The sequence below is a fragment of the Streptomyces sp. NBC_01497 genome (genome assembly GCF_036250695.1).
GTDB lineage: Bacteria > Actinomycetota > Actinomycetes > Streptomycetales > Streptomycetaceae > Streptomyces.
Map to the genome: position 1 here is coordinate 2819553 of NZ_CP109427.1, position 56412 is coordinate 2875964.

The following is a 56412-nucleotide window of genomic DNA, read 5'->3' on the forward strand; positions in this document are numbered from 1 at the left end:
CCCTACGTCGCCGAGGTCGTCAACCGCGAAGCCGCCCACGGAGGTGTGGACGGCGAGACGGTCACGGAGGCGAAGGCCCGCGCGCCCCTCACCCTGCGCGCCCAGGACCGCGCCGTCACCCTGCGCGACTACGCCGAACTCGCCCGGCACGCGGCCCCCGAGACCGCCCGCATCACCTGCCTCGAAGGCGAGGAGGAGAAGCACGGCGCGTACGCCGTGCGCGTCCTCGTCGTGCCCCGCGCCGTCCCCGACCCGGGCGGCCGGCTGCGCTTCGAACAGCTCGTACCCGCCGACGACCTGCTGCGGCGGATCAGCGGCTACCTCGACGAGCGGCGCCTGATCGGCACCCGCCTCGCGGTGGGCCCGCCGTACTACCAGGGCGTCACCGTCGTCACCACCCTGCACGCCTTCCGGGGCGTCGACGCCGACCGGGTCAGGCAGGACGCGTACGACGCGCTCTACCGCCACCTGGACCCGCTCACCGGCGGAGCCGACGGCACCGGCTGGCCCTTCGGCCGGCCCGTCCAGTCGGGCGAGATCTTCGCGGTGCTCCAGCGCGTGCCCGGGGTCGAGCTGGTGGACGAGGTGCTGCTCTACCCGGCCGACCCGCTGACCGGCAAGCGCGGGGAGCGGACCGAGCGCATCGACCTCGAAGCGCCGTCCCTGGTCTTCTCCTACGACCACCGCGTACGGGTGAGCGGAGGGTCCTCGTGAGAGGTTCGATCGACGGCCTGGGCTCCTCCGTCCCGCTCGGCACCATGCTGCCCGCCGCCTTCGCCGACGACGACGTGCTGCAGCGCTTCGTCGCCGGACTGGACGAGGTGCTGGCCCCCTTCCTCAACGTCCTCGACTGCATGGACGCGTATTTCCTCCCCTCCCTGGCCCCCGCCGACTTCGCCCGCTGGCTCGGCTGGTGGGTCGGCGCCGAGACCGACGGCATCCAGGACGACACCGCCGAGGGGGAGGCACGGCTGCGCGCGGCGGTCGCCGCCGCCGCCCGGCTGCACCGCATCCGCGGCACGCGTGCGGGCCTCTCCGAGGCGGTACGGCTCGCCTTCGGCGTCGAGCCCGAGATCACCGAGAGCGGCGGTGCCGCCTGGAACGCCCGGCCCCTCGGCCCGGTTCCCGGCGAACACCGCCCCCGCCTGCACGTGGTCCTCCGCCTGCCCGCACCGACGGACGCGGACGAATACCGGCTCGACAACCTGGTGGCAGCCGCCCGCCCCGCTCACATGCCCTACACGGTCCAGGTGACCGCCGTGGAAAGGACCCACCAGACATGAGTCAGGCATCCGGCGACCCGAGGGGAGAGCAGCGGATGGTGGTCTGCGACCAGTGCGGGACGCACCAGGACCCGGCGCAGGCGTTCTGCGACAGCTGCAACGCGGTGCTGCGCTGGAGCCCCGGCACGCCCGCGCCCGCGCCCTCCGCCCGGCCGGCGCCCGAACGGACCCCCGTCGCGCAGGGCGCACCGGGCGCACCGGGTCAACTGCCCCCCGAACAGGGGCCGGCCGGCCACCTGCCGCCCGAGCAGCCGCTCCACGGCCGGACCGCGGCGTCCGCACCGGCGGCGCCTTCGGGCCCGGCCGACCCGTGGAACGCGTCGCCGGCCGGCGGCGGATACGGGGCACCCCCGGCCGGCAGCGGGTACGGGTACCCGCCACGCGCGGACGGTTTCGGACCCCCGCCGGGCGCGGGCGGTTTCGGACCCCCGCCGGGCGCCGCGCCGGCCGCCTCCGCCCCGTGGGCGGGTCCCTCCGCCCACGGCACGCACAGCGGTGGCCACGCCATGAACGACGACACGCTGGAGACCGCCACGCCCGCCGTGTGGCCGGGCGGCGCGGGCGCGGCACTGCCGGCGCAGGAACCGCCCGCCACCGCTGCCGCGGCCGGTGGCCGCCCGCCCGTACAGGACCCGGGCATCGACACCGAACGGGCCAGGGCGCTGCTCGTACCGCTGGCCGATCCGCGGGCACCGCAGGACCTGCCGCCGAGCGTGGCCCCCGTCCTGCCGGGGCGGCCCGAGCCCGCACGGCCCCAGGTCCGCACCGTGGGAGAGCAGCCCTTCCAGGGAGGCATCGCCTGTCCCTGGTGCGCCACCCCCAACCCGCCCGAACGCCACTTCTGCTCCCGGTGCGCCATGTCCATGGGCGCGGGACCGGAGAACGCGGCACGGCGCTCCTGGTGGCGGCGGATGGTCGACTACCGCAACCGGGAGGAGCCCTGGGCAGGTGACCGCCCGCGCCTGCGCCGCCAACTCGGCCGCATCCTGCGGTGGGTGGCGGGGGCCGCGGCGATCGCCCTGGTCGTGACGGGCCTCTTCCACGCCGGCGAGGGCATCGACGCGGTACGCGACCACTTCTCGAAACGGGTCGCCGTCGCGCCCGACTCGTACAAGGCGTCGCACTCCTACGAGCACCAAGGCCCCGGCCTGGCGTTCGACAAGGTCAGCAACACCTGGTGGGGGCCCGGCTACTCGGGGTCCGGACAGGGGCAATGGCTGGAGGCCCACTTCCAGGAGCCGGTGACGCTGCTCGACGTCGGCATCACCCCCGGCGAGTCCACCCACGCCGACACGCTCTCCAAGTCGGCGCTCCCGCACCGCGTCGAGGCCACCATCACCACCGACGACGGCAAGGTCAGCACCAAGGAACTCCTCCTCGACCCGTCCAGCGGCTTCCAGTCGCGCGACTTCCGCTTCCACGACGTCACGTCGGTGCGCTTCACCCTGGAGACCGCGTACAACACCGACGGGAAGAAGCAAGTCGCCATCGCCGAGATCGAGTTCTTCGGCGCCTCCCAGGACGGCGCTTCCTGAGGAGCCGCCCCAGGAACGCCCCTCGCGCCGCGGCGGCCCGCCCCCGCGGCGCGAGGCGGCACGCGTACCGAGAACAGCACGGTGTGCGGCCTCCGCCCGGCGGGCACGGCGCCGCCGGACCGCCGGCGCGGCCTCCGCCCGGCGGGCACGGCGCCGCCGGACCGCCCCGGCAACACGACGACAACGGCCCGGCTCACCAGCACCTCCGCGCGGGCGGCCACCCCCACGCCCTCGGCCGGCGGGGCCGCCCCGCCTCCCCCGTCTCCCGCATCCACCCGACGGATTCTCCCGGGTCCACCCGACGGATCCACCCGATGCGGTGGCCCGGGTCGGGTGTCATGCTCACCGTCGCCGCCGCCATGGTCGTCTTCCTCGTCACCCGGGGCCGTACCGAGCGCTCCTGTGACCGGCCTCCGGCCCGTCCTGCGACGCACGGATCACCGGCCCGACACCCCCACCACGGCCGCGATCGCCAGGCTCGCCCCCCTCCGGGCAGAGGCCACGGATTCCGCGACACACGGATTCCGCGACCCCTGGGCCGCCACGCTCGCGCGTCCTCCGCTTCCCCCTCCGTGCGGAAAGCCGCTCGGACCCGCCGTCGCCCGGCGCAGTCCGGCACCCGCACCGGCCGTCGCCCCTCCTCCGACCGTCGTCCCCTCCCCCGACCGTCGGCGCCACAGCACGCCGTCACACTCCCCCTCCCCGGCCCCGTCTCCGTCCTCATCCCAGGACAGAACTCTCAGGACAGAACAGCACGGGCTTGACGCGCATTAGCTATAGGTACTAGCTTTCAGGTTAGAGAGACTACCTAGTCCTGGAGGATGTCATGACCGAGTTCCTTGCCGTCGAAGGCGGCACGATCGCGTACGAGGTGGCGGGATCCGGCCCGCTGGTCGTCCTCGCCCACGGCATGGGCGACAGCCGCTCCGCGTACCGCGCCCTGGTCCCGCCGCTGGTGGCGGCGGGCTACCGGGTCGCCTCCGTCGATCTGCGCGGCTGCGGCGAGTCCAGCACCGACTGGCCGGCCTGGAGCCGCACGGCCATCGCGGGTGACCTGCTCGCCGTGGTCCGCCACCTCGGCGGCCCGGCCGTGCTCGTCGGCCACTCGATCTCCGGCGGCGCCGCCACCATCGCGGCGGCGCTGGAGCCCTCCCTGATCACCGCCGTCGTCGAGCTGGCGCCATTCACCCGCAAGCAGTCGGTGCGCCTCGGTGACCTGCGGGTGAAGCGCTTCCGGCGCGGCATGCTGCGGCTGCTGGGGACAGGCGTGCTGGGCAGCGTGCCGCTCTGGCGCTCCTACCTCGACGTGGCCTACCCCGGCGCCAAGCCCGCCGACTGGCCCGAGCGGATCGGCCGGATCGACGCGCTGCTGCGCGAACCGGGCCGCATGAAGGCCCTGCAGGGCATGGGCCGCAGCGCCCCGACCGACGCGGGAGAGCGGCTCGCGGACGTCCGCTGCCCGGTCCTGGTGGTGATGGGAACGCTCGACCCCGACTGGGCCGACCCGGGCGCCGAGGGCTCCGCTATCGTCGACGCCCTGCCGTCCGGCCTCGGCCGCCTCGAAATGATCGAGGGCGCCGGGCACTACCCGCACGACCAGTTCCCCGGCCAGGTCGCCGCGCTCGTGCTCGCCCACCTCCGCTCGACGCCGTCGGGGGCCGCTCGTGCCTAGGGCCGGCCTGAACACGGACCGGGTGGTCGCCGAAGCGGCGGTGATGGCCGACGAGGTGGGGCTGAACCGGGTCACCCTGGCGGGCCTCGCCACCCGGCTCGGGGTGCGCCAGCCGTCGTTGTACAAACACGTCGAGAGCCTCGACTCCCTCCAGCAGCGCATCGCCGTACAGGCGAAGGGCGAACTCGCCGACGTGTGGGGCCGGGCCGTCATGGGCCGCGCCCGCGACGACGCCCTGGTGGCGATGGCCCACGCCTACCGCACCTGGGCACAGGCCCATCCGGGCCGCTACGTGGCGGCCCAGCGGGCTCCCGTCCCCGGCAACGCCGAGGACGAGGCAGTCAGCGCGCGAGCGGTCCAGGTGGTGGCGGCGGTGATCGACGGCTACGGCCTCCACGGTGACGAGGCCATCGACGCCATCCGCGCCTTCCGTGCCGCCCTGCACGGATTCGTCTCCCTGGAGGCCGGCGGCGCGTTCGCCCTCCGGGCGAGCGTCGACCGGAGCTTCGACCGCCTCATCCAGGCCCTGCGGATGGCCCTGTCGAGCTGGGGGGACGTCTGCGAGCCCGGCAGCGAGATGTTGCACGAGCAGAAACCGAAGCAGGAACCGAAGCCGGAGGCGTGAAGCGGCTCGGCGCCGGTGCGGGTCACGGGCCCCTTCTCCCTCCCCCCGTTTCCGGGGCCGTACGGGAGGTCGCACAGGGCGCAAGGGGGGTGCCGCGTACCAGGACTCCGCCGGGTCACCAGGCGGTCGCGCCTCCGTCGACGGCATAGTTGGCGCCGGTGATGTAGGACGCGCGGTCGGAGGCGAGGAAAGCCGCCAGCTCGACGATCTCCTCGGGCTGGGCGAACCGCTTGAGGAGCGTCTTCGCGGTGATGGCCTCGCGGGCCGACGTGTCGTCGCCGAGGTCGCGGCGGCTGGCCGGGGTGAGCACGGGCCCGGGGCTGATGGCCACCGCGCGGATCCCGTGGCGGGCGCCTTCCAGTGCCAACTGGCGCGTCATGGCGATGACACCGGCGTTCGCCGCGGTGTGCGCGACCATCGGCGGGACCGCACCGGCGATCATGCCGGCTTCGGACGCGACGTTGATGATGACGCCGCCACCGCGCCGGACCAGGTGCGGCCAGGCGAACTTCGTGACGAAGAACGGTATGTCGAGTTCCCCGGCGATGGTCGCCCGCCAGTCGGCGACGGAGAAGTCAGGCATCGGACCGAAGTACTGGACGGCCGCGTTGTTGTAGACGACGTCCAGTCCTCCATGAACGGCGACCGCGTCCTCGACGGTCCGCCGTGCCTGCTCGGGGTCGGTGAGGTCCATCGGCGCGATGCCCGTCATCCCACCGCCGTCTCGGCGCACCAGTTCGACAGTCTCGTTGTTGGCCTCGGCCAGGATGTCGGAGCCGATGACCTTCGCACCTTCCCGCGCGAAGACCAGTGACGCGGCGCGGCCCTGACCTCCTCCGGTGCCGGTGATGAGCACGATCTTCCCGTCGAGCGTTCCCATGGGATCCTCCGGGTCCGTGGTCGGTGACTCCGCGTGCGGGCGGCCTCGGCTCACCTGCGGTCACCAGTGATTGACGTGTCAACCATAAATCGGAGATGCCACTTCCCGTACATAAGGTGTGGTGACGCTCATCACCGACTTCGGGGATAAAAGGGCGCCGTGGGCCGTGGACCGGAATCCGTAGCGCAGGCCCCTCGACCTGCAGAAACATGGGTTTTGCAGCGGTCGGCCCAGCACCATGCCAGCTCGGGCGTTCAATCCCGGCAACATGAAGGCCGGACGTCCCTCATCCGCCTACGGAGTTCGGGCGCCGGCGCTCCAGCTCGCCCTCCTTCGGCGGCTAGGACGTCCCGCCCGAGGACGCGGGCCTCATGGCGTGCTGCAGGACATCCGGGCAGCGATCCCACGCACTGGGCGGCGGATACCCGTAGATATCGCCCGTGGTCTCGACCGAGCGGTCTCTCAACCGGCGCGAGACCTAGTGGATCGGTGCATCGTTGGGCCAGGGCCAGGGCCAGGGACGTGAGAAGTGCCGGTGGCGGCAGTCCTTCGCCGGACGCAGTGATACGGGCAGCCTCGCAGCCACGATCGTTTCCGCGTAAGCCGCTCGGGGCCTCGCCACAGCGGCGTTCCCATCCCGCCGGCCGCGCCGCGGGGGGAGCGGCTCCGGCTCAGCGCTCCGGGGCCCATCTGCGGATCATCTGGTGCTGCGCCAGGTCCTCGAAGTAACGGTGTTGGGACCGCGCATCGAAGTCGCCGATGACGACCAGGCGCCAGACGGCGAGGGCATCCGGCGGGGGCCCGCCCGCGGTCCGGTCTACTGCTGCACCTGGCCGGTGAAGATGGCCGTGCGGTACCAGCCGGAGCCGGAGGCGTCGGTCGGCGTCATCTCGATCATCGGACGTGCCACGGACAAGGCCCTGCGCGGTGACACTCTCGGGGCGGCTGAACCGAGGTAGCCGGAGAAGCGCCCCGGCGGAAGTGGTACCGAGTCACCCGCTACACAGGCAAGCGGAACGTTCGGCCTCTGACCCCGATCTACGGTGACGCCCTGCGCAGGACCCTGAGCGGTATTTCCCCGTTGGTGCGCGTTGGTCTCCGACGGGTGCTTGCGGGGGCCCTGCGGACCGCCTGTGGGCTGCCCGCATACCGACTACACCTCCGACGAGGCAAGGCGCAGCCTTCGGAAATTCCTCCCGAACAAAGGCTTACTACCGATGGTAGGATCGACACCATGAGCAGTAGTAGGAAATATTCGATCAGCCTGCCCGAGGACCTCGCCGAGGCCGTGCGCGCCCACGTCGGCCCAGGCGGTTTCTCCGCCTACGTCGCCGAAGCGCTCGAACAACGGGTCGCCATGGACAAACTCCGTGAGATCGTCGGCGACTTCGAGACCGACAACGACGAACTCACCCGTGAGGAGGTCGAAGCCGCCCGCGCGCTGCTGCGCCATGACCACCGGCAGGCCGGCGGGGCCGCCGCCTGATGCCCGGCACCCTGCTGCTCGACAGTGAAGGGCTCTCGAAGCTCTACCGCAAGGACCGGACCGTCGTGGCTCTTGTCCAGGCGGCATCGGAAGAGGGTGTCCGCGTGGCCACGAGCGCGATGACCACCCTTGAAGCCGACTACGAGCGCATCCACCCCGCCCGCATCAAGTGGGTTCTCTCCCGCGTCGACGTTCACGACGTCACCAAGGAGGTCACTGACCAGGCCGCGGGCCTCCTCCGCGCCCACCGTCTCCACGGCCACAAGTACGCCATCGACGCCGCCATCGCCGCCATCGCCCGCACGGCGCCCCAGCCGGTCACCGTCCTCACTTCCGACCCGGAGGACCTGACGCTCCTCTGCGGCCTCGCCGCAGAAGTCGTCAAGGTGTGAAACGCCTGCCGCACCGGAGTCGGCCGGGGGCCGCCGACACCCCGCGCTCGCCGCGCGAGGACCCACGAGGACCCACGAGGACCCACGCGGACAGGAGAAACTGCCCGACTCACCGACAGACAAGCCGGGCAGTTTTACCGACGGGGCAGTCACACGTTGAACCGGAACTCCACCACGTCCCCGTCCTGCATCACGTATTCCTTGCCCTCCATGCGGGCCTTGCCCGCGGCGCGGGCGTCCGCGACCGAGCCGGTCTCCACGAGGTCCCCGTAGGAGATGACCTCGGCCTTGATGAAGCCCTTCTGGAAGTCCGTGTGGATGACGCCGGCCGCCTCGGGGGCCGTGGCGCCCTTCTTGATCGTCCAGGCGCGGGATTCCTTGGGGCCTGCCGTGAGGTAGGTCTGCAGGCCGAGGGTGCGGAAGCCGACGTGCGCGAGGGTGGCGAGGCCCGGTTCCTCCTGGCCGACCGACTGGAGGAGTTCGAGGGCTTCCTCGTCGTCGAGTTCGGCGAGGTCCGACTCCAGCTTGGCGTTGAGGAAGATCGCCTCGGCGGGCGCGACCAGGGCGCGCTGCTCGGCCTTGAAGGTGTCGTCGGTCAGCTCGTCCTCGTCGACGTTGAAGACGTACAGGAAGCGCTTCGTCGTCAGCAGGTGCAGGTCGTGCAGGAGCTCGGTGCGCTCGGTGCCCTGGACGATGCCCGCCGCGGACAGGGTCTGGCCCGATTCGAGGATGGCCTGCGCCTCTTCGACGGCCGCGACCTTCGGCTGGATGTCCTTCTTGATCCGCGACTCCTTCTGGAGGCGCGGGAGGACCTTCTCGATGGTCTGCAGGTCGGCGAGGATCAGCTCGGTGTTGATGGTCTCGATGTCGTCCTTCGGCGAGACCTTGCCGTCGACGTGGACGACGTTCTCGTCCTTGAAGGCGCGGATGACCTGGCAGATCGCGTCGGACTCGCGGATGTTCGCCAGGAACTTGTTGCCGAGGCCCTCGCCCTCCGACGCGCCGCGCACGATGCCCGCGATGTCGACGAAGTCGACGGTCGCCGGGATGGTCCGCTGGGAGGCGAACAGCTCGGTGAGCTTGTCGAGGCGCGGGTCGGGGACTCCGACGACGCCGACGTTGGGCTCGATCGTGGCGAACGGGTAGTTGGCCGCCAGCACGTCGTTCTTGGTCAGGGCGTTGAAAAGGGTCGACTTGCCGACATTCGGCAGACCGACGATTCCGATCGTGAGCGACACGGTGGCGACTTCCGGTGGGAGGCGAGTGGGAGAAGGAGGGGTGAGGAGCGCGATGGGGGGCACGGGTGAGGGATGTCAGCTGTTAAGTCTACGGGCGGACTCGGCGACGCCGTCACCGGTCGCGCTCTCGAACGCAGCCCCAAGGTCGTCCAAAGCGCGTGTCCCGCGCCCGCTTCCTCCCCCTCGGGCCCCTACGTTGGTCCGGTGGAGCAGCACAGGACAGGTCGATACCAGCGCCGTACCCCCTCCTCCCACGTGCCGCGCGGTCCGCTCGCCCCGTCGGCGGGCGCCTATCGGGCGCCGGTGGCGCCCACCGCGTCCGTTCCTTCGGTCCGCCGCGTGCCGCCCCTCGTGGCCGCGCTGCGGCAGCTGCCGAGCCCCCGCCTCACCGGCCTGGGCGCGGGCCTGTTCGCCGCGGTCTCCATGGTCTTCCTGGGGTTCGTGGACGACCTGCTGTTCGATGGCTCCGCGGCGTTCTTCGGGGTGCTGTTCCTGCCGGTCAGCGCGGCGACGGCGCTATGGGTGCGGACGGCCGACCTGGTCACCGCGCCGATCGGGGTCCCGATCGCGTTCGCCCTCGGGACCGTGCCGGTGTCCGGCGGTACCGGCGGGTTCGTCACACAGGCGATGGCCGTCGTCACGTCGCTCGCGATGCACGCCGGCTGGCTGTACGGGGGCACGCTGGTGGCCGGCGTGATCGCGTCCGTACGCAAGATCCGGCAGATGGGGCGGCGCCAGTCGGAGCGGGACGCGGCGGCGCGGGCGGCGGAGTCCGCCCGGCCCGGCGCCGCCGTGCGCGCCGCCCTGCGGGGGCCCCGCCGCGGCTGAGCCCCCGGGTCCCGCGACGTGGACCGGCTAACGCTGTGACGCCGTCATCGCCGCGCCGACGATCCCCGCGTTGTTCTCCAGCTGCGCCGGGACGATGTCCGCGTTGATGCCCTCGATGTAGTGCAGGAACTTGTCGGACTTCCGGCTCACGCCGCCGCCGATGATGAACAGCTCGGGCGTGAAGAGCATCTCCAGGTGCGCGAGGTACTTCTGCACCCGGTGCTGCGCCCAGTGGCGGTAGCTGAGTTCCTCGTCCTCCTTGGCCTTGGAGGACGCCCGCTTCTCCGCGTCGTGCCCGTGCAGTTCGAGGTGGCCGAACTCGGTGTTCGGTACGAGGACGCCATCGACGAACAGGGCGCTGCCGATGCCCGTACCGAACGTCAGCAGCATCACGACGCCCTTGCGGCCGCGGCCCGCGCCGAACGTCATCTCGGCGACGCCCGCCGCGTCGGCGTCGTTCATGACCGTGACCGGCATGCCGAGGCGTTCGCCGATCAGGCTGCTCCCGTCCACGTCCACCCAGGACTTGTCGACGTTCGCCGCCGTACGGATCACCGACCCGGTCACCACGCCGGGGAAGGTGACACCGATCGGGCCGGACCAGCCGAAGTGCTGGACGACCTCCACGACGCCTTCGAGCACGCCGTCCGGCGTGGCCGGGTGCGGGGTCAGTACTTTGTGCCGGGGCTCCGCCAGGTCGCCGCGGTCCAGATCGACGGGTGCGCCCTTGATGCCAGAGCCGCCGATGTCCACTCCGAAGACGTTCATGAACATAACGTTAAGGCCAGGCAGCAGGGCGCACGCCCGCGTCAGGGGAATCCGTCGGAAGGTGTTCCCTTCAGGACGTTCCGAGTTCCGCGCGCAGGTCCCTGCGCAGTTCCTTCGGCAGGGAGAACGTGATCGACTCCTCGGCCGCCTTCACGATCTCCACGTCCTCGAAGCCGCGCGTCGACAGCCATTCCAGGACGCCCTCGACGAGGACGTCCGGGACGGACGCGCCCGAGGTCAGGCCGACCGTGGTGACGCCGCCGAGCCAGGACTCCTCGATCTCGTCGGCGCTGTCGACGAGGTGCGCGGCGCGCGCGCCGGCGCCGAGGGCGACCTCGACCAGCCGGACCGAGTTGGACGAGTTCTTCGAACCGACCACGATCACCAGGTCGGCGGCGGCGCCCATCTGCTTCACGGCGATCTGACGGTTCTGCGTCGCGTAGCAGATGTCGTCGCTGGGCGGCGAGACCAGTCCGGGGAACTTCTCCTTGAGCTTGTCGACCGTCTCCATCGTCTCGTCCACGGAGAGCGTGGTCTGCGACAGCCAGACGACCTTGGACTCGTCGCGCACCTTCACGTCGGCGACGTCGGCGGGGCCGTCGACGATCGTGATGTGCTCCGGCGCCTCGCCCGAGGTGCCGACGACCTCCTCGTGGCCCTCGTGGCCGATGAGGAGGATGTCGAAGTCCTCCTTCGCGTACCGGACGGCCTCGCGGTGGACCTTGGTGACGAGGGGGCAGGTCGCGTCGATCGTGGCGAGGTTGCGGGCGGCCGCCTCGTCGTGCACGACGGGGGCGACGCCGTGCGCCGAGAACATGACGATGGAGCCCTCGGGGACCTCCGCCGTCTCCTCGACGAAGATGGCGCCCTTCTTCTCCAGGGTTTTCACGACGTACTTGTTGTGGACGATCTCGTGCCGGACGTAGATCGGGGCGCCGTACTGCTCCAGGGCCTTCTCCACGGCGATCACGGCGCGGTCCACGCCCGCGCAGTACCCACGGGGGGAGGCGAGCAGGACACGCTTTCCGGTTCCGGCGGGCGACGCGGGCTGGTCGGGCGTTGCAGTCATATGGCCATCGTACGGGGAGGGTCGCGGCGCGCGGGAGCGCCGGTGGGGGCGTGCCCGCGCGTACACCGGCGGCCGGCGTCCGGGTGCGCCCGTACGGGCCCGGGCGCGTTGTCGTACCCGGCCGATACGCTCGCGGGTATGGCTCTGACTACGTCACCGGAGGCACCGCTGCCCGTCGGCGAGGTGTCACGCCTCATCGGCGGCTGGATCGACCGGCTGGGTGCGGTCTGGGTGGAGGGGCAGATCACGCAGCTCTCCCGCCGGCCGGGCGCCGGGGTGGTCTTCCTGACGCTGCGCGACCCGTCGTACGACATCTCGGTGGGCGTGACCTGCTACCGCCAGGTGTTCGACGCGATCGCGGACGTGGTGTCGGAGGGCGCGCGCGTGGTGGTCCACGCGAAACCGGAGTGGTACGCGCCGCGCGGCCAGCTCTCGCTGCGGGCCGTGGAGATCCGGCCGGTGGGGATGGGCGAGCTCCTCGTGCGGCTGGAGCAGCTGAGGAAGTCGCTGACGGCGGAGGGGCTGTTCGCGGCGGAGCGCAAGCGGCCGCTGCCCTTCCTGCCGCAGCTGATCGGCCTGGTCTGCGGGCGCGCCTCGGCGGCCGAGCGGGACGTGCTGGAGAACGCGCGGCGCCGGTGGCCCGCCGTCCGCTTCGAGGTGCGCAACACGGCGGTGCAGGGGGTCAACGCGGTCGCGCAGGTCGTCTCGGCGGTCAAGGAGCTCGACGCGCTGGACGAGGTGGACGTGATCGTCGTCGCGCGGGGCGGCGGAAGCGTCGAGGATCTGCTGCCGTTCTCGGACGAGCAGCTGATCAGGACGGTCGCCGCCTGCCGTACGCCGGTGGTGTCGGCGATCGGCCACGAGCCGGACTCGCCGCTGCTGGACCTGGTCGCGGACGTCCGGGCGTCGACGCCGACGGACGCGGCGAAACGCGTCGTGCCGGACGTCGGCGAGGAACTCGACCGGGTGGACGCGCTGCGCGAGCGCGCCCTGCGTACGGTGCGGGCCCTGCTGGAGCGGGAGGAGCGGGGGCTCGCCCACGCGCTGGCGCGGCCGGTGATGGAGCGGCCCCAGCGCATGGTGGACGAGCGGGAGGCCGAGGTCGGTGCCCTCGCGGACCGTGGCCGCCGCGTCCTGCGCCACCTCCTGGACCGCGCGGACTCGGAGCTCTCGCACACGCTGGCGCGCGTGGTGGCGCTCTCCCCCGCGGCGACGCTGGAGCGCGGGTACGCGGTGCTGCAGCGCGAGGACGGCACGGTGGTGCGCTCACCGGAGCAGGTCACGGCGGGCGACGAACTGCGTGCCCGGGTCGCGGAGGGTGAACTGAGGGTGCGGGCGGACTGACCCGGGCGGATGGGATCGGCCGGGGTCACCGGACGCGGGCACCTGCGGTCCAGCGGATGTGCGTGGCCCGGCGGCGGGCGGAAGGCCGGTGAGAGGCTTCCGGGCCACTGCCCGTCGTGCGCAGGACCGCATCGCAGTACGGCAGCAGTGCGGTACCGGACATCCGGGGACCGGACATCCGGGGATCCGGCATTCGGCGGAACGGCCTCGGGGCGTCGTACGTCCTCCCGGCCCGGGGCCCGCTCCCCGGTCGCTCGGCGCCTTGGTCGATCCCGCCCCGGACCTCGCGATGCGGCGCGGGGCGCCTCAGTCCTCGGCGGGCTCGTCCGTCGCCAGGGCCGCGTTCAGCCGCTCCCGGGCGCCGTCCAGCCAGCGGCGGCAGACCTTCGCGAGTTCCTCGCCGCGCTCCCACAGCGCGAGCGACTGCTCCAGGCTGGTGCCGCCCGCCTCCAGGCGGCGCACGACCTCGATGAGCTCGTCCCGCGCCTGCTCGTACCCGAGCGCACCGGTGCGCTGCTCCGGCTCGGCGTCCGTATCCGTTGTGGCCATGTCGCCATTTTAGGGCCGGCCACCGACAGTCAGGCCTTGGTCTGCACGAACCGCAGCGCCGCCGCCATCTTGGCGAGGCCGGTGTACGACGCCGTGCCCGTCACCACGGTCGTGGCCTTGCCCTCGGTGTGCACCAGCGCGTCGTAGTGGCCGCCCTTCCAGCGCTGCCACTGCTTGCCGGCGATCTCCTGCGTCCTGCCGGTCTTCTTCGCGTTCTGGCTGACGTTCGTCACGTAGCCGTTGGTGGGCGACGTGGACTGCTCGATCGCGACGTACTGGCCTGTCGGGTCGAGGAAGCCGAGGTGCCAGGCATTGCCCGCGCTCTGGTCGTACGTGACGGAGGTCGCCTTCCATGTCTTCGGCAGGCCGGCGGGCGCCGCGACCTGGTAGGGCGCCGCCCGCCGCGCGGTGATGAGTTCCACGCGGTAGTCGACGCGCTTGACCGGGTCGGCCTTGTCGTCGTGCGGGATGAAGAAGGTGTAGATCACGGCCACCGCGGCGCCGATGACGAGGAGCGAGAGGAACATGCCCCGTACGGTCCTCTCGCGCCGGCGGGAGCCCCCGCCGGGCTTGTCGCCGGGCCGGCCGACGTCCGGAGCGGCGCTCCCGGCGCCCGCCCGTGCCGCTTCCCCGCCCGCCGTCGGCTCCGTGCCGCCCGCGACCGCCGGATCAGCGTCCGGCCCCGCAGTCTGCCGCGTGCTCTGTCCCGCGCTCTCTTCGGCCGTCGGTGCGGCGGCCGGTGCGGCCGTCTCCGCCGTCGTCGCGCCCTGCTGTTCGTCGCCTGCCACGCCCCATATGTTCGCACCCGCGTCGCGCGCTCATCCGTGGGGCCCACTGCTCAATCTGGCGGGAAGCCGATAGAGTCGGATCATCCGCTCTCCGTACTGGGCGGACCGGGCCGTCACCCCGACTCGCCGACCGGCACGGCGGAGCCAGCAGGCTCCCCGGAGCAGCAGAAAGGTGCGCGCTTTCGATGACAGACCATCACCTGCCGCCGCCGCTGGACGTGGCGCCCGAGGCGCCCGACCGCAACCTCGCCCTCGAACTCGTCCGCGTCACCGAGGCCGCCGCCATGGCCGCCGGACGCTGGGTCGGGCGCGGGGACAAGAACGGTGCCGACGGCGCGGCCGTCAACGCCATGCGGACCCTGGTCTCCACCGTCTCCATGAACGGTGTCGTCGTGATCGGCGAGGGCGAGAAGGACGAAGCGCCCATGCTGTTCAACGGGGAACACATCGGTGACGGCACCGGCCCCGAGGTCGACATCGCCGTGGACCCCGTCGACGGCACGACGCTCAACGCGAAGGGCATGCCCAACGCGATCGCCGTGCTCGCGGCGGCCGACCGGGGCACGATGTTCGACCCGTCCGCCGTCTTCTACATGGACAAGCTCGTCACAGGCCCGGAGGCGGCCGACTTCGTCGACATCAACGCCCCGGTGGCCGTCAACATCCGGCGCGTCGCCCGGGCCAAGCGCTCCTCGCCCGAGGACGTCACGGTCGTCGTCCTGGACCGCCCGCGCCACGACGGCATCGTCAAGGAGATCCGGGAGGCCGGCGCCCGGATCAAGTTCATCTCCGACGGCGACGTGGCCGGCGCGATCATGGCCGTGCGCGAGGGGACGGGCGTCGACCTGCTCATGGGGATCGGCGGCACTCCCGAGGGGATCATCACGGCCTGCGCGATGAAGTGCCTCGGCGGCGTCATCCAGGGCAAGCTGTGGCCGAAGGACGACGCGGAACGCCACCGCGCGCTCGACGCGGGGCACGACCTCGACCGGGTGCTCACCACGGACGACCTCGTCAGCGGCGAGAACGTGTTCTTCGTCGCGACCGGCATCACGGACGGCGAGCTGCTGCGCGGCGTGCGCTACCGCTCGGAGACGGCCACCACGCAGTCGCTGGTGATGCGTTCGAAGTCCGGCACGATCCGCCAGATCGACTCCACCCACCGGCTGTCGAAGCTGCGCGCCTACAGCGCCGTCGACTTCGACCGCGCCAAGTAAGGCCGCCGCCCCGGCCCTCCGCATCCCCGTCCGCGCCCGCCGCACGCGTCCGCAGGACGCCGGCGCGCGCCACAGAACCATCGCGGAGACATGCGGAAGGTGCCCCCGTTGTGCGGCGGGGGCACCTCCCGTACCCGCGAAGACGCGGCCGGACTCAGCCGGCCGCGGCTATCCGGTCCGAGGAGGCCGAGCTCGACGCCGCCTGGCGCAGTTCCGCGTCCCTGCGGCGGCGCCGGGCGAGCACCACGCGGCGCTCGGCGGCCGTGAGGCCGCCCCACACCCCGTACGGCTCGGGCTGGACCAGCGCGTGCTCCCTGCACTCCACCATGACCGGACAGCGGGCACAGACCCGCTTCGCGGCCTCCTCACGGGACAGCCTGGCGGCCGTCGGCTCCTTGGAGGGCGCGAAGAACAATCCGGCCTCGTCCCGACGGCACACAGCTTCCGAGTGCCACGGGCCCGCCTGATCCTCGCGCACGCGGTTTTGCTGGGACACAGCGGCGGCGACCTGCAGTGGCTTCTGCGGGAGATGCAGCACGGTCTACTCCTGACGGCGGCTTCGCGAGCGAGAGACGACGCAGGGGTCCCTACCCGCTGTACGCGGGCCTATGCACTGCGTGGCACACGGTTCGAGGCATGGAGCGGGGTGCGGAATACCGGACGTCGGGGCCGAGTCGGGCCAAGTACGGGCAATTGAAATGCGCGCGAAGGAGGCCGATCCGGCGCATTCGGAAAGTCCCCTTCACCGACGAACTCGGTGAACTCGGGGAGCCCGGCGGACTTCCGGAACCAGGCCGGGACGCGGAGGACGGCACTGTATCCGCATAAAAACTCGCCGAAGGGGCGGCCGGGCGGAAAGGGCCCGGGAAAGGGACGAAGGACGCGACGCGGGACGGCAACCCGGAGTCCGGGACGGCCGCGGAGCCCTCGACGGCCACGGCGCCCCGCACGGCTGCGGAGTCCAGGACGCCCGCCCTCCAAGGCGCCGGGCCTCCGCACCTCACCCAGCGCAGTGCCCCGCCACACGTCATCCCCCTGCCGAACCACGCACGCCCCGCGTCACGCCCGCCCCGCACCGCGCTCCTCCCCCCGCACCGCACACCCCCGCGCGCCACCCGCACCGCGCCTCCCCGCGCGCGTACCCGCGCCGCACCTCCCGTACCGCGCGCGTACCCGCGCCGCGAGCGCCCGGGTGCTCCCCGCGCCGCCTCAGCCGAGGTACTTGCGCACGCGGTCGCGCAGGTCGGTGATCAGCTTGCCCCGCTTCGGCTTCGCCTCCACGTTGCCGAACACCGCGAACCCGTTGACGATCACCAAAGGCGCCTCGGGGTCCGCCGCCTCCAGCGTCCTGACCTCGAAGTTCCCGAAGATCCCGGTGCCGCTGCCCCGCAGCGAGATGTTCTCCGGAACACGCACCTCGACATTGCCGAACACCGAGGTCGCGTTGATCACGGTCTGCCGCTGGGCGAACAGCGCCTCGGTCAGGTCGATCTCTATGTTGCCGAACAGGCTGAACGCGTTGGTGCGCGGTCCGATGCGCCACCGCCCCTTGCGGACGTTCGAGCTGAAGACCGCGACCAGGGTCTCGGCGGGGGCGTCCCCCGCCGATGGGCCGTATCCGTAGGACGAGCCGGAGGAGGTCCGGGCCCCGGGGTGTGCCGTGTCGCCCGCCGCCGGCAGGTCGGCCACCAGCGGCTCCAGCTCTCCCACGGTCTTGGCGCGGTACACCGCGTCGATGCGCTCGCCGTGCTCCTCCGCGTCGAGGCGCCCCTCCGCCAGGGCTTCCTTGAGGATGTCGGCGATCCTGTCCCGGTCGGCGTCGGAGGCCCGGATCGCTCCGGGGGCCACCGGGGCCGGGGGCTTGAGGGGCTGCTTTTCGAGGTCCACCGCACCAGACTAGCGAAACGCGATAGATCGCGACCAGGGGCTATCGCGTCCCGGCGTGCCGGATCGAGCGCCGGGGCCGCGCGCACAGGTGAGCGTCACCTCACACAAGCGGCGCCGGTGCCGCGTCCTAGGCTTAGGAGGCTGCCGACGTTGAGGGCAGCCGCCGGCCCGTCGAGTGAGGAATGGCCCTAAATGCCCGAGTTTGAGTACTCCGATCTGCTGCCCACAGGCGAAGACACCACGCCGTACCGGCTGGTGACCGCCGAGGGCGTCTCCACCTTCGAGGCCGGCGGTCGTACGTTCCTCAAGGTCGAGCCCGAGGCGCTCCGTACGCTCGCGGCCGAGGCCATGCACGACATCTCGCACTACCTGCGCCCGACGCACCTGGCGCAGCTGCGCCGCATCATCGACGACCCCGACGCGTCCTCCAACGACAAATTCGTCGCGCTCGACCTCCTGAAGAACGCGAATATCGCGGCGGCGGGTGTCCTGCCCATGTGCCAGGACACCGGCACGGCGATCGTGATGGGCAAGCGCGGTCAGCACGTACTGACCGAGGGCGGCGACGAAGAGGCCCTTTCGCACGGCATCTTCGACGCGTACACGAAGCTGAACCTGCGCTATTCGCAGATGGCTCCGCTCACCATGTGGGAGGAGAAGAACACCGGCTCGAATCTCCCGGCGCAGATCGAGTTGTACGCGACCGATGGCGGCGCGTACAAGTTCCTCTTCATGGCGAAGGGCGGCGGCAGCGCCAACAAGTCCTTCCTGTACCAGGAGACGAAGGCGATCCTCAACGAGTCCGCCATGATGAAGTTCCTTGAGGAGAAGATCCGTTCGCTGGGCACCGCGGCCTGTCCGCCGTACCACCTGGCGATCGTCGTCGGCGGTACGTCGGCGGAGTTCGCGCTCAAGACCGCGAAGTACGCCTCCGCGCACTACCTGGACGAGCTGCCGACCGAGGGCTCTCCGGTGGCCCACGGCTTCCGCGACAAGGAGCTGGAGCAGCAGGTCTTCGAGCTGACACAGAAGATCGGCATCGGCGCCCAGTTCGGCGGCAAGTACTTCTGCCATGACGTCCGCGTCGTGCGGCTGCCGCGCCACGGTGCCTCGCTGCCCGTGGCGATCGCCGTGTCCTGCTCGGCCGACCGGCAGGCCGTCGCGAAGATCACCGCCGAGGGTGTCTTCCTGGAGCAGCTGGAGAGGGACCCGGCACGGTTCCTGCCGGAGACCACGGACGAGCACCTGTCCGAGGACGGCGTGGTGAAGATCGACCTCAACCGGCCGATGGACGAGATCCTCGCGGAGCTGACCAGGTTCCCGGTGAAGACGCGCCTCTCGCTGACGGGTCCGCTGGTCGTGGCGCGCGACATCGCGCACGCGAAGATCAAGGAGCGGCTGGACGCCGGCGAGGGGATGCCGCAGTACCTCAAGGACCACCCGGTCTACTACGCGGGCCCGGCGAAGACCCCGTCCGGGTACGCGTCCGGCTCCTTCGGTCCGACGACGGCCGGCCGTATGGACAGCTACGTGGAGCAGTTCCAGGCGGCGGGCGGCTCCAAGGTGATGCTCGCGAAGGGCAACCGGTCGAAGCAGGTCACGGACGCGTGCGACGCGCACGGCGGTTTCTACCTGGGCTCGATCGGCGGCCCCGCGGCCCGGCTCGCGCAGGACTGCATCAAGAAGGTCGAGGTCCTGGAGTACGAGGAGCTCGGCATGGAGGCCGTGTGGAAGATCGAGGTCGAGGACTTCCCGGCGTTCATCGTCGTGGACGACAAGGGCAACGACTTCTTCACCGAGCCCGCTCCGGCGCCGACGTTCACCTCCATCCCGGTGCGCGGGCCCGGTCTCGCCTGAGGGTCCCGGGCGGCGGGCCGGAGCCCCCGGCCCGCTGTCCGGGCGCCGCGGCTGCGCGGCTCCCGGGCCGCGGCCCGCCTGCGGGTACCCGGGGCCGCGTACCGGCCGCGCGGGGCCGCGTGCCGGCCGGCGCGGCCGAGTCGTGAGATGCGTCCTGGCGGGAACACTTCGACGCGGCCCCGCGCTGTCCCCTGCAGGAGGTACGAACACCATGAGCGACCCGACGACCGGCCCGACGAGCGGCCAGGACGACGACCACGCGGCCGGCTCCGGCCACCGCACCGAGCACGACTCGATGGGCGAGGTGCGGGTGCCCGCGCACGCCAAGTGGCGGGCCCAGACGCAGCGCGCCGTGGAGAACTTCCCCATCTCCGGCGGCCGTCTGGAGCGCGCGCACATCCGGGCGCTGGCTCAGATCAAGGCGGCTGCCGCGAAGGTCAACGCGGAACTGGAGGTCGTCGAGGCGGACATCGACAAGGCCATGCTGTACGGCCGTGAGGCCTACATCGCGGACGAGCTGCAGCGCACGATGCTGCCTGAGAACCTGCCGCAGCCCACCGGCGTACGGCTCGCCTCGCGCTACCTGCCGGCGGCCGAGACCGCACGGGTCGGCGGCGACTGGTACGACGCGATCCCGCTGCCCGGCAGCCGGGTCGCGCTGGTCGTCGGTGACGTGATGGGCCACTCCATGACGTCGGCGGCCGTGATGGGCCAGTTCCGCACGACCGCGCAGACCCTCGCGGGGCTCGACCTGCCGCCGCAGGAAGTGCTGCACCACCTGGACGAGCAGGCCCAGCGCCTCGGCACGGACCGCATGGCGACCTGCATGTACGTGGTCTACGACCCGGTGGCGCACCGGATCACCATCGCGAACGCGGGTCATCCGCCGCCGATACTGCTGCACCTGGGCGGGCACGCCGAGGTCCTCAAGGTGCCGCCGGGCGCGCCGATCGGCGTCGGCGGGGTCGACTTCGAGGCGGTGGAGCTGGACGCCCCGTCGGGCGCGACGCTGCTGCTGTACACGGACGGCCTGGTCGAGTCGCGGCTGCGGGACGTGTGGACGGGCATCGAGCAGCTGCGGGAGCGGCTGGAGGCGACCTCGCGGCTGACGGGCCCCGACCACGCGCCGCCGCTGGAGGCCCTGTGCGACGACGTGCTGGACGTGCTGGGCCCGGGCGACCGGGACGACGACATCGCGCTGCTCGCGGCCCGCTTCGACGGGATCGCGCCGAGCGACGTCGCGTACTGGTTCCTGGAGCCGGAGCACGCGGCCCCGGGCCGCGCCCGGCGGCTCGCCCGCAAGGCGCTGTCACGCTGGGGCCTGGAGGAGCTGAGCGACTCGGTCGAGCTCTTGATCAGTGAGGTCGTGACGAACGCCGTGCGGTACGCGGAGCGGCCGGTGACGCTGCGGCTGCTGCGTACGGACGTGCTGCGGTGCGAGGTCGGCGACGACTCGCCGCAGCTGCCGAGGCAGCGGAGGGCACGTGAGACCGACGAGGGCGGCCGTGGGCTGTTCCTGGTCAACCGGCTGGCGCGGCGCTGGGGTGCGACCCGGCTGTCCACCGGCAAGGTGGTCTGGTTCGAGATCCCGACGGGATCGTGACGCGGGCGGCGCGACGCCTGGCCTGAGGCGGGCGGCGCGCCCGCCACGCCCTCGGTACGGGCTGACGGCGCCGTCTCCTCGGTCCGGGGTGCCGGCCCCGTCTCCGGGCTCGCGGTACCGCTGACGGGCCTGGCTCCGGTGCCCCCGTCACGGACATCCGCCCACGCCCCCTGAGCCGGGCGCCCCGGCGCGCACTCCCCTGCCCGCCGTCCCGGTCCAGGCTGCGCGGTCCGGACCTCCCGGCGGCACCGTCCCGGTCCCGCGAGACGGCACCGGGTCTCGACCGTTCATTCCTCCGGGTGATCCCGACGAGTCGTCCCCCGGCCCGTCGCGACCTCGCGCGGCCCGGGGTTTCCGGGACCGTCCGCGCGCGGGCACGGCCCGCCGCGTGCCGACGCCGGGCACGCGCTCGATTCATGGGCAAAGCCGGACGTTCTCCACATGTTGCCGAAGGGGTGTCGGGGCGGTTCACTGGGGCAGGCGGGTGCTGTGCCCGGCACGGGGCCGTGCGTCGCGCGCCCCGGCGGGCCGGCATGTGTCCACAGCCAGCCCGGGGGACGGTCCCCGGCCCCCGGGCCTTCTTATGTGCGGGAGGCCACAAAGTGTCAGAGTCACCCCCGAAGGCGCCGTTCACCACCAACAACGTCGGTATCCCGATCGAGAGCGACGAGCACTCCCTGACCCTGGGACCCGACGGCCCGATTCTGCTCCAGGACCACTACGCCATCGAGAAGATGGCCCAGTTCAACCGCGAACGGGTGCCCGAGCGGGTGGTCCACGCCAAGGGCGCGGGCGCGTACGGCTTCTTCGAGGTCACGAACGACGTCAGCCAGTTCACCAAGGCCGACCTCTTCCAGCCGGGCAAGCGCACGGAGATGCTGGCGCGGTTCTCCACGGTCGCGGGCGAGCAGGGCTCCCCCGACACCTGGCGCGACCCGCGCGGCTTCGCGCTGAAGTTCTACACCGAGCATGGCAACTACGACCTGGTCGGCAACAACACCCCGGTCTTCTTCGTGCGGGACACGATCAAGTTCCAGGACTTCATCCACAGTCAGAAGCGGCACCCGGCGACCGGGCTGCGCAGCAACGACATGCAGTGGGACTTCTGGACGCTGTCGCCGGAATCCGCCCACCAGGTCACCTGGCTGATGGGCGACCGGGGCATCCCGAAGACGTACCGGAACATGAACGGCTACGGCTCCCACACGTACATGTGGATCAACGGGGCCGGCGAGCGGTTCTGGGTGAAGTACCACTTCAAGACGGACCAGGGCATCGACTACCTCCCCCAGGCGGAGGCCGACGAACTCGCGGGCCACGACGCGGACAAGCACCGCCGCGACCTGTACGAGTCGATCGAGTCGGGCAACGCCCCGAGCTGGTCGCTCAAGGTCCAGGTCATGCCGTTCGACGACGCGCCGGACTACCGCTTCAACCCGTTCGACCTGACCAAGGTGTGGCCGCACGCGGACTATCCGCTGATCGATGTGGGCCGGATGGTCCTCGACAGGAATCCCGAGGACTTCTTCGTCCACATCGAGCAGGCCGCGTTCGAGCCGTCGAACATGGTGCCGGGCATCGGCCCGTCGCCGGACAAGATGCTGCTGGGCCGGCTGTTCTCGTACCCGGACACCCATCGGTACCGGATCGGCCCCAACTACACGCAGCTGCCGCCGAACCGCCCGCACTCCGCCGTCAACTCGTACAGCAGGGACGGCTCGATGCGGTACACGCCCTCGAAGGCGTCGATGCCGTACGCGCCGAACTCCTACGGCGGCCCCGCGGCGGACTTCGGCCGCTTCGGTGATCCCGCGGGCTGGGCCGCGGCCGGCGAGATGGTCCGGGAGACCTACACGCTGCACCGCGAGGACGACGACTGGGGCCAGCCCGGCGCGATGGTCCGCAACGTTCTCGACGACGCGCAGCGCGACCGGCTCGTCTCGAACGTCTCCGGGCACCTGCTCCAGGGCGTCTCGCGGCCGGTGCTGGAGCGGGCGATCCAGTACTGGCGGAACATCGACAAGAACGTGGGCGACCGGATCGCCAAGAAGGTCAACGGCGGCTGACGCGCCGCTGGGAGCAGGCACGGCCCAGGGCCCCGGCCGGCGCGCGGACAGCGCGTCGGCCGGGGCCCTGTGGGGTGCCGCGATCGAGGCCCCGGCCGGGGCCGTGGCCCGGTCCGGGCGCGCGATCAGGGGTTGAGCAGGCCGTTGTTGTCCTCGTTGCCGTTGCCGTTGCCGTTGCCCGCGCCCGCGTCCGTGCCGCCCAGCGGCGGAGTCACCGGCGGGGACGCCGGGGACGACTCGCCACTGCCCGGCGGCTCGTCGCTGGCGGGCGGTGAGTCCTGGCCGTCACCGGGCGAGGACTCCGGCGGCGGCGCCGGCTCGCTGTGCGACGGGGACGGCGGCGGGCTGTCCGACGTCGAGGGCGAGTCGGGCGCGCTCGGCGAGTCGGTGATCGACGGGGAGGTCGTCGCGGACGGCGGCGGAGCGACCGCCGCGCCCTGGTCGGTGTCCAGGTCGAACTTGCCCTTCGCGCCGTGCACCGGGTCGGCGCCCGACATGAACTCGCCCCAGATCTGGGCCGGGTAGCCGCCACCGTTGACGCGGCCGCCCTGCGCGGTCAGGCCGCCGGTGCCGGTCAGCGGCACATGGCCGTACTGGGGGTACTTCTTGCCCTCGACGCTCTCCGCCTTCGCCGCCTCGCCGAAGAGGCCCACGGAGGTGACCATGTCCGGGGTGAAGCCGGTGAACCAGGCGGAGACGTCGTCGTCGGAGGTGCCGGTCTTGCCCGCGACCTGGAAGTTCTTGTTCTTCACGATGGAGCCCGTGCCCTCGTCGACCACGCCGGTCAGGACGGAGGTGACGGAGTCGGCGGTGTTGCGGGTGAGCACCTGCTGCCCGATCGGGTCGGGCAGGGACACCTTCGTGCCCTGGTGCTCGGCCGACTTGAGGACGGCGGGCGTGACGAGCCTGCCGTGGTTGTCGAGTGTCGCGTAGACGCCGGCCATCTGGAGCGGGCTCGCGCCCATCGTGCCGAGCGTCTGGGACGGGTAGGGCTGCTGGTTCGTCATGTCCATACCGAGCTTGCCGGCGGTCTTGAGCACCTGCGTCATACCGACGTCCACGCCCATCTGCGCGAAGACGGAGTTGACCGAGTCGTCCATGGCCTTCTGGACGGTGATCGGGCCGTAGTTGGTGCCGTCCTCGTTGGTCGGCGCGAACGCGATGCTGCTGCCCTTGACGGACCGGCCGCTGGTGCCGTCGTAGAGGGTGTTCGCGTTGATCGGCTTGCCCAGCTGGGTCTGCGCGCCGCTCTGCAGGGCGGTGGCGAAGATGACCGGCTTGAACGTCGACGCCGGCTGGTAGTCCTCGCGCGTGGCGTTGCTGGTGGCGTGCGACATGTAGTCCTTGCCCCCGTAGAGGGCGAGGACCTTGCCGGTCTTCGGGTCGACGGAGGCCGCGCCTGCCTGGGCGTCCTTGTCGCGCTCCCGGTCCTTCGGTTCGAGCTTGGAGGTCAGCTGGTGCTTGACGGCGTCCTCCAGCTGGCCCTCCTTCTTCCGGTCGATGTTGAGCGTGATCGTCCAGCCGCCGGCGGCGACCCGCGCCTGCGCGTCGGACGCGGACTCGCCCTGCGTCTCCAACCGCCTCTCCAGCTCCTTGTCGGCGGCGTCCACCAGGTAGCCGGTCTGGCCGCTGAGGCCTGCCTGCGGCTTGGGCGTGATCGGTACGGGGAACTTCATGCCGGCCCGGTCCTGTGCGGACAGCCAGTGCATGGAGACCATGTTCTTGAGGACGTTGTTCCAGCGGTCCGTGACGAGCTTCTTGCCGGTGGGCGTGGCCACGGCCCAGTCGTACTGGCTGGGCGCCTGGAGCAGCGCGGCGAGGTAGGCGCCCTGGTTGACGCTGAGCTGGGAGGCGTCCACGCCGTAGTACGCCTGCGCGGCGGCCTGGATGCCGTACGCGTTGCGGCCGTAGTAGCTGGTGTTCATGTACCCGGCCAGGATGTCGCCCTTGGACTTGTTGCGGTCCACCTTGAGCGAGATCACGAGCTCCTTGAGCTTGCGGGTCGCCGTCTGGTCCTGGTTCAGGTAGTAGTTCTTCACGTACTGCTGGGTGATGGTCGAGCCACCCTGCTTGCCGTGGCCGGTGACCGTGCTGATGAGGGCGCGCGCGGTGCCTTTGAAGTCGACGCCGGAGTCCTGGTAGAAGGTCTTGTTCTCCAGGGCGACGAACGTGTGCTGCACACCCTTGGGCACCTGGTCGAGACCCACGATCTCGCGGTTGATCGCGCCGGTCCTGGCGAGCACCTTGCCGTCGCTGTACTCGTAGACGTTGCTCTGGCGCTGGGCGTCCGCGTTCGCGGCCGGCACCGAGACCGACATGTACGCGAAGACGAAGCCGCCGATCACCAGCACGGCGAGGCCGAGGAACGTGCCGAGGATCTTCTTCCAGGTGAAGAGGCGGCGTATGCCGCGTTTTTTCCCCGTGCTCCCCTGGCGGCCGGCGCGGCGCGTGGCCTGCTGCCGGGCGCGTCGCTCATCTGCTCGGCCCATCGGTGTCTCGCTCCGCTCTCAGGTCTCGGTACCGGTGATCCGTGTCGAGGCCCCCGCCGCCGGAATCCGCTTGAACATTGTGCAAACCAGCTCAGAAAACTAACACCGTGCCCTATGGCGCACGGCGGTCGATCCGGCTTCGGGGACGTGAGAAGAACCACCCGTCTCGACTGGAACCGACTCACGGTAGGGCCAAACGGTTGCTATCTCCGTTAATCTGATATCACAATGCTAGTGGGCCGGATGGCGGTCCGACCGGGCGTCCGTGCGGCGCCCGCGAAGGGAACGGGGTAGTGAGATGGCTTCCACCAGCGAGAACGCGGAGCGCAGGACTCCAGCGGGGACCGCACCCTCTCCGGGCGGCAGCGCTCCCGACGTACCGAAGATGCCGCAGGCTCATGTCAGGGAGACGACGGCCCACAGCATCAGTGGCGGCCTCGCCCTGCTGCTCGGCCTCATAGGTCTGGTGATCGGCGTGGCCCTGCTCGCCGTGGCGGCGGGCAACGACAGCACGACGGTCAAGAGCGCCCTCGTCCCGGCCGGGATCGTGGTGATCATCGCGGCGCTCATGGCGATGCGCGGGCTGAACATGGTGGCGCCCGGCGAGGCCCGGGTGGTCCAGCTGTTCGGCCGTTACCGGGGGACGATCCGCACGGACGGCCTGCGGTGGGTGAACCCGCTCACGACGCGACGCCCCGTCTCCACCCGCGTCCGCAACAACGAGACGCCGGTGCTCAAGGTCAACGACGCCTACGGCAACCCGATCGAGCTGGCGGCGGTCGTGGTGTGGAAGGTGCGCGACACCGCGCAGGCCACCTTCGAGGTGGACGACTTCCTGGAGTTCGTCGCGACCCAGACCGAGGCGGCCGTGCGGCACATCGCCATCGAGTACCCCTACGACGCGCACGACGAGAGCCACCTGTCCCTGCGCGGCAACGCCGAGGAGATCACGGAGAAGCTGGTGGTCGAACTGTCGGCACGGGTGGAGGCGGCCGGGGTGCAGATCATCGAGTCCCGTTTCACCCACCTCGCGTACGCGCCGGAGATCGCATCCGCGATGCTCCAGCGGCAGCAGGCGGGCGCGGTGGTCGCGGCGCGCCGGGAGATCGTGGACGGCGCGGTCGGCATGGTCGAGGCCGCGCTGCGCCGTCTCCGGCAGGAGGACATCGTCACGCTGGACGAGGACCGTCAGGCGGCCATGGTGTCGAACCTGCTCGTGGTGCTCTGCGGCGACCGGGCCGCACAGCCCATCGTCAACACGGGCACGCTGTACCAGTGACGGAACCGGGCCCGCGTCGGGGCGCTGAACGCAAACAGGTACTGCTGCGGCTGGATCCCGTGGTCTACGAGGCGCTGGCCCGCTGGGCCTCGGACGAGCTGCGCAGCACCAACGCGCAGATCGAGTACCTGCTGCGGCGCGCCCTGGCGGAGGCGGGCCGGCTGCCGGGCACCGCCCGGCCCATCCCGCCCCGGGGCCGGCCGCGCCGCCCGGCCCCGGGTGAGCAGCCCCCCGGCCCGGGACCGGGGGCGACGAGCACCTGAGGGGCGGGACGGCGAGCACGGCGCACGGGCGAACGGGCGCCTGGGCGGACGGACGGCAGGGCGGACCGACGGCAGGGGGTGTGCCCCGACGGGGGCACACCCCCTCCACGCTGGCTATACATGGCGTGTATAGCCGCTGTGTATAGTTCTCCGCATGTCCATCGGTAACACCCTCCTCGGTCTCCTGGAGACCGGTCCCCGCCACGGTTACGACCTGAAGCGCGCCTTCGACGAGAGATTCGGGCACGACCGCCCACTGCACTACGGGCAGGTCTACTCGACCATGTCCCGGCTCCTGAAGAACGGGCTCGTCGAGGTCGACAGCGTCGAGTCGGGAGAGGGGCCCGAACGCAAGCGGTACGCCATCACCGACTCCGGGGTGACCGACGTACGGGAGTGGCTCGCCACTCCCGAGAAGCCGGAGCCGTACCTCCATTCGACGCTGTACACGAAGGTCGTCATCGCGTTGCTGACCGGCCGGGACGCCGCCGATCTGCTCGACGTGCAGCGCGCTTCCCACCTGCGCATGATGCGTGAACTCACCGAGCGCAAGCGCCACGGCGACCTCGCCGACCAGCTCATCTGCGACCACGCCCTCTACCACCTGGAAGCCGACGTGCGCTGGCTGGAACTGACCACGGCCCGCCTGGACCGGCTCGCGCGGGAGGTGCGCACGTGAGCACCCGCGAACCGCTGCTGCACGCTGTGGACCTGCACAAGTCGTACGGACCCACGGCCGCGCTGGCCGGCGCGTCCTTCTCCATCAGCCCCGGCGAGATCGTCGCCGTCATGGGGCCCTCCGGCTCCGGGAAGTCCTCACTCCTGCACTGCCTGGCCGGCATCGTCGTCCCGGACTCCGGGTCCATCACCTACGGGGGCGCCGAGCTGACGGGGCTGTCCGACGCGCGCCGCAGCGCACTGCGGCGCAGCGAGTTCGGCTTCGTCTTCCAGTTCGGCCAGCTGGTGCCGGAACTGACCTGCCTGGAGAACGTGGCACTGCCGCTGCGCCTCGGCGGCGCCCGCCGCAAGGCCGCGGAGGCCGCCGCCCTCGAATGGCTGGAGCGCCTGGAGGTGACGGGCGTCTCCGGCAAGCGGCCCGGGGAGATCTCCGGCGGACAGGGTCAGCGCGTCGCGGTGGCCCGCTCCCTCGTCACCTCGCCGCGCGTGGTCTTCGCCGACGAGCCGACCGGGGCGCTGGACTCGCTCAACGGCGAGCGCGTGATGGAACTCCTCACGAACGCGGCCAGGTTCGCGGACGCCGCCGTCGTGCTCGTCACCCACGAGACCCGCGTCGCCGCCTACTCGGACCGCGAGGTGGTCGTCCGCGACGGCGTGGCACGCGACATGGCGGCGACCCGATGAGGGCGGCGGCCACCCACCTCGCGCTCGGCGCCCGTTTCGCCGCCGCCGGGGGCCGCGAGGGGTGGATACGCACCGCCCTGACGGCGTTCGGGGTCGGCCTCGGCGTCGTCCTCCTGCTCGCGGCCTCGTGCGTACCGTCGATCATCGACGGCCGCAGCGCCCGCAGCGAGGCGCGGGGCATCGCGACGGCGGACTCCGGCAACGTGCCCCGCGGGAACCGGACGTTCCTGTACATCAACGCGAGCACCGAGTACCACGGCCGTCCCGTCACCGGCACGCTGCTGCGCCCGGACGGCCCGGGGGCGACACCCCCGCCCGGCCTGCGCGCGATGCCGAAGCCCGGCGAGATGGCGGTCTCCCCCGCCCTGCGGACGTTGATGGACGGCCCGGGGGGCGCACTGCTGAAGCAGCGGCTGCCGTTCACCGACTCCGGCACCGTCGCGAGCGCCGGCCTGCTCGATCCGACCGAACTGGTCTATTACGCGGGCGACTCGGCCCTCTCCCCGCACCGGGGGGCGCACCGGGCGGGCGCATACGGCCGCCACGACGCCCAGGACCCGCTCGACCCGCGGCTGATCGCCGTCATCGCACTGATCTGCGTCGTGCTGCTCGTCCCTGTGGTCGTCTTCATCGCGACGGCCGTACGGTTCGGCGGAGAGCGCAGGGACCGCAGGCTCGCGGCGCTGCGCCTGGTCGGCGCGGACGCGCGCGCCACCCGCTGGATGGCGGCGGGCGAGGCGCTGTTCGGCGCGGCGGCGGGGCTGGTCGTCGGAGCGCTGATCTTCGCCGGGGTGCGGCACTTCGCCGGCGCGATACGGCTGTGGGACATGTCCGCGTATCCCGAGGACATCACACCGAGCCCGCTGCTCGTCGCGCTCGTCGTGGTGGCCGTCCTGGTCACCTCCGTCGGCGCGGCGCTCGTCGCCCTGCGCTCGGTCTCGATCGAACCGCTCGGCGTCGTACGGGACGCGGAGTTGCGCCCCCGGCGCCTGTGGTGGCGCCTCGTGCTGCCCGCGGCGGGGATCGTGACGCTCGTCCTCACCCATCAGTTCGCCGGAAAGAAGGCGGCACTGCACACCGTGCCGATCATCGCCGGTTCGTCGCTGACGCTGATCGGGCTGGTGGGGCTGCTGCCCTGGCTGGTGGAGAAGTCCGTGGCACGGATGCGCGGCGGCCCCGTGCCCTGGCAACTGGCGACCAGGCGCCTTCAGCTGAGCGGCGGTTCGGCGGCACGCGCGGTCGGCGGGATCACCGTCGCGGTCGCGGGCGCGATCCTGTTGCAGATGGTGTTCGGCGGGATGCAGGACGACTTCGCGCACCCGGACGGCACGAAGGGTGCCACTCCCTCGGCGACGGCGCACGGCACACCGCGCACGGCGGACGTGACCGTACAGGTCGACGCGCCCGACATCGGCCTGGCCCGGCGGCTGACGAGTTCCCTCACGGGGACCCGGGGCGTCAGCGCGGTCGCCACGACCGTGGAGGCGTACGCGACGGCGGTCCGGCAGGGGAAGGGGAAAGGCGGCGGGTCCGCGTCCCTCACCAGCGTCACGGTCGGGGACTGTGCGAGCCTGCGGGTCTTCGCGCGGATCCCCGTCTGCCACGACGGCGACACCTTCATCTCCCGTACGAAGGCCGCGACGTCGGCCCACGACCGCCCGGGCGAGGTCGTCTCCCTCGACAACGGTGACGGATCCCCCGCCACCTCGGCGAAGTTCACCGTGCCGGCCTCGGCCCGTACGGTCGCGGCACTGTCCGGCTGGGACGGCGAGAGCCACGCGGGGGTCCTCGCCACGCCGGCCGCCCTCGACGCGGCGAAGGTCGCCGGCGGGCAGACCTGGTCCCGGGTCTGGCTGCACGGGCCGCTGGCGGACGGAGTCGAACGGGTCCGCACCGCGGCGGGGCGCGTCGATCCGACGGTCCAGGTGCAGACCCTGCTCAACCAGGCCAGGGACAGCCAGTACGCGAGCGTGCAGACCGGGCTCAGGATCGGTGGCACGGCCACCATGGCGCTGATCGCGGCGAGCCTGCTCGTCTCGCAGACCGAGCAACTGCGCGAGCGCAGGCGGCTGCTGTCGGTCCTGGTGGCCTTCGGCACCCGGCGCGCCACGCTGGCCTGGTCGGTGCTGTGGCAGACGGCCGTTCCGGTGCTGGTCGGCACGGTCCTCGCGGTCGCGGGCGGTGTGGCCCTCGGCAAGGTGACGCTGGACCTGCTGGTCGCACCGGTCAAGGACTGGTGGGTGTTCTGGCCCTACGCGGGCGCGGGCGTGGCGGTCGTCCTGCTGGTGACGCTGGCGAGCATGGCGCCACTGTGGCGGCTGATGCGGGCGGACGGCCTGCGGACGGAGTGACGCGGGTGGCGGCGTGGGCGTCCTGGCGCCGCGGGTCGCGCGGCGGGGGTCCGGGCGCCGCGGCTGCCGGTACGGGGTCCGGGCGCCGCCCGGGTCCTGCTCCGCCTCGTCAGTCCGCCGACCTGACCGTCCTCATCAGGGCCCGCATGTCGTCGGTCATGGCGGGCGCGAGCACATCGACGACGTGCGCGGACACGTAGACGGGCCGCACGTCGGACGCGGCGGCCCGGCGTCCGTCGTACGAGGAGTAGACACTCAGCGTCAGGGTGAACTCGGCCCGGCCGTCGAGGACCCGCAGGGTGGGCGGCATCTCGCCGACGCTGTCGGTGATCAGGTACGCCCGGGTGCCGAGGTCCGGGACGCGCAGCGTGTGCAGCGCCCAGCCGGGCGACTTGGCCTGGGGAAGGGCGTCGAACTCCGGTGCCGGGTCGGTGCTGCGGTGCAGGACGTACCTGAGGTCCACGAGGGTGCGGACGCCCCCGTTGTCGCTGATGATCAGGCCGGGGAGGGTGCGCAACGGGCTGCCCGGCGGCGCTGTGCCGAGGTCGGTCCTGCACACGGCGCTGTCGACCGCGCTCGTCTCGTCGGATGCGGCCTCCGGCGTCTGCGCCGGGCCGAGGACCTTCGAGAGGGCGGACAGCGGGGCGTCGAGGCACAGGTCGCGCTCGGGGCCGTACCCGCCGAGGTCGGGGCCCCGGGAGTGGTACAGGGTCAGCCCCGCGCCCCACAGCAGGGACGCGGCGAGCGCGCCCCACAGGCCCCAGGTCAGGGCGGCCCGCCTGGGCGCCGGGGCGGGTATCCCGTCACCGACGAGGACCGGCCCCGGCCCGGGGTCCGCCGGGGTGTCGAAGTTGCCGTCCCGCTGCCCGGGAACACCGGGAGCGAAGCCGCCGGGCCGGTCGCCGGGGCGCGACGGCCAGTCCTCGCCCTCCAGTTCCGGTTCCGAGATCACTCCGGGTCCCGCCCCGGGTCCCGCGGCTGCTCACTTCCCTGTTCGCCGCGGTCCTCGGCGCCGGACCCGCCGGGCGTCGGGGGCCCGGCGGCCGGTGGCGTGGGAGCCGGGGTCGGGGCGAGGGACGCGGCCGTCGCGCCGTGCGGCCGCGGCGCGGTGCGCAGCGCCTGCTCATGCGCGTACGAACGCAGGTAGCCGACCACGGTGTTGGTGACCGCGACCAGCGGCACGGCCACCACAGCACCGCCGATGCCCGCGATGAGGCTGCCTGCCGCGACGGACAGCACGACCGCCAGCGGGTGCACCCGTACCGCGCGGCCGAGGATGAACGGCTGGAGGATGTGGCCCTCGATCTGCTGCACGGCGAGCACCACGAGCAGCACGATCAGGGCGGTGAACACGCCCTGGGTGACGAGCGCGACGACCACCGCGAGCGCACCCGACACGACGGCGCCGACCAGCGGGACGAACGAGCCGAGGAAGATGATGACGCCCAGCGGCACCGCGAGCGGCACCCCGAGGAAGAAGACGCCGAGACCGATGAAGGTGGCGTCGATCAGCGCGACTATCACCGTGCCGCGCACGTACGCCGTGAGCGTGTGCCAGGCGCGCGGACCGGCGCCCGCGACGCCCTCGCGGGCCTGCGCGGGAACGAGCTTGAGCGCCCACTGCCAGATCCGCGGCCCGTCGTAGAGCAGGAAGATCGTCGAGAAGAACGCGAGGAAGATCCCGGTCAGCAGCTCGACGATGACGGTGACGCCCTGCAGGCCGGCCGAGGTGATCTCGTTGGTGTTGGTGCCGATCGCGTTGCTGAGGTTCGCCGCGATGTCGTTGATCTGCTTGTCCGTCACATGGAACGGACTGTTGAGCAGCCAGTGCTTGGCTTCGTTGACGCCGTCGGTCAGCCGGTCGGAGAGGTTCCCGATGTTCTCGGAGACCTGCCAGACCACGAACCAGCCGATCAGAGCGAGAATCACGAACCCGGCCAGCGTGGTCAGGGCGGTCGCGAGCCCGCGCGGCACGCCGTGGCGCTTCAGGCGGGCGACGGTCGGCTGGAGCAGCGCCGTGATGAGCAGCGCCGCGACGAAGGCCAGCACCACCAGGCGTACGGCGCTGACGACCCGCATCAGCACCCACACCGTCGCCGCGAGGATCAGCAGCCGCCAGGCCGCCTCCACGGCGACCCGGATCCCCCACGGAATGGCGGCGACCGGGTCGGGTTTCGCCGCGACGGACGGCGCGTAGTCGGGCGGGGGCGGGACCCGGGACGGTTCCGGGGGGACGGGGACGGGGGCGGGGTCCGGGACGGGGGCGGCGTGCTGCGCTTCCGCCTCGGCCCGGCGCTGATCCAACCGCTGGCCGAGCCTCGTCAGTTCCCCACCCATACGGCCCAGCCACGAAGGCACTCTCGACATGCGTTCCTTCTTTCCCCCGTCCGTCTCCCCACTCGTGTCACCGGAGAGCCGTTCCGAACCGACCGTACACGGGGGAAGCCCCCCACCGAAGGACGGAGGGGGGCTTCACGAGGTTGAGCGGGAGCAGGGAGGGAAGGCGCGGCGGTCCTCCCCGGCTCGCTCAGTACCAGCTGTGGGCCTGCCAGAAGGACCAGGCGCCGCACGGGCTGCCGTAGCGGCTGTCCATGTAGTTCAGGCCCCACTTGATCTGGGTGGCCGGGTTGGTCTGCCAGTCGGCGCCGGCGGTCGACATCTTGGAGCCGGGCAGGGCCTGCACCAGACCGTAGGCACCGGAACCGGAGTTCGTGGCCGTGTAGTCCCAGCCCGACTCACGGGTGACGATGTTGCTGAAGCACTGGAACTGGTCGGCCGGCATCATCTGCCGGGCCATCGCCTGGACAGCCGAGGCGGAGTACGAGCTCTGCACGCTGAAGGCGGAGGCGGACTTGATCGAGTCCTGCTCCGCCTTGAGCTTGGCCGCGGCCTTCTTGGCCTCTTCCGCCTTCTTGGCGGCCTCCGCCTTGTCGTCGGCCGCCTGCTTCTTGGCCTTCGCGTCGTGGGCGGCCTGGATGCGGGCATCCGCCTCCGCCGACTTCAGGGAGGCGAGGTCCGCCGCCGTCGACTGGGCACTGGCCTGCTGCGCGAGCGACGCCGTCAGCACCTGGGCCTGCTGACCCGAGGGGATGTCCGCAAGCAGCGTCGCGTCCGAAGCGGTCGTCTCGAGGTTGTCGGTCGAAGCGTGCTGCGGGTCGCCCGAAGCGACACCTACGACGGCGCCAACAGTGGTGACCGCAGTAGCCGATGCCACTGCGAATCCCCGGACCGAGATCCGACTCACACGGTGTCCTTCCAGCAACGCCCGCACCGGTGACCTCGCGGGCGCGATCTTGCCCCTGGCACTGGCCTCCGCACTGCTTGGTCACGGGAGACTCGGGCCCGGTGGACAGTCCTCGGGGGACTGACGCGTGGTACTCGGGCGGCATGCGGCGGGGGGTGTGGAGTTGTGGTGGCGCCGAAACGCCTGGTGTTCGTGTGCCGCATGCGGGGCCTGACGGAAGCAAGACTCTGCCGGAAGGCGACGCCGCAGGGCAATTCCCAGTTGCGTGGGAAAGCTCACACCCCGTTTGCCCCAACGGATTTGTGGAAATCCCGCACGGCACGACGCCGCCCCGCTAAGCTCCTTGGCTCTGCGGGGCGGCGTCGTGCCTCTGTGCGGTTCCAGGACTCAGATTTGTCCGTCTTCGAGCATCTCCGTCACCAACGCGGCGATCTGCGATCGCTCGGAGCGCGTCAGCGTGACGTGCGCGAACAGCGGATGCCCCTTCAGCTTCTCGACCACGGCGACGACTCCGTCGTACCGGCCGACCCGCAGGTTGTCCCGCTGCGCGACGTCATGGGTGAGCACGACACGCGAGCCGGAGCCGATCCGGGACAGCACCGTCAGCAGGACGTTGCGCTCCAGGGACTGCGCCTCGTCGACGATCACGAACGCGTCGTGCAGTGACCGGCCCCGGATGTGGGTGAGCGGCAGGACCTCCAGCATCCCGCGCCCCAGCACCTCCTCGATGACCTCGCGGCCCGCGATCGACGACAGTGTGTCGAAGACCGCCTGCGCCCACGGGCCCATCTTCTCGGCCTCGCTGCCCGGCAGGTAGCCGAGCTCCTGCCCGCCGACCGCGTACAGGGGACGGAAGACCATCACCTTCTGGTGCTGTCTGCGCTCCATCACGGCTTCGAGGCCGGCGCACAGCGCCAGCGCCGACTTGCCCGTACCGGCCCGGCCGCCCATCGAGATGATGCCGACATCCGGGTCGAGCAGCAGGTCGAGCGCGATGCGCTGCTCGGCGCTGCGCCCGCGGATGCCGAACGCCTCCCGGTCGCCGCGCACCAGCCGCACGTTGCCGTCGGCGGTGACCCGGCCGAGCGCCTTGCCGCGCTCGGACTGGAGCACCAGGCCCGTGTGGACCGGCAGCTCGGCCGCCTCCGGTACGTAGAGCGTCTCCTCGGAAAAGAGGAGATCGACCTGCTCACCGGAGAGGGGCAACTCACTCATGCCCGTCCAGCCGGAGTCGGTGATCGCGAGCTCGGCCCGGTACTCCTCGGCGAGCAGGCCCACCGACGACGCCTTGATGCGCAGCGGCAGGTCCTTGGAGACGACCGTGACGTCGTACCCCTCGGCCTGGAGGTTGCGCGCGACGGCGAGGATCCGCGAGTCGTTGTCGCCCAGCCGGAATCCGGCGGGCAGTACCCCCGGGTCCGAATGGTTGAGTTCGACGCGGAGCGTGCCGCCCATGTCGCCGATCGGCAACGGCGCGTCGAGACGGCCGAAGCGGATGCGGAAGTCGTCCAGCAGCCTCAGCGCCTGCCGGGCGAAATACCCGAGTTCCGGATGGTGCCGCTTGGCCTCCAGCTCCGTGATCACCACGATCGGGAGCACGACCTCGTGCTCCTCGAAGCGGGACATGGCACCTGGGTCGGCCAGCAGGACGCTGGTGTCGAGTACATACGTGCGCCGGTCGGAGCGGCGCTTCGAGCTGGTCACCACGGAAGGACGAACCCCCTCGGATGAGGTCGGGGATGCGACGGCGTCGCGGGCGGGTGGACCGGGCTCCTGGCCCATGCGCGGGCCGAGCTCCGGCCCTCCACGTCGCCCGTACGACTCACCGTACGGTCGTCCTGGTGCAAAGGGCCTCCCGGGCGGGCGGCAGCTGCCGCCCACTGAGAACGACGTCCGCCGACCGGCCCCCCGAGGGACCGGCCAGTACGTTCCGGTACGTCGACCTGCTAGGGGTATTCCCTTTTCCGGCCGCCGCCATGCGTTGGCATATGACGCACAGCGGGTGAACACCGCGTGTCGGGACGCGGGGAGGCCGCCGGACCCGGCCGCACGGCGGCGGCGGGCCGGCCGGGTCCCCGGGCGTGTCCGCCCGGAGATCCGTGGTCGTCAGCCCCCGTAGCGGCGGTGACGGGCCGCGTAGTCGCGCAGGGCGCGCAGGAAGTCGACCTTGCGGAACGCGGGCCAGAAGACGTCGCAGAAGTAGTACTCCGAATGGGCACTCTGCCAGAGCATGAAGCCCGACAGGCGCTGCTCCCCACTCGTGCGGATGACGAGGTCGGGGTCCGGCTGGCCGCGGGTGTAGAGGTGGGAGGAGATCATGTCGATGTCGACGATCTCGGCCAGGTCCTCGTACGAGGTGCCCTGGGCGGCGTGGTCGTGCAGCAGGGACCGCACGGCGTCGGCGATCTCCTGCCGGCCGCCGTAGCCCACGGCGACGTTCACGAGTATTCCCTTGTTGCCGACCGTGGCCTGTTCGGCCTCCTTCAGCACCAGCTGCGTCCCGGCGGGCAGGAGGTCCATCGTGCCGACGTGGTGGACCTGCCAGCAGCCGTCCGCGGCCAGATCACGCACCGCGTCCTCGATGATCCCCAGCAGCGGGGTCAGCTCCTCCTCGGGCCGGTCGAAGTTGTCCGTGGACAGCAGCCAGAGGGTGACGACCTCGACATTGGTCTCGGAGCACCAGCCGAGCATCTCCTGGATCTTGCTGGCACCCGCCTTGTGACCCTGTTCGGTGGTACCGCCCGACGCCTTGGCCCAGCGGCGGTTCCCGTCGAGGATGACCCCGATGTGCTTGGGGCCCTGGGAAAGGTCGAGACGTCCCTCGACCCGGTGGGCGTACAGCCGGTACACAAGGTCGCGCAGGTTCACTGGGTCCACCTCATCCGTCGTGTGGGGATCGTCCGCGAGCCGCGACAGCTCCATGGCGCAAAACGCCGGAGCACCGGGCCGCGACGGGGCCCCGAAGCCGTCACACTACTGCGCCCACCGCACGGGCACCCAACTCGGTCTGTCACAAGTCCGTGATAAGGAAAGACGTGTGACTGATTCTTCTCTCTATATTGCGGCCGACGAGCGCTACGACTCCATGGAGTACCGGCGCACCGGCCGCAGCGGGCTCAAGCTGCCCGCCATCTCCCTCGGCCTGTGGCACAACTTCGGCGACGACTTCGCCCTGGGCACGCAGCGCGCGATCCTGCGCCGCGCCTTCGACCTGGGCATCACGCACTTCGACCTGGCGAACAACTACGGACCGCCCCCCGGCTCCGCCGAGCTGAACTTCGGCAAGCTCTTCGCCCAGGACTTCGCCCCGTACCGCGATGAGCTGATCATCTCGACCAAGGCCGGCTACCGGATGACACCGGGCCCCTACGGTGAGTGGGGTTCCCGCAAGTACCTGCTGTCCTCGCTGGACGCGTCCCTGAAGCGGATGGGTCTGGACTACGTGGACATCTTCTACTCGCACCGCCCCGACCCCGAGACCCCGCTCGAAGAGACGATGGGCGCACTGGCCTCCGCCGTCCAGCAGGGCAAGGCGCTGTACGTGGGTGTCTCCTCCTACAACGCGGAGATGACCGCCAAGGCCGCGGCCATCCTCAAGGACATGGGGGTGCCCGCACTCATCCACCAGCCGTCCTACTCGATGATCAACCGCTGGATCGAGGACGACGGCCTGCTCGACACGCTGGAGACGGCGGGCATGGGCTGCATCTCCTTCGTGCCGCTCGCGCAGGGCCTGCTCACCGACAAGTACCTCAACGGCATCCCCGAGGGCTCGCGGGCCACCCAGGGCAAGTCCCTGGACCCGAAGCTGCTGTCCGAGGAGGTCACCCGCCGGCTGAACGGGCTGAACGACATCGCCCGCCGCAGGGGCCAGTCGCTCGCCCAGCTGGCCCTCCAGTGGGTGCTGCGCGACCCGCGCATGACGTCGGCGCTGATCGGCGCGTCGAAGGTCAAGCAGGTCGAGCAGAACGTGGCGGCCCTCTCGGGCGCGCCGCTGACCGAGGAGGAGCTGACGGAGATCGACAGCTTCGCGGTGGACACCGAGGGCACGAACATCTGGGCCGGCCGCAACTGACATCACGGCTTGCTCCGTCCGCGTGAACGGCCGAGGGCCGGCGCCCGCCCCACCGGGGTCGGGCGCCGGCCCTCGGCCGTTTCCGGGGCTGCCACGTACGGGTCCGGGGTGCGGCGTACTGGTCGGGGACGCGTACTGGTCGGGGGTGCCACGTACGGGTCCGGGTGCCGCGTACTGGTCGGGGGCAGCCGCGTACGGAGCAGTCGCCCCGGCAGCCGGGGTTGTCGCAGGGGGCCGGACCCAGGCTTCGGGGGCGGCACCGCGTGTCCGAACGGGGCGCCCGGTCCACCGAGCCGGTCGGGTGGTCGCGATGACGGCGCCGTCCGGGCGGTACGGGGTGAGCCCGGCCGCATGCACGGTGCGGGGCACGGTCCGGGCGGCGCGCGAAGGCCGGAACCGCCTTCCCGTCGGGCGGCCGAAGCCCTGGGCGGGGGCCGCCGGAAGCCCTGAGCGGTGGCGGCCGAAGCCCTGGGCGGTGGCCGTCAGGAGGGTGCCTGGGGCGCGCGCCGGGGGCGGGGAAGAAAAAACGGGCCGGTCCGTGGGGGGATACGGACCGGCCCGAGGGGGGGAGTTCCACCATAACCCTTCGTGAGGGAAGACGGCAGCCTTGTCGGCGAAGGATGACGCTCCGGAGGCGTCCGAATGCCCCGTGTGGCCTTGGAATTCCGGCCTCCGGGCGGTTTTGCGGACGTTCGGCGCGACCCTCGCGCGGCGGGTGTGTCGTAACCCTCAGGAGCGACGACGGCCGAGTCACCGGCTTGACGTGGACCTCGACGGCCCGCCGAAACCACCCGAAAGCACCCCTCACGGCGCCGGCCGCTTGCGGGCCTCGATCAGGAACCGGGTGGTCGTGGCGGCGAAAGGACCGTCCCGCAGGATGTCCTCGTGCAGCTCGGCGAGCCGGTCCCGGTGCCGCTCCACCGTGAAACCGGGCACCATCCAGATCACCTTGCGCAGGAAGTAGACGACGGCCCCGATGTCGGAGAACTCGGTCCGCAGCTCCGCCGCCCGCAGATCGGTCACCTCCAGCCCCGCCGCCTCGGCCGCCGCGCGCGCCGCCGCCGGGCCGCGCCGCGCGCGCACCTCGGCGCTCTGAGGCCCGAGGAAGTACTCCACCAGCTCGAAGACGGACGCGGGACCGACCTCCTGCGAGAGGTACGTCCCGCCGGGGGCCAGCACCCGCGCGATCTCGCCCCACCGGGCCCGTACGGGATGACGGCTGACGACCAGGTCGAACGCGGCATCGGCGAACGGCAGCGGCGCGCCCTCCGACGTGGCGACGACGACGGCGCCGCGCGGACTCAGCCGGGCCGTCGCCCGGGCGACGTTCGGGGGCCACGACTCGGTGGCGGCGGTCAGCCGGGGCAACCGGGGCACGCTGTCGAGTACCTCCCCGCCGCCCGTCTCGATGTCGAGCGCGGCCCGGGCCCGGGACATCCGGTCCGCGACCAGGCGTGCGTAGCCCCAGGGCGGGCGTTCCTCGGTGGCACGGCCGTCGAGCCAGGAGAAGTCCCAGCCGTCGACGGAGACGGCGGCGGCCTCGGAGACGAGTTCGTCGAAGGTGCGGTGGCGATGGGAGGGGTGCTGGGTGCGGTCCGGCATGGGAGCGATGCTGGCAGGACGCGTGGGCAGGGCGCGAGCGGATTGTTGCGCGCGGTGCGGGACCGCGTGGTGCCACTGCGCGGTACAGGTCCACGCGCGCCGAACGCGGCACCGGGCTATGCGGCGAGTCCACCGGCGAGCAGACCCGCGAACGCCCCGGCGATCATGAACGGGCCGAACGGGATCGCGGTCTTCCGTCCGGCCCGGCGCAGCAGCATCAGGCCCAGACCGTAGAGCGCGCCGAAGAGGAACCCGGCGAAGGCCCCGGCGAAGAGGATCGGCCAGCCGTACCAGCCGAGGGCGCACCCGAGCGGCAGAGCGAGCTTGACGTCTCCGAGGCCGAGGCCGCGCGGGTTGATCAGGAGCAGCACCAAGTAGCCCGCGCCGAGGCCGAGTCCGCCGAGCAGCGCGGTGGGCCACGATCCGGCGTTCCCGGGGACGAGGGCGGCGGCGCCCAGGAGCAACGGGGTGGCGGCGGCGAGCGGCAGGGTCAGCGGGTCCGGCAGCCGGTGGACGGCGTGGTCGACGGCGGCGAGCAGGGCCGCGACGGGCACGAGCAGGAGCCAGACGAAGAGTTCGGGGCGCGGGCCGGTGGCAGCGGCGAGGGCGGCACACGCGAGGGCGGAGGTGATGGGGATGCTGGGGGTAATGGGGGTGGCTGCGGTGGCCGTCCCGGCGGTACCGGCGTCCGGGCCGAGAGCGCAGGCTCTGCGGCCGACCCATCCGGCAGCCCCGCCGGGAAACGGGTGCCCGTCGGGACACACCGCCCGCAGCTCCTCCCCGGGCTCGACAGACAACCGGTACACGGCACGCGGCAGCAGCGAACCCGTGGCGGCGCCCCAGAGCAGCGCGAAGGCAATCAGCGTGACATGCACGTCAACGCCCTCATGCCTCGACGGTCACACGCGGCCGGTGCCTCGACGGTCACGCGCTGCCGGTGTGTGCCACGAAATCGGCCCAGGCGGAGGCGGCGAACGCCAGCCTCGGGCCGGTGGTGTTCTTCGAGTCGCGCACCAGGACGGCGCCGGGGGACGCGGCCACCTCGACGCACTGAGGACCGTCATTACTGCTGTAGCTGCTCTTGATCCACTGCGGCTCGTTCATGTCTCCAGCCGTGGCTGCATCCATCACGTCTCTCCCAGCAGCTTGTCAATGAACTCCAGGGACTCCCGTGGGCTGAGAGCCTGCGCTCGGATCATCCCATAGCGCAGTTCGAGGATGCGGATCTGTTTCGCGTCAGAGACGAGGCGGTCCACCAACTGCCCCTCCGCGTGGCCGACAGCCGAACCGTCCTCGAACTTCAGGACCTGGAACAGGCCGCCCATACCGGCGTGGTCCTCGACCTCCGTCGGCATCACCTGGATCTCCACATTAGGCAACGTGGCCAGGATCGCCAGGTGTTCCAGCTGACGGCGCCTGACCTCATCCCCGCCGAGTGGGCGACGAAGCGTGACCTCCTCCAACACGAACGTCAGTGTGGGGAGCGGCTTGCGTCGCAGAATGTCCTGGCGGGCCAGGCGGGCGGCCACGAAACGGTCCAGGTTGTCCGGGTCCAGCGCCGGACGCCGGGTGTTGTACAAAGCCCGCATGTACTCCTCTGTCTGGAGCAGGCCATGCATGTTGTGGTTGGCGTACGCACCCAGCTCGACGGCGCCCGCCTCCAGTCTGGCCAGGTCGCGGACCTTCTTCGGGTACCTCGCCTGCTCGACGTCCTTCTTCATCGCGGCGATCCGGCCGCCCGCGTCCAGGACCTCGTCCGCCTTGTCCAGGTACTCCGGGCGCGGGATGCGCTTGCCTGCCTCGACCTTGTAGACCAGGTTCTCGCCGTAACCCAGGGCTGCGGCGAACTCCCGGTGCTTGAGCCCGGCGTGCTCCCGCCACAACTTCAACTGGCGCCCGAGCGCGGCGATCACCGCGCTCGACTCGTCGTCGTCCGGGTCGACCGACCCGTCGTGCGTGTCCGCTTCCTCGTTCATCCCTCACCCGCTTCTCTCGTCGGGCCAACCCGTCCGGATCCGGGGGCGTCACGGTGGACAGACCGGACAGATCAGGAGAAGCCCTGGACCATCACCGCGCGTACAGCCACGTCGACTTCACAGCGTACGCACGCATGGGCACGCTGAGTGACGTGACGTCAGAAATCGCCCCGGAGCGGGCACCCGAACGCGCATTCGTCCTGCAGTTGTCCGCCACCCGTCGCGGCGCCCGGCTCGCCCGCCTGCTCGCCGTCGAACACGTACGGGCATGGGGGCTCCCCACCTGCCTGGAAGCCACCGCGCAGATCGTCGCCGAACTGGCCACGAACGCGGTCACCCACGGCCTGGTCCCCGGGCGCGACTTCCGCATGACGCTGTCCGTCACGGGACACGTACTGCGCATCGAAGTGACCGACGCGCGCCATGAACACGTACCCTCCGTCACGCCTCGCGGGGTCCTCGCGGCACAGGACGCCGGGAGCGGTGAGGGCGGGCGGGGCCTGTTCCTCGTCGAGGCGTTCGCCGACCGGTGGGGTGTGACGCACGGCGCGGAGGCGAACGGCGGTGCGTCGCCGTCCAGCCAGCCGTACAAAACGGTCTGGGCCGAGATTTCCGTGCCGGGCGGCGGCTAGCGTGACGGTATGGGCGGATGGCGAAACGGCACCGGGACACTGACCGTTGACGACGAGGGGGCGCCGCCCGAGGAGGTCGCACCCGTACCCGTATCTATGCCTATGCCTGCGCCCGTGCCCGTGCCCGTGCCCGTGGAGATCGCAGCGTCGTACGGCACGCGGCGGCGGGGCCTTCTGGGGCGGGACGGGATCGACGGGGCCCTCCTGCTGACGCCCTGCGGGAGTGTGCACACCTTCGGGATGCGCTTCGCGATCGACGTGGCGTATCTCGACCGCAGGATGCGGGTGTTGGGGGTGGCGACCTTGCGCCCGGGTCGCATGCCCCTGCCCCGGCTGCGGGCCCGTCACGTCCTTGAGGCGGAGGCCGGGACCATGGCGGGATGGGGCCTACGGACGGGGGTGCGTGTCCGGATCGAGGCCGATCCCTCGCCACCCGCGTGACATCTGCACGTACGGGGGCCGGAGTTCGGGGCCCAGTACTCGGAGCTCGGCACTCGGGGCCCGGTACTCGGGGCCCGGTACTCGGGGCTCAGGGCTCGGTACTCGGGGCTCAGGGCTCGGTACTCGGGGCTCAGGGCTCGGTACTCGGGTATCGGGCTTCGACGGCCGGGCTTCGAGGGTCGAGCCTCGGGAGTCGCGGGGTGGGTCCCGCCCGCCAGGGACCGCGTGAGCTGCGGGTTTGCGATCCGGTCGGGCGGCCCGGGGCTCAAGCGCCGATCTCCGAGCGGTGCTTGTAAGGATCGGTTGGTTCTCTGAACCCACCCACCACCCTCCCCCACCGACCTGCGCTCTTGACTTTCCGCGATCGGCTTGCCACGGATGGTGACGGCGGTTTAGCGTGCCCTCAGACAGACAAACAGCCCCCATCAGGTGCTAGGAACACCTGTGGGGGCTTGACCAACGAGATCGAAAAGGCGCGATCCCCATGGCTGCCGAACAGCTTAGTGCTGCCCCGTGCCCCCCGCACGTTCCACCGCATCCGCTGGCGAGTCCCGGATACGGCAAGCGGCGCGTCCCGGACCAACCGGCCCGATCAAGCGACGACTTCCGCGACCTGCCGAGCCGGGAGGCCGAGGTCGCGGCGTTCGTCGACCGGCTCCCCGAAGGCGCCGACATCTCGGTGAAGACCCTGGCCAAGGTGCTGAACTACGGGCAGTGGGCGCTCCGTACGGCCCTCACCCGCATCGAACGGGCCGGGCATCTGCGGCGGGGCCGCGAACAGCTCGTCGGACCGGACGGCGCGCGCTGGGTGACCCGTACGTACTTCTCGCGCACGGCCCGGACGGATGCCTGGTGGGCCGCCTTCGTCACCGGCGATCCGCGCGACGTGGAGGGCGCCGGAACACGTGACGCCTCCCCCGCCGAGGCAGCATCGGCGCCGGCTGCCCCGGAAGCGCGGGTGCCCGAGGCCGCGACCGGCAGGACGGTCATGAAGCCCGTCGTCGTGGCGGTCCACGGCTCCGCGCCCGACGAGCCGTCACCGGCCCACCGTGTCCTCGCCTCGGTGGGCCGCCGCCACCCGGCCATGGGGCTCTCCGCGCAGGAATGCGCCGACCTGGAGCAGTTGGCGGCCGAATGGCTCAGGAGGGGCGCGAGCGGCGAGCAGATTCTCTCCGCCCTCACGGCCGGGCTGCCCACGACGGGAGTGCTGCACCCCGGCTCGTTCGCCCGCTCCCGGCTCACCAAGCGCATGCCGCCCGAGCCGGTCGCACCGGCCGGGGCGTCGGCCGCTGATCCGGGCTCCGGCTCCGGCTCCGGCTCCGGCTCCGGCTCCGGCGAGCGGACGATGTGGCGCATCCTCGAATGCTCGCGCTGCACGACACCGCGTTCCGCCGCCGCACTGGTGGACGGCGAATGCCCCCGGTGCCGTGGGCTGGACCCCGTACCGCCGACCCTCGCGGCGGAAGACGTGATCAGACGAGTGGCCGAGATCCGTGCCCGGTCACGCGCATCGGCCCGGGAGCCCGTAGCCGAGTGAGGCGCCGCACGCCGGCCCCGCAACCTCCGCTCTCCCGACGTCCGTCGGCCCGTCCGCCAGGAGTCGTCTCGTCCCCACCGCGCGCCGTCCGGCGTTCAACGCCACCACCAGGCCCTCCACTCGGGCAGACCCTCCACTCGGGTCGCCTCGGCCCGTACCCACGTAGGGAGTTCACCCCCCAGGGCGTGCCGTGGTGCACCGGTCAGGCAGCCGGTGCGAAGGCGGCGATCGCGTCGACGAGGGCGGCCGGAGCTTCCAGCGGCATCAGGTGACCCGTGTTCGGGATCACCATGAAGTCGGCTGTGGCGAGATAGGGCAGCAGGTTGTCGCGGAGCACGTCGACGGACTCGACGTGATCGTTCTCTCCGGCGACCACGAGAGCAGGGACGTCGATCATGCGGGTGAGCCGGGTGACGTCCTGCGCGATACCGCGCAGCGGCCACTCCGCGCGGGCGGCGTCCGCACTGGAACGCGAATCGGTCGCGATCTGGGACTTGATCGATTCTGGCAGCTCGGTCGCGGTGAGGATGGTGTCCCGTGCGACGGCGACGGACTCGTCGGAGTCATAGGCGTGGGAGAGGCCTTCCCGGTACTCGGGAGAGATCTGCGCCGAGGGCTTCGCCGGGCCGGAACCGACGAGCACCACTGAGCGAAGGCCGGCGGGCCGGGTCCCCGCGATCAGCTGCACGACCTTGCCCCCCATGGAATGTCCGACGAGGACGTAATCGGTGACACCCGCGGCGGCGATCACGGCGAGCGTGTCGTCCGCGAGGCGGCGGAGGGTGTACGGGCCGGGCAGGCCGCTGGAGCGGCCCCACCCGCGGAAGTCGACAGTGAGTACGTCGCGGCCCGCGAAGCGGTCGACGACCAGGTCCCAGGTGCGGGCCGAACCGCCCCAGTAGTGCAGGAAAACCAGAGTCGGTCCGGCCCCCGGTCGGTGGTCGAAAGCGGGCAGCAGCGGCTGCTCTCTCGTGTTCATCGCGACTCCTCGATCAGTGTTCTGAGGCTAATCCCCCATGTATCGATTGAATCTCCGGGGCTCGTGCGGGGCATCGGGACGACTGGTCGCCCGATGGTGGAAACTGGACACGTGACCGTGATCCGGCAGATGACCTACCAGCCCGTCGGACGTGGTGGCGCCACTGTCGAGACGATGACGTTCGATCGCCTTCGTGAGCTGAACGACGGCGGCACGCAACGTGCCGACTTCCATGTCCTCGCCGTCATCGACGCCGGGCCCGGAGCCGTCACGGTGGACTTCCTCCGACACCCGCTCAGCGCGCGGTCCGCGGTGTGGGTCACTCCTGGCGCGGTGCACCGATGGGACGACATCGTCCGTGTGGCTGGCCACGTCGTACTGTTCCTCCCGACCGCGCCGGTCACCCACGCCACCCGGGAGTTCGTCGCCTCCCCGGACCACGTCGCGTGCTGGAGGATTCCCGAGGCCGACTGGCCGTTCGTCGACACCGCGCGGAGCCATCTCCTCCTCGAAGCGTGCGCAGCGGGCGCGGACGCGTCGCCGGAGCTGCCCGCGATCCTTCTCTCCGCGCTCATCGCCCGGCTGCGGCCACCGCCCGGCGAAGCACGGTCGACGAATTCGGTGTTCCGACTTTTCCGGACCCGCGTCGAAGCGGGATTCCGGGAACATCACGACGCCGGATATTACGCGCGGGCTCTGGGCTATGCGCCCCGCACCCTTTCGAGAGCCGTGCAGCAGGTCACCGGTCGTACCGCGAAGGCGTACATCGTCGATCGGATCGTCCTCGAAGCCAAACGGCTCCTCGCGCACGACGGCCTCACCGCCGCCGGCTGCGCGGGCGCACTCGGTTTCCCCGACGCGTCCAACTTCTCGGTGTTCTTCCGGAACGCGACAGGCGTACCCCCGGGCGCCTGGCAGGCTTCCGTGGCCGTCGAATGAGGCCACGTACGACGCTCAGCCCTGTTTTCCGGCCGTCCCGACAGCGTTCGGCCGGACCGTCGTAGGCCGGGCCTGGCGTCCTGGGGTCAGCGCGGGTGGGTATGCGGACGTACGGAGATCACGCGGCGTTCGGCCGGCCCGGCGCGACGGCTTCGACGACCGTCCCGTTTGAACGCTCGACGATCAGCCGCAACCTCGATGTCCTGACACAACGCGGGTACGTACGCGTCGCCGCCACGTCCTCGACAGGCCGAACGACCCGCGTGGCCGTCACCGACGCCGGCTACCAAGCGCTGGCCGACGCCGAACCCGCCTGGCAACGGGCACAGGCATGGATCAGCGAAGCCGTCGACCCCGACGCCGTTGACACACTCGACCGATGGCTGGCCGCGCTCGACCTCGATCAGCGGGCACGCTGAGGAGGCGCGACCCGCCTCGTGCCCTCTCGCAGCAAGGCGTCCTCCGCTGGGAGATCAGAAACGCGAAGAGCGCTGCCGCTGGACGCACCCCCCGCCCCGCAAGGACAGGACAGGGCACCACCCGGGCATCTCCACTGAGCCGTTGGTCCGAGAAACCAAAGACTCTACGACCCTGTCCCGCTCGCGTCGCTCTGGCCGCTGTCGGTGCGGGGGAAGGAGACCTCGACGCGACGGTTCTTCTTGCGGCCGTCCTCCGTGCTGTTGTCCGCGATCGGATACTGCTCGCCGTACCCCCGGATCTCGTAGGTGATCCCCGCGTCGGAGAGCCGCTGCTCCAGCAGGCTGTGCACCGCCTCGGCCCGCTGCTTCGACAGGACGAGACCGTGCTCGGACGACCCGAGGTTGTCGGTGAACCCGAAGACGCGGAGGTTGGTCGCGTGCTGCTTCTCGACCTCGTCGCAGATCGCCGAGATGCGCGAACTCGCGTCGGGCGACAGCTTGGCACTGTCCTTGGAGAAAAGGACCTCAGCCTGGAGGGCGAACGTCACGGAGTCGGGTGTGTCGGACCGTCGTTCCTCGCCACCCTGCGACTCGACCACCGACACCAGGTCCAGCACCCGCGCGGGCGCGAGCTGCGCTCCGGCGCGGAGCTTGAGGCCGGAGGCGTTCCCGTCGATCTGCGGCGGCGGCGAGGTCTGCGCCGCGCCGGGCGGCGCAGCCGGCGTGTCGTCGGCGAAGGCGGGCGCGGCGGCGAACTGCGCGACGACGGTCAGCAGGACAGCGCCGGTGAGGACAGCGGCACGGGGTCTGGGAGCGAGTCGCTTGGCCGCGAGGCGCTTGGGCGCGGGCATCAGGAGATCGCAATTGTCGTCGGAGGCAGGCCCGGGAAGTCCATCTGGACCTGCGACGTGGACGAGGGCGGCGCCGGGAACTGCGCGAAGAACGGAATTGCTGCGTGCGGCTGGAAGTTGGGCATGTTCACCGTGGTGAGCGGGTTGCCGTCGGTGTCCCTGAGCACGTAGTAGCGCTTCTTCTGTGCCGCATCGATGAGCGTCATGGCGGCCAGCGAGGGACCGGTCTGGTTGACTTGCGACTCTTTGCCGTTCCAGGCGTTGACGGCGATCTGCACCTGACCGGTCACATTGGTGATGGTGCCATTGATGGTCAAGAAACCGCCGCTGTCGCGTTTGGCCGAGGTGATGTCGAACTGGAAGGTGCCGCTGCTCGCCGTCGCCAAAGTCTGGGAGGGCGAAGGAGAGGCACCGCTGTCGCCCGCTTGAGAGTCCTGACTCCGAGACGACGGGGTCGAAGACTGGACGACGGGCTTGCTCCCGTCGTCCTTGCCATTGTCGCCACCGCTTCCACCGCAGGCCGCAACAGAGAGCGCCAGCGCCACAGCGGTGACAGTGGCGGCTACCGATCTGTGCGCCCACGCACCGTGCCACTTGTTCATGAGTGACGTTCCTTATCGTTCATTCGGGTCAGTTGTCCACGAGTCGGACGGTGAACAGATCGGCCATGTCCGGGAGAAGGTCGAGGTGTTCGGGTTCGATGGTGATGTCCCCCGCGCCAGGGCAGTTCAGACTGCCCGGTGATACGGGTTCCGGCGGCTTCTGCCCGCCCGGGGGCTGGGATGGGACACCCGATGCCGGGGGTGCGGACGAACTCGGCGTTTCGGATGGAGCAAAGTTGCACCGTGGCTCGACCACAGCAGTGGCAGTCGCGGTTGCCCTCACGCTCTCCGTACCGGGCACGACGCTCTTGCCCACCGTGCTCTGCGTGGTGACGTCCACCTTGAAGCCCCAGCGACCGCCGCCCAAGGTCACACAGTCATCAACCATGGCGTCGTTGTCGGCCGCGTATGCCGAGGCAGCCAAGCAAGCATGGTCCTCCGGCCCGACTTCGTTCCCGCCGAACAGCCGGGTCAGGAAGTCGGGATCCAGGGCGGCCCCCGAGAGCAATCCGTCTCTCAGATCGTCTCGGGATTGCTGACCAGCCGCTAGCGCGGCAGCGTCCGCGGCGGACTGCCCTCCGTTCCGCGTGGCACCAGCCTGACCGAAGACGAAGAACGCGAGCGCGGCGAAGAGCAGGCCCGCGACCATCACGATGTACAGCGCTGCAGCCTGCCCTGTGTCCCCGCGCCTACGGATCAGCCGGCCTTGCTGGTCACCTTCGCGACCGCCGACTTGAGCGCGTCGGCAATGGTGCCGTCGATCCCCGTGGCCACCACCGCCACGATGATCAGTGCGACCAGGATGATGATCCCCAGGTACTCGATCGAGCCCTGGCCCCGGTCGCTGCGGCGCTTCAGGGCCTGTGTCGTCGTGTTCGCCCACGTACCGACATACACCTTCGCTCTGACCGCGAGCTGTCGCGTCGTGTCTGCCATGGCTCTCACCTCCGTCGCTGTCATCCCCGGTCACGGCCTCTTCACGGTCGGTGACACCGGTGACGTCGGCACCGTACGGCCGATATGGGGCGGTGCGCGTGGGTCTCAGGGCCCAAGCGCGGGCCCAAGCGCGGTCATCCATGGGCGTCCGGCCCCCTTCGTGTGGTGCCGTGCCAGCGGGCGATGGCCGCGCCGCGGCTGCCCGTGCCGAGTTTGGTGAAGATGCGGTTGATGTGGTTCTTGACCGTCTTCTGGCTGATGAAGCAGGCCACGGCGATCTGCTGGTTCGTCATTCCCGATGCGATCAGTTCCATGATCTCCACCTCCCGCCGGCTCAGCCCTGACGAATGTCCCACATTTGATTGCTCCCGCAAAGGTGTTGGGAGGAAATGGTGCACGGATTCGTTGCCAGCAACATGCCTGCCTGGATGTTCAGTTGGCTGGAGCTGCGATGACGTTGCGGCCACATCGTTCGCTGATGCGTAGGGTGTCGGCGTCGCGCGCAGGGCCTGGAGGACCGCGTTCGAGGCCGTGGGCGTCAGGTGGGCGCGGCCGTCGGTGACGTCGCGGACTGCCGTCGTCAGCTGATCGGCGGTGAACTCCCCGTGCACCAGGTAGCCGCCCGCCCCGAGCCGTAACGCCTCCTGCACCGTGGCGGGTTCGCCGCTGTACGTCATCATCAGGACCGGCGCCAGCGGGACCAGGTACGGCAGGGCGGTGAGGCCGTCGTGGCGGGGCATCCGGACGTCCAGCAGCACGAGATCGGGGCGGGTCCGCAGTGTCGCCTCGTACGCCTCGCGGCCGTCCGCCGCGTCCGCCACCACCTCCATGCCGTCGGTGCCCGACAGCAGCGCCGTCAGCCCTGCCCGTACGACCGGGTTGTCGTCGGCGACGACCACCCGGAGGGTCCTCCCGGGCTCAGCCATGGATCTCGGCCTCCTTCGCCGGAAGTGCCGGGAGCGGCGGGAGCGGCGGGAGCGGCGGGAGCGCCGGACGTCCCGGGAGTGGCGGCCGCGGCGGTCCCGTCGGCGGTCCCGGGTCTCGCTCCAGGGGCAGTTCCAGGCGCACTTCCGTGCCCGTGGCCGCCTCTCCCCTGCCGACCCTGATCCGCGCGCCGATCGCCGCCGCCCGTTCCACCATGCCGACGAGGCCGAAGTGCCCCGCCGTGCGGAGGTCTTCGAGGGTGGTGCCCGGCGGCAGGCCGCGCCCGTCGTCGTACACGCTGATCCGCAGCACCCCGTCCGCGCTCAGTCCGGCCGACACGGCGACCCGGGTGCCTCCGCCGTGCCGTACCGCGTTCTCCATCGCCTCCGCCACGACGCCGAGTACCTGGCGGGCCGTGGCGTGCGGCAGCGGGGGCGCGGGGTAGGTGCCGAGGCCCGGTCCGAAGGTCGCCCGTACGCCGTGCAGTGCCGCGAAGTCCCGTGTGCGGTTGGTGAGTTCCGCTGCGAGGTCGACGCGGTCGGCCCCGCCCGGCATCCGTACGCGGCGCAGGTCCGACAGCAGTTCCCTCGACTCGGCCGCCGCCCTGCGGGCCGAGCGGGCCACCAGCTCCGCTCCCCGCCGGACCGTCTCGGGGTCCTTCGCCTCCGACGAGGCCGCGAGGCCGTCCGCCGCGAGGGCGAGTCCCTGCAGGGTCTTGGCGACGGAGTCGTGCAACTCCCTGGCGAGCCTGGCCCGTTCCTCGTCGACGGCGCCGGCGGCAGCGAGCCGTTCCCTGGCCTCGCCAAGGGCCTGGCTCGCCTCTCCGAGGTCCAGCAGGAACGTCCGGAGTGAACTGCCGATCGCGCCGGCCGCGACGCACAGTCCCGGCAGCAGCAGCACGTTGAAGCCGTGGTCCTTCGCCACGCCACCGGTGACGGCGTACGCGCCGGCCAGCAGGAGCGCCTGGAGGACGGCGAAGACGGCGGCGCCCCGCCATCCGTAGACCAGGCCGGCGAGCAGGGGCGTGCAGATCGTGACGTAGGCGAGGGTGGAGTCCGGGGACGCGGTGACCAGCAGCAGGGAGCCGACCAGCATGTCGGCGCCGAGCAGCAGCGGGTGGCGCAGCAGGAAGGGGCCGAACCGCTCCCAGTCCCGCACCAGGGCGTACGACACCATGAACGTGACGAGTACGGCCGCGCCGACCAGTACGAGCGGCAGGCCGCTCGCGGTGCCGCGCAGCGCGAACGGCGCCGCGAGCACGATCATGGCCATACGGAAGCCGAGCACCTGCCGGCACAGCGCCTGGAGGGCGTTGACCTGGAGGGGGAGCGGCGGTACGTGGCGCGGGGGGCGGTCCTGGAGGCGGCCGGCCGCGCGGCGCAGGACCGCCGCCGTGCCGGCGAACAGCGCCGTCGCCGCCGCCATCGCGGTGGCCGGCGCCGCCGCCACGAACGTCATCGGCGTCGCCGTCGTGCGTCCGTCGCCCTCTCGGTGTCGCATACCGCCTCCTTTCGTCCGTCTCTCCTGCCCCGGGGCCCGGGACTCCGCGCCCCGCTCCGGGAACCCCGCGCCCCGGCTCTCCTCGTCCCGCGTGTCGGGGCCTCAACCCCCGAGGATTTGGCCGAAGTTCACCCCGGACCCGTAGTAGAAGCTCATCGCGATCAGGACGAGCGTCGCCGGGAGCATCACGAGGGTGACGACCATCGTCGTCTTCGGTACGGCGCGGGCCGCCGTGCGCCGTGCGTTCTGGGCGTCCGCCCGGCGCATGTCCTCGGCGATCTGGATCAGTGTGTCCACGATCGGCGCGCCCAGCTCCTCGCCCTGCTGCAGTGCGGTGACGAACATCGACACCTGTTCGCTGTCGTTGCGCCTGCGCAGCTGGTCGAAGGCCTCCCTGCGGGACACGCCCATGTCCATCTGGCGGATGGTGATGCGCAGTTCGTCGGACCAGGGGCCCCGGTACTTCTCGGCGACCCGCTCCAGCGCCTGCCGGAAGCCGAGGCCCGCCGAGACGACGACCGCGAGCACGTCGAGGAAGTCCGGCAGTGTCCGTTCGATGTCGCTGCGGCGCTTGCGGGTCGCCGCGCGGATGATGACGTCGGTCCAGACCAGTCCGAAGATCAGGGCCGCGATCCCCAGCGGGAACTGTCCGCGCGCCGTCAGCGCCAGGAACGCGAGGATGCCGAGTACCCCGAACACCGCGCGGCGTGCCGCGTACCGGTCGACGGTCAGGCCGCCGGGGTTGCCCGCGCTGTCGAGTCGCCGGCGCAGGGCGTCGACCCGTTTGGGGCCCATGAGGCGCAGTACCGCCGGCGCGTACCGCATGCCGACGCGGTCGATGCCCGAGCCGACGGCCGAGGTGCGGGTCGCTCCGACCTCCAGGGCGACGCTCAGGTCGGCCGGGAGCTTGGCGTCCGCGCGGTAGAGGCGGATGCCGTGGAAGACGCCGTACACCGACAGCGCGAAGAGCGCCGCGAGGGCGAGTGCGATGGCCGTCGTGGTCATGGTGTTGTCTCCGTCTCCCTCATGCGTCCCGTCCCGTCCGCCGGATGTGTCCCGCTCTGTCCGCCTCGTCGGCTCCGCTCCTCGCGCACATGCTCACACCCGTACGGTCGACATGCGGCGGATGAGGAACAGCCCGGCCCCGTACAGCGCGAAGGCGACGACCGTGGCGAACTGGCCGAGGCCCGACGCCGTCATCCGGTCGAGCGCGCCGGGCGTCACCTGGTTGATCAGCAGCAGGAAGGCCAGACCGAGCGCCGGGACGGCCACGGCGGTCACCTTGATCTGCGACAGCATGGTGATGACCTCCCTGCGCGTCTCCTTTCGCTCCTCCAGGGTCTTGGTGAGGTTGCGCAGCGAGCTGACGACCTGGCCGCCCGCCCGGTTGGACAGGACGAGCGTCGTGACGAGGACGACCAGTTCACGGGACGGCAGCCGTTCGGCGAGTTCGTTCAGGGCGTCGTCGAAGGAGTGGCCGACGGCGAGCCGGTCGGAGACGCGGCGCAGTTCCTCGCCCGCCGGGTCGTCGAGTTCGTCGGCGGCCATGGACAGGGCGGTGCGCATCGCGAGTCCGGCCTGGGTGGCGTTGGCGAGGACCCGGGTGAGTTCGGGGAGCTGGTTGATGAACGCCTCGGTGCGCTTGTTGCGCTGCCAGTTCAGGAAGGCGTTGGCGCCCCACAGCCCGGCGAGCGCGGCCAGCACCCCGAAGAACGGGGCGAAGAACGAGCCGACGAAGAAGTAGACGACGAGCAGACCCGCCACGGTGTAGATGGCGAACTCGCCGGGGCTGAGGTCGAGTCCGGTGACGGCGATCTTGCGTTCGAGGCGCCTGCCGAGTCCGGTGCGGCGCAGCCTGCGGTCCACGCCGAGGAAGCGGGGCCGCCCGCCGCCGACGGTGTCCCCGGGCCCCTCTGTCTCCGTCATCCGGGCGATGAGCGCGCGCCGCTGGGACCGGCCGGTCGCGTACGCCTGGATGCCGATGACGGCGAACAGCAGCGCGAGGAGGGTGACGCCGAGCGTCAGCAGGGAGAGGTTCGTCTTGTCCATGGTGTCGGTGGCCCTCAGTACGTGGGGGTGGCGGGCGGGGGCACGGGCGCCGTGCCGTTCGGCGGCGCCGCGCTCCCCGGGGGTACGGGCCGGGTGGCGCCCGGGGCGGTCGGTCCGTACGGCGGTGGTCCGGCGCCCTGCCCCCGGACGCCCGCGCCAGCGCCCGGGGGCAGGGGGACGGACTGCGGCATCCGCCAGGAGTTGGAGCGGCGCGTGGCGAGCTGCTCCTCCGACTGGGCGACGCCGAACGCGGCCGGGATGTTCTCGCCCTTCATGTAGAGCCGTTCGGCGACGCTGCGCGGCAGCGGGTAGTACGCGAACTGCCCGTACACCCGGCCGTCCGGGGTCATCGGCTGGGCGAGGAAACGGCAGATCGAGACGATCCGGTAGTCCTCGTGGCCGTGCGAGTCGACGACGGCGACCTCCGTGATGCGGCGCGAGCCGTCCGCGTGCCGGGTCAGCTGCACGATCACGTCGACGGCGCTGTTGATCTGGTCCTTGATCGCATTGAATGGGATCTCGACCTCGGACATCGACGCGAGAGTCTGGAGCCGCATCAGCGCGTCCTCGGCGCTGTTGGCGTGCACGGTGGCGAGCGATCCGTCGTGGCCTGTGGACATGGCCTGGAGCATGTCGAGGGTCTCCCCGCCGCGCACCTCGCCGACGATGATGCGGTCGGGGCGCATGCGCAGGGAGTTGCGTACGAGGTCGCGGATGGTGATCTCGCCCTTGCCCTCGACGTTCGCGGGCCGGGACTCCAGTGTGATGACGTGGTGCTGCTGGAGCTGGAGTTCGGCGGAGTCCTCGATGGTGACGATGCGCTCGCCCTCCGGGACCATCGCGGACAGCGCGTTGAGGAGCGTCGTCTTGCCGGTGCCGGTCGCGCCGGAGACGATCACGTTGAACTTCGCCCGGACCAGCCCCGCCACCAGCAGCATCATCTGCTCGTCCAGCGTGCCGAGTTCGATCAGCTCGGCGAGGGTGAAGGAGCGCGGGAAGCGCCGGATCGTGAGGATCGGCCCGGTCAGGGACAGCGGCGGGATGATGACGTTGACGCGCTCCCCCGACGGCAGCCGCGCGTCGACCATCGGATTGGCCTCGTCCACCCGCCGGTTGACGGTGGAGACGATGCGCTCGATGGTCTGCATCAGCTGCTCGTCGGAACTGAACCGGATCGGCAGCCGTTCGATCCGGCCGCCGCGCTCGACGAAGACCTGGTCCGCGCCGTTGACCATGATCTCGCTGATCGACGCGTCCTCCAGGAGCGGTTCGAGGATGCCGAGGCCGAGAGCCTCGTCCACGACCCGCCGGATCAGCTGGGAGCGCTCGACGGAGGAGAGGACCGGGCCCTCGCGGCTGATGATGTGCCCGAGGACGCGCTCCAGCCGCGCCCGGCGCTCGGTGGCGGCGAGGGCGGACATCTCGGCGAGGTCGATCTCCTGGAGGAGCTTGGTCCGGTACGTGCCGACGAGCAGCGACTCCTGGCTCGCGCCGCCTGCCGGTTCGTGGGTGGTGATGCGGGACCGCAGGCTCATGGCGTGGCTCCTGGGCTGTGGTCGGGCAGCCGGTCGAGAGGCATGGTGACGCTGCGGGTGGCGTAGCCGAGGTCCAGCAGCGGGATGATGGCGGGGATGTGGACGCGGGCCGTGATGGTGATCCCGGTGCCGGTGGAGGCGGCGGTGAACGTGGCTCCGCCGGAGAGCCAGCCGCTGATGGCGGCGTGCCCGGCCGCCTGGTAGTCGTCCCCCTCGGTCTCGCGGTAGGTGGCGGTACGGGCGGCGGCCCGCGCGCCGGTGCCCGCCTGCTGCACGGTGTACCCGGCGATGCCGAGCTGGAGCGCGGCGACGGCGACGAACAGCAACAGGGCCACGACGCCCACGTATTCGAGGGCGGCCTGGCCGTCGTCGCGGCGGGGCCGGCCCCGGCCCTCGTCGCGGCGGGGACCGGCCTGGCTGCCATCTTGGCGGGTGGCACCGGTGGCGCGGGGGTCGCGGGGCGCCGGGGCACCGGTCCTACGAAGCGCCATGCTGGTCCTCCCGTACGGCGGCGCCGTGGCCCGTGACGTCGATCGGGATGTTGAAGCCCGGGAAGAAGACCGGGATCTCGACCTTCACCTCGGCGGTGGTGACCGCGCCGGTCCCGCCGCCGCAGCTGGGGTCGGCGTGGAAGGCCCCGGGCATGGCGCGCTGCGCCGCGGCGGCGCAGTCGCCGCCGACGGCAGCGGCGTGCGCCGCCTCGTCGGCGGCGTTGCCCGCGAGGGAGAAGGCGTAACCGACGAGGGCCGCCTGCCACATCAGGGCGAGGGTCGCGAGGATGACGGGGATCATGCCGGTGAACTCGATGGCGGCCTGTCCCCGGTCGCCGCGCAACGCGTCGCGCAGCACCTCGCGTCGCGGGGTGCCACCGCGTCGCGCGCGCGTGGGCGGCCCCGACGCGGCGGTGGACCCGGGAGCCGTCAGCGGCTGCGGGGCCTCACGTGCCGGCTCGGCACGCGGCCCTCCCAGCGCCCCTACCGACGGCCGCGCCGCCGCCTGCGCATGCGTCCGCTCGGCCCGTGCCGCTGTCCGTACCCGTACCGTCCTCATGGCTCACCGTGCCCCCTCGGCACCGCTCGTGGTGTCCGCGACGCCGCCGCCCCGCGGGGCCCGGTCGCCCCCCGGCGCCCTCACGGCGTCGGACGTCCGTGCCGCAGCGCGACCGCGTCCCGGTCGCCCCGTGCCGTCCCGCCCCGCCCGTTCCGGCCGTTTCTGCCGTTCTTGCCGCCCCGCCCGTTGCGCCCGCTCCTGCCGGCATCCTCCCCTTCCGGCGCCCGGACGATGCCGAGTTCGCCCGCCAGGGACCACAGGGCCTGCTTCACCGTGGACTTGGCCTCCAG

General features: G+C 71.5%; 53 protein-coding genes and 2 pseudogenes (2 of these 55 running past the window's edge). 24 read left to right on the forward strand and 31 right to left on the reverse strand.

The window, feature by feature from the left end:
- The 5 genes from OG310_RS11955 to OG310_RS11975 form a co-directional block, all read left to right on the forward strand.
- Positions 1 to 714, forward strand: partial view of a putative baseplate assembly protein gene (locus OG310_RS11955; protein ID WP_329455861.1) — the 3' end only. Its footprint begins 1245 nt before the window's first position; the window shows 714 of its 1959 coding nt (coding positions 1246-1959); its start codon lies off the left edge, out of view; it ends in the stop codon at positions 712 to 714.
- Positions 711 to 1283 carry a phage tail protein gene (locus OG310_RS11960; RefSeq protein WP_329455862.1) on the forward strand — a complete coding sequence of 191 codons (573 nt, stop codon included), beginning with the start codon at positions 711 to 713 and terminating at the stop codon, positions 1281 to 1283. Before OG310_RS11955 ends, OG310_RS11960 begins: the two co-directional genes overlap by 4 nt.
- A complete protein-coding gene (locus tag OG310_RS11965; protein ID WP_329455863.1) occupies positions 1280 to 2818 on the forward strand; it encodes an NADase-type glycan-binding domain-containing protein in 1539 nt (512 codons plus the stop codon). The genes OG310_RS11960 and OG310_RS11965 overlap by 4 nt, the downstream gene beginning before the upstream one ends.
- A gap of 826 nt (positions 2819 to 3644) precedes the next feature.
- A complete protein-coding gene (locus OG310_RS11970; protein WP_329455864.1) occupies positions 3645 to 4490 on the forward strand; it encodes an alpha/beta fold hydrolase in 846 nt (281 codons plus the stop codon).
- Complete coding sequence (locus OG310_RS11975; RefSeq protein WP_329455865.1) at positions 4483 to 5115, forward strand: TetR/AcrR family transcriptional regulator; 633 nt, start codon at positions 4483 to 4485, stop codon at positions 5113 to 5115. The genes OG310_RS11970 and OG310_RS11975 overlap by 8 nt, the downstream gene beginning before the upstream one ends.
- 115 nt (positions 5116 to 5230) lie before the next feature.
- On the opposite strand, the gene OG310_RS11980 is transcribed toward OG310_RS11975, so the two are convergent.
- Positions 5231 to 5995, reverse strand: coding sequence for an SDR family NAD(P)-dependent oxidoreductase (locus tag OG310_RS11980; RefSeq protein WP_329455866.1), 765 nt, complete (start codon positions 5993 to 5995; stop codon positions 5231 to 5233).
- A 1234-nt stretch (positions 5996 to 7229) separates the two neighbouring features.
- Here OG310_RS11980 and OG310_RS11985 point away from each other — a divergent pair.
- A complete protein-coding gene (locus OG310_RS11985) occupies positions 7230 to 7481 on the forward strand; it encodes a hypothetical protein (RefSeq protein WP_329455867.1) in 252 nt (83 codons plus the stop codon).
- Positions 7481 to 7873, forward strand: coding sequence for a DNA-binding protein (locus OG310_RS11990; RefSeq protein ID WP_329455868.1), 393 nt, complete (start codon positions 7481 to 7483; stop codon positions 7871 to 7873). Before OG310_RS11985 ends, OG310_RS11990 begins: the two co-directional genes overlap by 1 nt.
- A gap of 149 nt (positions 7874 to 8022) precedes the next feature.
- Here OG310_RS11990 and ychF read toward each other — a convergent pair whose 3' ends face one another.
- Positions 8023 to 9111: a redox-regulated ATPase YchF gene (ychF, locus tag OG310_RS11995; RefSeq protein ID WP_329455869.1), complete on the reverse strand. Its 1089-nt coding sequence runs from the start codon at positions 9109 to 9111 to the stop codon at positions 8023 to 8025.
- Positions 9112 to 9315: 204 nt separating this feature from the next.
- On the opposite strand from ychF, the gene OG310_RS12000 reads away from it, so the two are divergent.
- A complete protein-coding gene (locus OG310_RS12000; RefSeq protein ID WP_443078614.1) occupies positions 9316 to 9939 on the forward strand; it encodes a DUF6542 domain-containing protein in 624 nt (207 codons plus the stop codon).
- A 27-nt stretch (positions 9940 to 9966) separates the two neighbouring features.
- Here the strand turns inward: OG310_RS12000 and ppgK are convergent, their stop codons facing one another.
- Both ppgK and OG310_RS12010 read right to left on the reverse strand, forming a co-directional pair.
- Positions 9967 to 10707 carry a polyphosphate--glucose phosphotransferase gene (gene ppgK, locus OG310_RS12005; RefSeq protein ID WP_329455870.1) on the reverse strand — a complete coding sequence of 247 codons (741 nt, stop codon included), beginning with the start codon at positions 10705 to 10707 and terminating at the stop codon, positions 9967 to 9969.
- Between the two features lie 70 nt (positions 10708 to 10777).
- Positions 10778 to 11776, reverse strand: a complete 999-nt coding sequence (locus OG310_RS12010) for a 4-hydroxy-3-methylbut-2-enyl diphosphate reductase (protein WP_329455871.1) — start codon at positions 11774 to 11776, stop codon at positions 10778 to 10780.
- A gap of 138 nt (positions 11777 to 11914) precedes the next feature.
- Here OG310_RS12010 and xseA point away from each other — a divergent pair, with 138 nt between their 5' ends.
- Positions 11915 to 13120, forward strand: a complete 1206-nt coding sequence (gene xseA, locus OG310_RS12015) for an exodeoxyribonuclease VII large subunit (RefSeq protein WP_329455872.1) — start codon at positions 11915 to 11917, stop codon at positions 13118 to 13120.
- A gap of 306 nt (positions 13121 to 13426) precedes the next feature.
- Here the strand turns inward: xseA and OG310_RS12020 are convergent, their stop codons facing one another.
- Both OG310_RS12020 and OG310_RS12025 read right to left on the reverse strand, forming a co-directional pair.
- Positions 13427 to 13669, reverse strand: a complete 243-nt coding sequence (locus OG310_RS12020; protein ID WP_329455873.1) for an exodeoxyribonuclease VII small subunit — start codon at positions 13667 to 13669, stop codon at positions 13427 to 13429.
- Positions 13670 to 13698: 29 nt separating this feature from the next.
- Entirely contained in the window at positions 13699 to 14457 is a 759-nt protein-coding gene (locus tag OG310_RS12025; RefSeq protein WP_443078615.1) for a DUF4245 domain-containing protein, read from the reverse strand.
- A 185-nt stretch (positions 14458 to 14642) separates the two neighbouring features.
- Between OG310_RS12025 and glpX the strand changes: the two genes are divergently transcribed.
- Positions 14643 to 15674 carry a class II fructose-bisphosphatase gene (glpX, locus tag OG310_RS12030; RefSeq protein WP_329455874.1) on the forward strand — a complete coding sequence of 344 codons (1032 nt, stop codon included), beginning with the start codon at positions 14643 to 14645 and terminating at the stop codon, positions 15672 to 15674.
- 154 nt (positions 15675 to 15828) lie between these two features.
- On the opposite strand, the gene OG310_RS12035 is transcribed toward glpX, so the two are convergent.
- On the reverse strand, positions 15829 to 16212 hold the full coding sequence (locus OG310_RS12035) for a WhiB family transcriptional regulator (protein WP_329455875.1): 384 nt from the start codon (positions 16210 to 16212) through the stop codon (positions 15829 to 15831).
- A gap of 671 nt (positions 16213 to 16883) precedes the next feature.
- Complete coding sequence (locus OG310_RS12040) at positions 16884 to 17561, reverse strand: DUF1707 SHOCT-like domain-containing protein (protein WP_329455876.1); 678 nt, start codon at positions 17559 to 17561, stop codon at positions 16884 to 16886.
- A 192-nt stretch (positions 17562 to 17753) separates the two neighbouring features.
- Here OG310_RS12040 and OG310_RS12045 point away from each other — a divergent pair, with 192 nt between their 5' ends.
- The 3 genes and pseudogenes from OG310_RS12045 to OG310_RS12055 all read left to right on the forward strand — a co-directional run bounded on the left by OG310_RS12045 (position 17754) and on the right by OG310_RS12055 (position 23087).
- Complete coding sequence (locus OG310_RS12045) at positions 17754 to 19418, forward strand: fumarate hydratase (RefSeq protein WP_329455877.1); 1665 nt, start codon at positions 17754 to 17756, stop codon at positions 19416 to 19418.
- Between the two features lie 469 nt (positions 19419 to 19887).
- Positions 19888 to 21021: pseudogene (locus tag OG310_RS12050) on the forward strand (ATP-binding SpoIIE family protein phosphatase); the annotation flags it as partial.
- Positions 21022 to 21623: 602 nt separating this feature from the next.
- Positions 21624 to 23087, forward strand: a complete 1464-nt coding sequence (locus OG310_RS12055) for a catalase (RefSeq protein ID WP_329455878.1) — start codon at positions 21624 to 21626, stop codon at positions 23085 to 23087.
- A 125-nt stretch (positions 23088 to 23212) separates the two neighbouring features.
- On the opposite strand, the gene OG310_RS12060 is transcribed toward OG310_RS12055, so the two are convergent.
- The gene (locus OG310_RS12060; protein ID WP_329455879.1) at positions 23213 to 25576 is read right to left on the reverse strand and encodes a transglycosylase domain-containing protein; all 2364 of its coding nucleotides are present in this window, start codon (positions 25574 to 25576) and stop codon (positions 23213 to 23215) included.
- 385 nt (positions 25577 to 25961) lie between these two features.
- On the opposite strand from OG310_RS12060, the gene OG310_RS12065 reads away from it, so the two are divergent.
- From OG310_RS12065 to OG310_RS12085, 5 genes are all read left to right on the forward strand, one after another.
- Positions 25962 to 26855, forward strand: coding sequence for an SPFH domain-containing protein (locus OG310_RS12065; RefSeq protein WP_329460141.1), 894 nt, complete (start codon positions 25962 to 25964; stop codon positions 26853 to 26855).
- A complete protein-coding gene (locus OG310_RS12070; protein WP_329455880.1) occupies positions 26852 to 27118 on the forward strand; it encodes a hypothetical protein in 267 nt (88 codons plus the stop codon). Before OG310_RS12065 ends, OG310_RS12070 begins: the two co-directional genes overlap by 4 nt.
- A 154-nt stretch (positions 27119 to 27272) precedes the next feature.
- Positions 27273 to 27797, forward strand: a complete 525-nt coding sequence (locus OG310_RS12075) for a PadR family transcriptional regulator (protein WP_329455881.1) — start codon at positions 27273 to 27275, stop codon at positions 27795 to 27797.
- Complete coding sequence (locus OG310_RS12080; protein ID WP_329455882.1) at positions 27794 to 28480, forward strand: ABC transporter ATP-binding protein; 687 nt, start codon at positions 27794 to 27796, stop codon at positions 28478 to 28480. Before OG310_RS12075 ends, OG310_RS12080 begins: the two co-directional genes overlap by 4 nt.
- Complete coding sequence (locus OG310_RS12085; RefSeq protein WP_329455883.1) at positions 28477 to 30831, forward strand: ABC transporter permease; 2355 nt, start codon at positions 28477 to 28479, stop codon at positions 30829 to 30831. Before OG310_RS12080 ends, OG310_RS12085 begins: the two co-directional genes overlap by 4 nt.
- A gap of 109 nt (positions 30832 to 30940) precedes the next feature.
- Here OG310_RS12085 and OG310_RS12090 read toward each other — a convergent pair whose 3' ends face one another.
- The 5 genes from OG310_RS12090 to OG310_RS12110 form a co-directional block, all read right to left on the reverse strand.
- On the reverse strand, positions 30941 to 31783 hold the full coding sequence (locus tag OG310_RS12090; RefSeq protein WP_329455884.1) for a hypothetical protein: 843 nt from the start codon (positions 31781 to 31783) through the stop codon (positions 30941 to 30943).
- Positions 31780 to 33198: an AI-2E family transporter gene (locus OG310_RS12095; protein ID WP_329455885.1), complete on the reverse strand. Its 1419-nt coding sequence runs from the start codon at positions 33196 to 33198 to the stop codon at positions 31780 to 31782. The genes OG310_RS12090 and OG310_RS12095 overlap by 4 nt, the downstream gene beginning before the upstream one ends.
- A gap of 160 nt (positions 33199 to 33358) precedes the next feature.
- Positions 33359 to 34075 carry a lytic transglycosylase domain-containing protein gene (locus OG310_RS12100; protein ID WP_329455886.1) on the reverse strand — a complete coding sequence of 239 codons (717 nt, stop codon included), beginning with the start codon at positions 34073 to 34075 and terminating at the stop codon, positions 33359 to 33361.
- 387 nt (positions 34076 to 34462) lie between these two features.
- The gene (locus tag OG310_RS12105) at positions 34463 to 35782 is read right to left on the reverse strand and encodes a PhoH family protein (RefSeq protein ID WP_329455887.1); all 1320 of its coding nucleotides are present in this window, start codon (positions 35780 to 35782) and stop codon (positions 34463 to 34465) included.
- A gap of 399 nt (positions 35783 to 36181) precedes the next feature.
- Entirely contained in the window at positions 36182 to 36943 is a 762-nt protein-coding gene (locus OG310_RS12110; protein WP_329455888.1) for an isoprenyl transferase, read from the reverse strand.
- A gap of 169 nt (positions 36944 to 37112) precedes the next feature.
- Between OG310_RS12110 and mgrA the strand changes: the two genes are divergently transcribed.
- Complete coding sequence (gene mgrA / locus OG310_RS12115) at positions 37113 to 38150, forward strand: L-glyceraldehyde 3-phosphate reductase (RefSeq protein ID WP_329455889.1); 1038 nt, start codon at positions 37113 to 37115, stop codon at positions 38148 to 38150.
- An 804-nt stretch (positions 38151 to 38954) separates the two neighbouring features.
- Here the strand turns inward: mgrA and OG310_RS12120 are convergent.
- The 4 genes from OG310_RS12120 to OG310_RS12135 form a co-directional block, all read right to left on the reverse strand.
- A complete protein-coding gene (locus OG310_RS12120) occupies positions 38955 to 39752 on the reverse strand; it encodes a class I SAM-dependent methyltransferase (RefSeq protein ID WP_329455890.1) in 798 nt (265 codons plus the stop codon).
- A 116-nt stretch (positions 39753 to 39868) separates the two neighbouring features.
- Entirely contained in the window at positions 39869 to 40627 is a 759-nt protein-coding gene (locus tag OG310_RS12125; RefSeq protein ID WP_329455891.1) for an A24 family peptidase, read from the reverse strand.
- Between the two features lie 49 nt (positions 40628 to 40676).
- On the reverse strand, positions 40677 to 40856 hold the full coding sequence (locus OG310_RS12130) for a DUF397 domain-containing protein (protein WP_329455892.1): 180 nt from the start codon (positions 40854 to 40856) through the stop codon (positions 40677 to 40679).
- A 23-nt stretch (positions 40857 to 40879) separates the two neighbouring features.
- Positions 40880 to 41728 carry a helix-turn-helix domain-containing protein gene (locus tag OG310_RS12135; RefSeq protein WP_329455893.1) on the reverse strand — a complete coding sequence of 283 codons (849 nt, stop codon included), beginning with the start codon at positions 41726 to 41728 and terminating at the stop codon, positions 40880 to 40882.
- Positions 41729 to 41880: 152 nt separating this feature from the next.
- On the opposite strand from OG310_RS12135, the gene OG310_RS12140 reads away from it, so the two are divergent.
- The 3 genes from OG310_RS12140 to OG310_RS12150 all read left to right on the forward strand — a co-directional run bounded on the left by OG310_RS12140 (position 41881) and on the right by OG310_RS12150 (position 44338).
- A complete protein-coding gene (locus tag OG310_RS12140; RefSeq protein WP_443078616.1) occupies positions 41881 to 42360 on the forward strand; it encodes an ATP-binding protein in 480 nt (159 codons plus the stop codon).
- Between the two features lie 96 nt (positions 42361 to 42456).
- A complete protein-coding gene (locus OG310_RS12145; protein WP_443078617.1) occupies positions 42457 to 42801 on the forward strand; it encodes a DUF192 domain-containing protein in 345 nt (114 codons plus the stop codon).
- A 484-nt stretch (positions 42802 to 43285) separates the two neighbouring features.
- Positions 43286 to 44338 (forward strand): hypothetical protein, encoded by a 1053-nt coding sequence (locus OG310_RS12150; RefSeq protein ID WP_329455896.1) that lies wholly within the window; start codon positions 43286 to 43288, stop codon positions 44336 to 44338.
- Positions 44339 to 44540: 202 nt separating this feature from the next.
- Here OG310_RS12150 and OG310_RS12155 read toward each other — a convergent pair whose 3' ends face one another.
- Positions 44541 to 45317: an alpha/beta fold hydrolase gene (locus OG310_RS12155; protein WP_329455897.1), complete on the reverse strand. Its 777-nt coding sequence runs from the start codon at positions 45315 to 45317 to the stop codon at positions 44541 to 44543.
- Between the two features lie 111 nt (positions 45318 to 45428).
- Here OG310_RS12155 and OG310_RS12160 point away from each other — a divergent pair, with 111 nt between their 5' ends.
- Positions 45429 to 46256 (forward strand): helix-turn-helix domain-containing protein, encoded by an 828-nt coding sequence (locus tag OG310_RS12160; protein WP_329455898.1) that lies wholly within the window; start codon positions 45429 to 45431, stop codon positions 46254 to 46256.
- A gap of 101 nt (positions 46257 to 46357) precedes the next feature.
- Positions 46358 to 46675 carry a MarR family winged helix-turn-helix transcriptional regulator gene (locus OG310_RS12165; protein WP_329455899.1) on the forward strand — a complete coding sequence of 106 codons (318 nt, stop codon included), beginning with the start codon at positions 46358 to 46360 and terminating at the stop codon, positions 46673 to 46675.
- A gap of 164 nt (positions 46676 to 46839) precedes the next feature.
- Here OG310_RS12165 and OG310_RS12170 read toward each other — a convergent pair whose 3' ends face one another.
- The 12 genes and pseudogenes from OG310_RS12170 to OG310_RS12225 all read right to left on the reverse strand — a co-directional run.
- A complete protein-coding gene (locus tag OG310_RS12170) occupies positions 46840 to 47526 on the reverse strand; it encodes an OmpA family protein (protein ID WP_329455900.1) in 687 nt (228 codons plus the stop codon).
- Positions 47526 to 48128 (reverse strand): hypothetical protein, encoded by a 603-nt coding sequence (locus tag OG310_RS12175; RefSeq protein WP_329455901.1) that lies wholly within the window; start codon positions 48126 to 48128, stop codon positions 47526 to 47528. Before OG310_RS12175 ends, OG310_RS12170 begins: the two co-directional genes overlap by 1 nt.
- Positions 48129 to 48156: 28 nt before the next feature.
- On the reverse strand, positions 48157 to 48777 hold the full coding sequence (locus tag OG310_RS12180) for a hypothetical protein (RefSeq protein WP_329460142.1): 621 nt from the start codon (positions 48775 to 48777) through the stop codon (positions 48157 to 48159).
- A 47-nt stretch (positions 48778 to 48824) separates the two neighbouring features.
- A complete protein-coding gene (locus tag OG310_RS12185; protein WP_329455902.1) occupies positions 48825 to 49064 on the reverse strand; it encodes a hypothetical protein in 240 nt (79 codons plus the stop codon).
- 134 nt (positions 49065 to 49198) lie between these two features.
- On the reverse strand, positions 49199 to 49990 hold the full coding sequence (locus OG310_RS12190; RefSeq protein WP_329455903.1) for a response regulator transcription factor: 792 nt from the start codon (positions 49988 to 49990) through the stop codon (positions 49199 to 49201).
- Positions 49983 to 51488 (reverse strand): sensor histidine kinase, encoded by a 1506-nt coding sequence (locus OG310_RS12195; RefSeq protein ID WP_329455904.1) that lies wholly within the window; start codon positions 51486 to 51488, stop codon positions 49983 to 49985. Before OG310_RS12195 ends, OG310_RS12190 begins: the two co-directional genes overlap by 8 nt.
- Positions 51489 to 51590: 102 nt before the next feature.
- The gene (locus OG310_RS12200; RefSeq protein ID WP_329460143.1) at positions 51591 to 52478 is read right to left on the reverse strand and encodes a DUF5936 domain-containing protein; all 888 of its coding nucleotides are present in this window, start codon (positions 52476 to 52478) and stop codon (positions 51591 to 51593) included.
- Positions 52479 to 52586: 108 nt separating this feature from the next.
- Positions 52587 to 53537, reverse strand: a complete 951-nt coding sequence (locus OG310_RS12205) for a type II secretion system F family protein (protein WP_329455905.1) — start codon at positions 53535 to 53537, stop codon at positions 52587 to 52589.
- 200 nt (positions 53538 to 53737) lie between these two features.
- Positions 53738 to 55072: pseudogene (locus tag OG310_RS12210) on the reverse strand (CpaF family protein); the annotation flags it as partial.
- Positions 55069 to 55563, reverse strand: a complete 495-nt coding sequence (locus OG310_RS12215) for a pilus assembly protein (RefSeq protein WP_329455907.1) — start codon at positions 55561 to 55563, stop codon at positions 55069 to 55071. The pseudogene OG310_RS12210 and the gene OG310_RS12215, both read right to left, overlap by 4 nt.
- The gene (locus OG310_RS12220) at positions 55550 to 56122 is read right to left on the reverse strand and encodes a TadE/TadG family type IV pilus assembly protein (RefSeq protein WP_329455908.1); all 573 of its coding nucleotides are present in this window, start codon (positions 56120 to 56122) and stop codon (positions 55550 to 55552) included. The genes OG310_RS12215 and OG310_RS12220 overlap by 14 nt, the downstream gene beginning before the upstream one ends.
- 80 nt (positions 56123 to 56202) lie before the next feature.
- Positions 56203 to 56412, reverse strand: the end of a protein-coding gene (locus OG310_RS12225) for an AAA family ATPase (protein WP_329455909.1). 1104 nt of this gene lie beyond the right edge of the window; the window shows 210 of its 1314 coding nt (coding positions 1105-1314); its start codon lies off the right edge, out of view; its stop codon occupies positions 56203 to 56205.

What these genes read in the sequence shown, in the direction of transcription:
- OG310_RS11965 (WP_329455863.1), top strand. Translation starts at nt 1,280, where the DNA reads ATGAGTCAGGCATCCGGCGACCCGAGGGGAGAGCAGCGGATGGTGGTC.
- OG310_RS11970 (WP_329455864.1), top strand. Translation starts at nt 3,645, where the DNA reads ATGACCGAGTTCCTTGCCGTCGAAGGCGGCACGATCGCGTACGAGGTG.
- OG310_RS11980 (WP_329455866.1), bottom strand. Translation starts at nt 5,995, where the DNA reads ATGGGAACGCTCGACGGGAAGATCGTGCTCATCACCGGCACCGGAGGA.
- OG310_RS11985 (WP_329455867.1), top strand. Translation starts at nt 7,230, where the DNA reads ATGAGCAGTAGTAGGAAATATTCGATCAGCCTGCCCGAGGACCTCGCC.
- OG310_RS11990 (WP_329455868.1), top strand. Translation starts at nt 7,481, where the DNA reads ATGCCCGGCACCCTGCTGCTCGACAGTGAAGGGCTCTCGAAGCTCTAC.
- ppgK (WP_329455870.1), bottom strand. Translation starts at nt 10,707, where the DNA reads ATGAACGTCTTCGGAGTGGACATCGGCGGCTCTGGCATCAAGGGCGCA.
- OG310_RS12010 (WP_329455871.1), bottom strand. Translation starts at nt 11,776, where the DNA reads ATGACTGCAACGCCCGACCAGCCCGCGTCGCCCGCCGGAACCGGAAAG.
- xseA (WP_329455872.1), top strand. Translation starts at nt 11,915, where the DNA reads ATGGCTCTGACTACGTCACCGGAGGCACCGCTGCCCGTCGGCGAGGTG.
- OG310_RS12020 (WP_329455873.1), bottom strand. Translation starts at nt 13,669, where the DNA reads ATGGCCACAACGGATACGGACGCCGAGCCGGAGCAGCGCACCGGTGCG.
- glpX (WP_329455874.1), top strand. Translation starts at nt 14,643, where the DNA reads ATGACAGACCATCACCTGCCGCCGCCGCTGGACGTGGCGCCCGAGGCG.
- OG310_RS12045 (WP_329455877.1), top strand. Translation starts at nt 17,754, where the DNA reads ATGCCCGAGTTTGAGTACTCCGATCTGCTGCCCACAGGCGAAGACACC.
- OG310_RS12060 (WP_329455879.1), bottom strand. Translation starts at nt 25,576, where the DNA reads ATGGGCCGAGCAGATGAGCGACGCGCCCGGCAGCAGGCCACGCGCCGC.
- OG310_RS12065 (WP_329460141.1), top strand. Translation starts at nt 25,962, where the DNA reads ATGCCGCAGGCTCATGTCAGGGAGACGACGGCCCACAGCATCAGTGGC.
- OG310_RS12075 (WP_329455881.1), top strand. Translation starts at nt 27,273, where the DNA reads ATGTCCATCGGTAACACCCTCCTCGGTCTCCTGGAGACCGGTCCCCGC.
- OG310_RS12085 (WP_329455883.1), top strand. Translation starts at nt 28,477, where the DNA reads ATGAGGGCGGCGGCCACCCACCTCGCGCTCGGCGCCCGTTTCGCCGCC.
- OG310_RS12095 (WP_329455885.1), bottom strand. Translation starts at nt 33,198, where the DNA reads ATGTCGAGAGTGCCTTCGTGGCTGGGCCGTATGGGTGGGGAACTGACG.
- OG310_RS12120 (WP_329455890.1), bottom strand. Translation starts at nt 39,752, where the DNA reads ATGCCGGACCGCACCCAGCACCCCTCCCATCGCCACCGCACCTTCGAC.
- OG310_RS12130 (WP_329455892.1), bottom strand. Translation starts at nt 40,856, where the DNA reads ATGAACGAGCCGCAGTGGATCAAGAGCAGCTACAGCAGTAATGACGGT.
- OG310_RS12135 (WP_329455893.1), bottom strand. Translation starts at nt 41,728, where the DNA reads ATGAACGAGGAAGCGGACACGCACGACGGGTCGGTCGACCCGGACGAC.
- OG310_RS12145 (WP_443078617.1), top strand. Translation starts at nt 42,457, where the DNA reads ATGCCTATGCCTGCGCCCGTGCCCGTGCCCGTGCCCGTGGAGATCGCA.
- OG310_RS12150 (WP_329455896.1), top strand. Translation starts at nt 43,286, where the DNA reads ATGGCTGCCGAACAGCTTAGTGCTGCCCCGTGCCCCCCGCACGTTCCA.
- OG310_RS12155 (WP_329455897.1), bottom strand. Translation starts at nt 45,317, where the DNA reads ATGAACACGAGAGAGCAGCCGCTGCTGCCCGCTTTCGACCACCGACCG.
- OG310_RS12165 (WP_329455899.1), top strand. Translation starts at nt 46,358, where the DNA reads ATGCGGACGTACGGAGATCACGCGGCGTTCGGCCGGCCCGGCGCGACG.
- OG310_RS12170 (WP_329455900.1), bottom strand. Translation starts at nt 47,526, where the DNA reads ATGCCCGCGCCCAAGCGCCTCGCGGCCAAGCGACTCGCTCCCAGACCC.
- OG310_RS12175 (WP_329455901.1), bottom strand. Translation starts at nt 48,128, where the DNA reads ATGAACAAGTGGCACGGTGCGTGGGCGCACAGATCGGTAGCCGCCACT.
- OG310_RS12180 (WP_329460142.1), bottom strand. Translation starts at nt 48,777, where the DNA reads ATGGTCGCGGGCCTGCTCTTCGCCGCGCTCGCGTTCTTCGTCTTCGGT.
- OG310_RS12185 (WP_329455902.1), bottom strand. Translation starts at nt 49,064, where the DNA reads ATGGCAGACACGACGCGACAGCTCGCGGTCAGAGCGAAGGTGTATGTC.
- OG310_RS12190 (WP_329455903.1), bottom strand. Translation starts at nt 49,990, where the DNA reads ATGGCTGAGCCCGGGAGGACCCTCCGGGTGGTCGTCGCCGACGACAAC.
- OG310_RS12195 (WP_329455904.1), bottom strand. Translation starts at nt 51,488, where the DNA reads ATGCGACACCGAGAGGGCGACGGACGCACGACGGCGACGCCGATGACG.
- OG310_RS12205 (WP_329455905.1), bottom strand. Translation starts at nt 53,537, where the DNA reads ATGGACAAGACGAACCTCTCCCTGCTGACGCTCGGCGTCACCCTCCTC.
- OG310_RS12215 (WP_329455907.1), bottom strand. Translation starts at nt 55,563, where the DNA reads ATGGCGCTTCGTAGGACCGGTGCCCCGGCGCCCCGCGACCCCCGCGCC.
- OG310_RS12220 (WP_329455908.1), bottom strand. Translation starts at nt 56,122, where the DNA reads ATGAGGACGGTACGGGTACGGACAGCGGCACGGGCCGAGCGGACGCAT.